This is a genomic window from Pseudidiomarina insulisalsae, from assembly GCF_003987065.1.
Classification (GTDB): domain Bacteria; phylum Pseudomonadota; class Gammaproteobacteria; order Enterobacterales; family Alteromonadaceae; genus Pseudidiomarina; species Pseudidiomarina insulisalsae.
Map to the genome: position 1 here is coordinate 1 of NZ_PIPY01000004.1, position 56,986 is coordinate 56,986.

52 protein-coding genes and 1 pseudogene (1 of these 53 cut by a window edge) are annotated in these 56,986 nt (G+C 52.0%); 28 read left to right on the forward strand and 25 right to left on the reverse strand.

Going from position 1 to position 56,986, the window contains the following annotated elements:
• Positions 1-341: 341 nt before the first annotated feature.
• The 3 genes and pseudogenes from CWI71_RS04260 (at position 342) to CWI71_RS04270 (ending at position 1,552) form a co-directional block, all read left to right on the forward strand.
• Positions 342-866, forward strand: coding sequence for a hypothetical protein (locus CWI71_RS04260; RefSeq protein ID WP_126754032.1), 525 nt, complete (start codon positions 342-344; stop codon positions 864-866).
• 51 nt (positions 867-917) lie between these two features.
• Positions 918-1,022, forward strand: a pseudogene (locus CWI71_RS12170) (integrase core domain-containing protein); the annotation flags it as partial.
• A gap of 329 nt (positions 1,023-1,351) precedes the next feature.
• Positions 1,352-1,552: a hypothetical protein gene (locus CWI71_RS04270; RefSeq protein WP_126754033.1), complete on the forward strand. Its 201-nt coding sequence runs from the start codon at positions 1,352-1,354 to the stop codon at positions 1,550-1,552.
• Between the two features lie 18 nt (positions 1,553-1,570).
• On the opposite strand, the gene CWI71_RS04275 is transcribed toward CWI71_RS04270, so the two are convergent.
• On the reverse strand, positions 1,571-2,491 hold the full coding sequence (locus CWI71_RS04275; protein WP_126754034.1) for an NAD-dependent epimerase/dehydratase family protein: 921 nt from the start codon (positions 2,489-2,491) through the stop codon (positions 1,571-1,573).
• A gap of 150 nt (positions 2,492-2,641) precedes the next feature.
• On the opposite strand from CWI71_RS04275, the gene CWI71_RS04280 reads away from it, so the two are divergent.
• Both CWI71_RS04280 and CWI71_RS04285 read left to right on the forward strand, forming a co-directional pair.
• On the forward strand, positions 2,642-3,535 hold the full coding sequence (locus tag CWI71_RS04280; protein WP_126754035.1) for a pepsin/retropepsin-like aspartic protease family protein: 894 nt from the start codon (positions 2,642-2,644) through the stop codon (positions 3,533-3,535).
• 41 nt (positions 3,536-3,576) lie between these two features.
• Positions 3,577-4,323 (forward strand): MauE/DoxX family redox-associated membrane protein, encoded by a 747-nt coding sequence (locus CWI71_RS04285; protein WP_126754036.1) that lies wholly within the window; start codon positions 3,577-3,579, stop codon positions 4,321-4,323.
• On the opposite strand, the gene CWI71_RS04290 is transcribed toward CWI71_RS04285, so the two are convergent.
• Entirely contained in the window at positions 4,320-5,255 is a 936-nt protein-coding gene (locus CWI71_RS04290; protein ID WP_126754037.1) for an ATP-grasp domain-containing protein, read from the reverse strand. The genes CWI71_RS04285 and CWI71_RS04290 overlap by 4 nt on opposite strands.
• A 94-nt stretch (positions 5,256-5,349) precedes the next feature.
• A complete protein-coding gene (locus CWI71_RS04295; protein ID WP_126754038.1) occupies positions 5,350-6,246 on the reverse strand; it encodes a LysR family transcriptional regulator in 897 nt (298 codons plus the stop codon).
• Between the two features lie 121 nt (positions 6,247-6,367).
• Between CWI71_RS04295 and CWI71_RS12065 the strand changes: the two genes are divergently transcribed.
• Together CWI71_RS12065 and CWI71_RS04300 are read left to right on the forward strand one after the other, a co-directional pair.
• Positions 6,368-6,523: a hypothetical protein gene (locus tag CWI71_RS12065; RefSeq protein WP_198678726.1), complete on the forward strand. Its 156-nt coding sequence runs from the start codon at positions 6,368-6,370 to the stop codon at positions 6,521-6,523.
• Between the two features lie 111 nt (positions 6,524-6,634).
• Positions 6,635-8,065, forward strand: coding sequence for an amidohydrolase family protein (locus tag CWI71_RS04300; RefSeq protein WP_126754039.1), 1,431 nt, complete (start codon positions 6,635-6,637; stop codon positions 8,063-8,065).
• 10 nt (positions 8,066-8,075) lie between these two features.
• On the opposite strand, the gene CWI71_RS04305 is transcribed toward CWI71_RS04300, so the two are convergent.
• Positions 8,076-8,576, reverse strand: a complete 501-nt coding sequence (locus CWI71_RS04305; protein WP_126754040.1) for a DUF4199 domain-containing protein — start codon at positions 8,574-8,576, stop codon at positions 8,076-8,078.
• Positions 8,560-9,483: a cation diffusion facilitator family transporter gene (locus CWI71_RS04310; protein WP_126754041.1), complete on the reverse strand. Its 924-nt coding sequence runs from the start codon at positions 9,481-9,483 to the stop codon at positions 8,560-8,562. The genes CWI71_RS04305 and CWI71_RS04310 overlap by 17 nt, the downstream gene beginning before the upstream one ends.
• A gap of 117 nt (positions 9,484-9,600) precedes the next feature.
• Between CWI71_RS04310 and CWI71_RS04315 the strand changes: the two genes are divergently transcribed.
• The 3 genes from CWI71_RS04315 (at position 9,601) to CWI71_RS04325 (ending at position 10,899) form a co-directional block, all read left to right on the forward strand.
• Positions 9,601-10,296 carry an OmpW/AlkL family protein gene (locus CWI71_RS04315; RefSeq protein ID WP_126754042.1) on the forward strand — a complete coding sequence of 232 codons (696 nt, stop codon included), beginning with the start codon at positions 9,601-9,603 and terminating at the stop codon, positions 10,294-10,296.
• A 10-nt stretch (positions 10,297-10,306) separates the two neighbouring features.
• Positions 10,307-10,435 carry a DUF3149 domain-containing protein gene (locus tag CWI71_RS04320; protein ID WP_126754043.1) on the forward strand — a complete coding sequence of 43 codons (129 nt, stop codon included), beginning with the start codon at positions 10,307-10,309 and terminating at the stop codon, positions 10,433-10,435.
• Between the two features lie 65 nt (positions 10,436-10,500).
• A complete protein-coding gene (locus tag CWI71_RS04325; RefSeq protein ID WP_275069748.1) occupies positions 10,501-10,899 on the forward strand; it encodes a thiol-disulfide oxidoreductase DCC family protein in 399 nt (132 codons plus the stop codon).
• A gap of 32 nt (positions 10,900-10,931) precedes the next feature.
• On the opposite strand, the gene CWI71_RS04330 is transcribed toward CWI71_RS04325, so the two are convergent.
• Positions 10,932-11,390: an EVE domain-containing protein gene (locus CWI71_RS04330; protein ID WP_126754044.1), complete on the reverse strand. Its 459-nt coding sequence runs from the start codon at positions 11,388-11,390 to the stop codon at positions 10,932-10,934.
• A gap of 66 nt (positions 11,391-11,456) precedes the next feature.
• Here CWI71_RS04330 and CWI71_RS04335 point away from each other — a divergent pair, with 66 nt between their 5' ends.
• Complete coding sequence (locus CWI71_RS04335; protein WP_126754045.1) at positions 11,457-11,942, forward strand: LURP-one-related family protein; 486 nt, start codon at positions 11,457-11,459, stop codon at positions 11,940-11,942.
• Positions 11,943-12,093: 151 nt separating this feature from the next.
• On the opposite strand, the gene CWI71_RS04340 is transcribed toward CWI71_RS04335, so the two are convergent.
• Positions 12,094-12,342 (reverse strand): hypothetical protein, encoded by a 249-nt coding sequence (locus tag CWI71_RS04340; protein WP_126754046.1) that lies wholly within the window; start codon positions 12,340-12,342, stop codon positions 12,094-12,096.
• A gap of 108 nt (positions 12,343-12,450) precedes the next feature.
• Between CWI71_RS04340 and CWI71_RS04345 the strand changes: the two genes are divergently transcribed.
• The gene (locus CWI71_RS04345) at positions 12,451-12,945 is read left to right on the forward strand and encodes a SixA phosphatase family protein (protein WP_126754047.1); all 495 of its coding nucleotides are present in this window, start codon (positions 12,451-12,453) and stop codon (positions 12,943-12,945) included.
• Here CWI71_RS04345 and CWI71_RS04350 read toward each other — a convergent pair.
• A complete protein-coding gene (locus tag CWI71_RS04350) occupies positions 12,942-15,722 on the reverse strand; it encodes a ligand-binding sensor domain-containing diguanylate cyclase (protein ID WP_198678727.1) in 2,781 nt (926 codons plus the stop codon). The two genes, CWI71_RS04345 and CWI71_RS04350, sit on opposite strands and share 4 nt — an antisense overlap.
• Positions 15,723-15,879: 157 nt before the next feature.
• Here CWI71_RS04350 and CWI71_RS04355 point away from each other — a divergent pair, with 157 nt between their 5' ends.
• Positions 15,880-16,791, forward strand: a complete 912-nt coding sequence (locus tag CWI71_RS04355; protein WP_126754049.1) for a GGDEF domain-containing protein — start codon at positions 15,880-15,882, stop codon at positions 16,789-16,791.
• On the opposite strand, the gene CWI71_RS04360 is transcribed toward CWI71_RS04355, so the two are convergent.
• From CWI71_RS04360 to CWI71_RS04375, 4 genes are all read right to left on the reverse strand, one after another.
• Complete coding sequence (locus tag CWI71_RS04360; RefSeq protein ID WP_126754050.1) at positions 16,766-18,283, reverse strand: putative bifunctional diguanylate cyclase/phosphodiesterase; 1,518 nt, start codon at positions 18,281-18,283, stop codon at positions 16,766-16,768. The two genes, CWI71_RS04355 and CWI71_RS04360, sit on opposite strands and share 26 nt — an antisense overlap.
• Positions 18,284-18,376: 93 nt before the next feature.
• Positions 18,377-19,225 carry an S-formylglutathione hydrolase gene (gene fghA / locus CWI71_RS04365; protein WP_126754051.1) on the reverse strand — a complete coding sequence of 283 codons (849 nt, stop codon included), beginning with the start codon at positions 19,223-19,225 and terminating at the stop codon, positions 18,377-18,379.
• Positions 19,226-19,236: 11 nt separating this feature from the next.
• Positions 19,237-20,361 (reverse strand): S-(hydroxymethyl)glutathione dehydrogenase/class III alcohol dehydrogenase, encoded by a 1,125-nt coding sequence (locus CWI71_RS04370; protein ID WP_126754052.1) that lies wholly within the window; start codon positions 20,359-20,361, stop codon positions 19,237-19,239.
• A 148-nt stretch (positions 20,362-20,509) separates the two neighbouring features.
• Positions 20,510-23,296: a M16 family metallopeptidase gene (locus tag CWI71_RS04375; RefSeq protein ID WP_126754053.1), complete on the reverse strand. Its 2,787-nt coding sequence runs from the start codon at positions 23,294-23,296 to the stop codon at positions 20,510-20,512.
• A 177-nt stretch (positions 23,297-23,473) separates the two neighbouring features.
• Between CWI71_RS04375 and udk the strand changes: the two genes are divergently transcribed.
• A complete protein-coding gene (gene udk / locus CWI71_RS04380) occupies positions 23,474-24,106 on the forward strand; it encodes a uridine kinase (protein WP_126754054.1) in 633 nt (210 codons plus the stop codon).
• A gap of 26 nt (positions 24,107-24,132) precedes the next feature.
• A complete protein-coding gene (locus CWI71_RS04385) occupies positions 24,133-25,377 on the forward strand; it encodes a NupC/NupG family nucleoside CNT transporter (RefSeq protein WP_126754055.1) in 1,245 nt (414 codons plus the stop codon).
• Between the two features lie 53 nt (positions 25,378-25,430).
• Here CWI71_RS04385 and tesB read toward each other — a convergent pair whose 3' ends face one another.
• On the reverse strand, positions 25,431-26,303 hold the full coding sequence (tesB, locus tag CWI71_RS04390; RefSeq protein WP_126754056.1) for an acyl-CoA thioesterase II: 873 nt from the start codon (positions 26,301-26,303) through the stop codon (positions 25,431-25,433).
• 180 nt (positions 26,304-26,483) lie between these two features.
• On the opposite strand from tesB, the gene CWI71_RS04395 reads away from it, so the two are divergent.
• A complete protein-coding gene (locus CWI71_RS04395) occupies positions 26,484-27,182 on the forward strand; it encodes a methyltransferase (protein WP_157981052.1) in 699 nt (232 codons plus the stop codon).
• Positions 27,183-27,360: 178 nt separating this feature from the next.
• The gene (gene acnA, locus CWI71_RS04400; protein ID WP_126754058.1) at positions 27,361-30,042 is read left to right on the forward strand and encodes an aconitate hydratase AcnA; all 2,682 of its coding nucleotides are present in this window, start codon (positions 27,361-27,363) and stop codon (positions 30,040-30,042) included.
• Positions 30,043-30,102: 60 nt separating this feature from the next.
• Here the strand turns inward: acnA and CWI71_RS04405 are convergent, their stop codons facing one another.
• Genes CWI71_RS04405 through folK form a run of 3 tightly spaced genes read right to left on the reverse strand, consistent with a single transcriptional unit; the run spans position 30,103 to position 34,503 of the window.
• Complete coding sequence (locus tag CWI71_RS04405; protein ID WP_126754059.1) at positions 30,103-33,333, reverse strand: S41 family peptidase; 3,231 nt, start codon at positions 33,331-33,333, stop codon at positions 30,103-30,105.
• A 49-nt stretch (positions 33,334-33,382) separates the two neighbouring features.
• Complete coding sequence (locus CWI71_RS04410) at positions 33,383-34,096, reverse strand: SDR family oxidoreductase (protein ID WP_126754060.1); 714 nt, start codon at positions 34,094-34,096, stop codon at positions 33,383-33,385.
• The gene (gene folK / locus CWI71_RS04415; RefSeq protein WP_126754061.1) at positions 34,093-34,503 is read right to left on the reverse strand and encodes a 2-amino-4-hydroxy-6-hydroxymethyldihydropteridine diphosphokinase; all 411 of its coding nucleotides are present in this window, start codon (positions 34,501-34,503) and stop codon (positions 34,093-34,095) included. Before folK ends, CWI71_RS04410 begins: the two co-directional genes overlap by 4 nt.
• Positions 34,504-34,632: 129 nt before the next feature.
• Between folK and CWI71_RS04420 the strand changes: the two genes are divergently transcribed.
• Genes CWI71_RS04420 through asnB form a run of 5 tightly spaced genes read left to right on the forward strand, consistent with a single transcriptional unit; the run spans position 34,633 to position 39,792 of the window.
• Positions 34,633-35,103: a hypothetical protein gene (locus CWI71_RS04420; protein ID WP_126754062.1), complete on the forward strand. Its 471-nt coding sequence runs from the start codon at positions 34,633-34,635 to the stop codon at positions 35,101-35,103.
• The gene (locus CWI71_RS04425; RefSeq protein ID WP_126754063.1) at positions 35,100-36,536 is read left to right on the forward strand and encodes a sodium:solute symporter family protein; all 1,437 of its coding nucleotides are present in this window, start codon (positions 35,100-35,102) and stop codon (positions 36,534-36,536) included. The genes CWI71_RS04420 and CWI71_RS04425 overlap by 4 nt, the downstream gene beginning before the upstream one ends.
• Entirely contained in the window at positions 36,536-36,658 is a 123-nt protein-coding gene (locus CWI71_RS12145; RefSeq protein WP_275069754.1) for a hypothetical protein, read from the forward strand. The genes CWI71_RS04425 and CWI71_RS12145 overlap by 1 nt, the downstream gene beginning before the upstream one ends.
• A gap of 6 nt (positions 36,659-36,664) precedes the next feature.
• Positions 36,665-37,729 carry an aspartate/ornithine carbamoyltransferase family protein gene (locus CWI71_RS04430; protein ID WP_126754064.1) on the forward strand — a complete coding sequence of 355 codons (1,065 nt, stop codon included), beginning with the start codon at positions 36,665-36,667 and terminating at the stop codon, positions 37,727-37,729.
• Positions 37,730-37,776: 47 nt separating this feature from the next.
• Positions 37,777-39,792 carry an asparagine synthase (glutamine-hydrolyzing) gene (gene asnB / locus CWI71_RS04435; protein ID WP_126754065.1) on the forward strand — a complete coding sequence of 672 codons (2,016 nt, stop codon included), beginning with the start codon at positions 37,777-37,779 and terminating at the stop codon, positions 39,790-39,792.
• 22 nt (positions 39,793-39,814) lie between these two features.
• Here the strand turns inward: asnB and CWI71_RS04440 are convergent, their stop codons facing one another.
• Positions 39,815-41,185 carry an alkaline phosphatase gene (locus CWI71_RS04440; protein WP_126754066.1) on the reverse strand — a complete coding sequence of 457 codons (1,371 nt, stop codon included), beginning with the start codon at positions 41,183-41,185 and terminating at the stop codon, positions 39,815-39,817.
• A gap of 199 nt (positions 41,186-41,384) precedes the next feature.
• On the opposite strand from CWI71_RS04440, the gene CWI71_RS04445 reads away from it, so the two are divergent.
• On the forward strand, positions 41,385-41,849 hold the full coding sequence (locus CWI71_RS04445) for an Hsp20 family protein (protein ID WP_126754067.1): 465 nt from the start codon (positions 41,385-41,387) through the stop codon (positions 41,847-41,849).
• A gap of 28 nt (positions 41,850-41,877) precedes the next feature.
• On the opposite strand, the gene CWI71_RS04450 is transcribed toward CWI71_RS04445, so the two are convergent.
• The 7 genes from CWI71_RS04450 to mfd all read right to left on the reverse strand — a co-directional run bounded on the left by CWI71_RS04450 (position 41,878) and on the right by mfd (position 50,634).
• Positions 41,878-42,708 carry a PDZ domain-containing protein gene (locus tag CWI71_RS04450; protein ID WP_126754068.1) on the reverse strand — a complete coding sequence of 277 codons (831 nt, stop codon included), beginning with the start codon at positions 42,706-42,708 and terminating at the stop codon, positions 41,878-41,880.
• Positions 42,705-43,103, reverse strand: a complete 399-nt coding sequence (locus CWI71_RS04455; protein WP_126754069.1) for a hypothetical protein — start codon at positions 43,101-43,103, stop codon at positions 42,705-42,707. Before CWI71_RS04455 ends, CWI71_RS04450 begins: the two co-directional genes overlap by 4 nt.
• Positions 43,100-43,645, reverse strand: a complete 546-nt coding sequence (locus CWI71_RS04460; protein ID WP_157981053.1) for an RNA polymerase sigma factor — start codon at positions 43,643-43,645, stop codon at positions 43,100-43,102. Before CWI71_RS04460 ends, CWI71_RS04455 begins: the two co-directional genes overlap by 4 nt.
• A 70-nt stretch (positions 43,646-43,715) precedes the next feature.
• Positions 43,716-45,494, reverse strand: coding sequence for an ExeM/NucH family extracellular endonuclease (locus tag CWI71_RS04465; protein WP_126754071.1), 1,779 nt, complete (start codon positions 45,492-45,494; stop codon positions 43,716-43,718).
• Positions 45,463-45,957 (reverse strand): MarR family winged helix-turn-helix transcriptional regulator, encoded by a 495-nt coding sequence (locus CWI71_RS04470; RefSeq protein WP_126754072.1) that lies wholly within the window; start codon positions 45,955-45,957, stop codon positions 45,463-45,465. Before CWI71_RS04470 ends, CWI71_RS04465 begins: the two co-directional genes overlap by 32 nt.
• A gap of 33 nt (positions 45,958-45,990) precedes the next feature.
• A complete protein-coding gene (locus CWI71_RS04475; RefSeq protein WP_157981054.1) occupies positions 45,991-47,133 on the reverse strand; it encodes a CsiV family protein in 1,143 nt (380 codons plus the stop codon).
• Between the two features lie 33 nt (positions 47,134-47,166).
• A complete protein-coding gene (mfd, locus tag CWI71_RS04480; RefSeq protein WP_126754074.1) occupies positions 47,167-50,634 on the reverse strand; it encodes a transcription-repair coupling factor in 3,468 nt (1,155 codons plus the stop codon).
• 117 nt (positions 50,635-50,751) lie between these two features.
• On the opposite strand from mfd, the gene CWI71_RS04485 reads away from it, so the two are divergent.
• The 3 genes from CWI71_RS04485 to CWI71_RS04495 are packed head-to-tail and all read left to right on the forward strand — an operon-like array spanning position 50,752 to position 53,908.
• Positions 50,752-51,984 carry a lipoprotein-releasing ABC transporter permease subunit gene (locus tag CWI71_RS04485; RefSeq protein WP_126754075.1) on the forward strand — a complete coding sequence of 411 codons (1,233 nt, stop codon included), beginning with the start codon at positions 50,752-50,754 and terminating at the stop codon, positions 51,982-51,984.
• A 5-nt stretch (positions 51,985-51,989) separates the two neighbouring features.
• A complete protein-coding gene (gene lolD / locus CWI71_RS04490; RefSeq protein ID WP_126754076.1) occupies positions 51,990-52,685 on the forward strand; it encodes a lipoprotein-releasing ABC transporter ATP-binding protein LolD in 696 nt (231 codons plus the stop codon).
• A complete protein-coding gene (locus tag CWI71_RS04495) occupies positions 52,685-53,908 on the forward strand; it encodes a lipoprotein-releasing ABC transporter permease subunit (RefSeq protein WP_126754077.1) in 1,224 nt (407 codons plus the stop codon). Before lolD ends, CWI71_RS04495 begins: the two co-directional genes overlap by 1 nt.
• Here the strand turns inward: CWI71_RS04495 and CWI71_RS04500 are convergent.
• Positions 53,895-54,416 carry a DUF2062 domain-containing protein gene (locus tag CWI71_RS04500; RefSeq protein ID WP_126754078.1) on the reverse strand — a complete coding sequence of 174 codons (522 nt, stop codon included), beginning with the start codon at positions 54,414-54,416 and terminating at the stop codon, positions 53,895-53,897. The genes CWI71_RS04495 and CWI71_RS04500 overlap by 14 nt on opposite strands.
• Positions 54,417-54,459: 43 nt before the next feature.
• Here CWI71_RS04500 and CWI71_RS04505 point away from each other — a divergent pair, with 43 nt between their 5' ends.
• Positions 54,460-56,787 carry a DNA internalization-related competence protein ComEC/Rec2 gene (locus tag CWI71_RS04505; RefSeq protein WP_126754079.1) on the forward strand — a complete coding sequence of 776 codons (2,328 nt, stop codon included), beginning with the start codon at positions 54,460-54,462 and terminating at the stop codon, positions 56,785-56,787.
• Between the two features lie 51 nt (positions 56,788-56,838).
• A protein-coding gene (msbA, locus tag CWI71_RS04510) for a lipid A export permease/ATP-binding protein MsbA (protein ID WP_126754080.1) crosses the window boundary here: on the forward strand, positions 56,839-56,986 show its 5' end (the start). The gene runs 1,604 nt beyond the window's last position; 148 of the gene's 1,752 nt are visible here — the first part of the coding sequence; it begins with the start codon at positions 56,839-56,841; its stop codon lies beyond the right edge, outside the window.

Consider the following 56,986-nt stretch of genomic DNA (forward strand, 5'->3'; position numbering starts at 1 on the left):
TCAGCAAGGTCAGGCTCATCATGGCTCTCCGTAAAAGAGAGTATATGATCACGACTAAAACTGATCGTCAAATCGATCAATTATTTATTAGCCCAACTGGTCAAGAAACGTTCACGATCTTGCCCTGCACCAACCCCCAATAAAAAGCCGCTCGCTCGAGCCGCTTTTTTTATGCCTGTTCACTCCGAATCGAACCACACCCATTCGCTGCAGGAATATACGATCCGTGTAGCCCGTACTTTTAGTGCTGAGTGAATTCGATTGCTGAACAGCTGAAAAAGCATTAATCTTCTTGCCGTTAACACACTGAACAAATGCTAATTTATGAGGTAACTAGCATTATGGATTTCTATCGCAGCACATCCTCGCGTTTAATCACGAGTGATACGCTCTCAAATTTTTATTTTTCGGAATCGAGCACGGACGATGTTGCTCCCGAACACTATTGGGATGAGCTGGAGCCTACTCTTTTTTTTATTTTCAGTGAACAGCTAGAAACCACCAAAGTGCAAGTGCGCTTTGAAAAAGGAAAGAGTGAAATGACCGCCGACAACATTAAGAAGCTCGCCCGAGCGTCGGTCGCAGAATTTCATTCCGATTGGTTTACAGATGAGCTTTTTGCACTTTACGAAAAGGCATGTAAAGAAGTCGATAAAAGCAACCGAAAAGCAATACGACAGGAGCTTTTTTCAAGATATAAAGCGATAGAAAATGCGGTGAACCGACTCGCCGTAGAATGTAGATTAAAACACGATGAAGTCAGGATGCGTTCTTTGAAAGCCGAGCTTGACATGTATAAGCCGGGATTCTGGATCTTAGCTGTGCTGTGTGCGTTTGCTTTTTTCGATATGGTCACCAATCATTAACAAGCTCAGTTAGGTGACGAACGAGATGCGCACGACTAACTAACCGATGCTAAATTGGAAGTTGAAGCTTGGCGCGATAACTATAACAAGAGTCGACCTCACCGGGCTTTAAATAACCTGCCACCCTTGCAGTTCGTGGCATCCATTGAAAATTGAACAGCTCAATTCATTCTTCGGGTGGTTCTGATAATGGGGGCCTGTCAATTTAATGGAAATCTCATCGATGTCATGGTTCTATTCTGGGGAAGGTCAGTGTTTCAAAAATGAAAGTGGTTAGGTGGAAAACCACGCCAGCTCCACCAAATCCCAATAAAAAGCCGCTCACCCGAGCGGCTTTTTTGTATCTGTAGCCCGTGGTTCTACCACGGGTCAAACTGCCCACTTTCTCCAACGGCGATTAAAACCTTAAAGCATCATAACTTTGCAAGATAGCGATTTGCCTACTACGATCTTGAAGTAAATCAGTCCATTAAGGAGAAATAAAGATGGGACAAGAAACGTTCGCAGGACTCGGATTTTTCTGGATGCTAATTGTTGGCGCAATTGTCGTTATACCGGTATGGCGTATCTGTCAGCGCATTGGGTATCCGGGGCCGCTGAGCCTGCTGATGTTAATACCTTTAGCAAACCTTGCGCTGTTATACTTTATTGCGTTCGCGCGCTGGAACCCTGAGCGGGGCAGGTAACTATAGCTAAGGCCTGAATCAGTCGCGCAATGCCTGTTTCAGGCCTTCACGATACGAGGTGATTTCAAAGTCAGGAAACTGGTGTTTGAATTTGCCTGAAGCAAAACGGTTGTCCACTTCATAGCGCGGCAGCAACTCCTGTGTTTCTCGCAGCGTCGAACTGAATAGTCCCAGTAATTTCAGTTGCCACTTTTTCACCACCGTGTAGTCGCATTTGCGGCCCAGTATCTCACCGGCAAGCTCGATCAATTGTTTGTAGGTTAAGCGCTCATCATCGCAGGGCAAATGCCAGGTCTGCTGATAGGCGTCCGGGGTGTTGCCTAGCAGAGCCATTGCCTTGCTGGCATCGGGAGTATAAATAAGGGTACGTAAGGTATCATCGCGCAGGAAAATCTTGGCGCTTTTGCCGGCTTTGAGCCGGTTGATAATGGTTGCATTGGTGATGCTTTGAGTTTTGCCGGGACCATAAAACTCAGGGGCGCGGCAGATCATGGCCTCTACCTTTTCTTTGGCCATGGCTTCTAATAACTCTTCGGCAATCAGCGCGCGGACTTTCCCTTTCTCTCCGTGCGGAGCGAAAGGCGTCTCTTCAGTCTGAATGTCGTCAGTCTGAGGGTACATGTAGGTATTATCAAAAAAGACCAGCTTCGCCTGATGCGCCGCGCAGGCAGCAATCACGTTACGCATCATCACTGGCCACTGATCGACCCAAAGTCGCGTGTTCAGCGGTAAGCCCGCGGTCAGGTAAACTATTTCGGAGCCAGCCACGGCGTCATAGGTTTCATGGGCATCCAGTAGGTCGGCGCTGACCAGCTCGTCGGTGGCATTCACTTTGCGGGGATTACGGCTGACCAGACGTAATGCCCGGGTATGGTGTGCATTGAGCGTTCGTGCCAGCTCAGTGCCAATTTGTCCAGTTGCGCCCAATATGGTTTGCATAACCCGATACCTTGAAGTGGCAAATCATTTCACCATCATCTGTTACTGCTATGAAAAGTCAACCTTTTCGCGCACTCGCCAAAACCTTCTTTTTGCGGTACGCTTCAATGTGTAAAGGAAAACAATTATACAACAAGAAGGATAAAAATAATGCGCTTTTTCATTGTTGCGATCACGCTGCTCTTTTCAAGCACGGCATGGTCACAAGCCACCAACTGGATCCCATTCGAAAACGCCAATGGCCACGTAATGATCAAGGTCAACGTAGCCGGCGTCGACAGTTACGCAATCATCGATTCAGGTTCACAGATAAACGCACTCAATCTGGCTTTTGCGGAACATCATGGAATGGAATTCAGTAGCAATAAGCGGATTAAAATTAAAGGCGCACACAGCGTCGAAGAGCGTCGCGTTTATCGTGAGGTGCCGACCAAGCTACTTGGACTGGATTTGCAAATGGAGTTGGTTGGTTTAGACCTTGGCGCCTCTGAGGTGAGTATGTTGCTGGGCGCGCCGCTACTAAATCAGTTTATTCTGCAGTTTGATTATCCCAACAGCCGTCTGCGTTTTGCGAATCCCGGGACATTTAATCTCAAAGAAACTGCCAACCTCGAGATGCGTGCTCAGGAGGGCTCAGGGCGGCCGCTGGTAAGGGTTAATCTGAACGACGAGGCTGAACGTTGGTTACTACTTGATACCGGCAATAGTGGTGGCATTTACATGGATCGCATGGTCGCGATCAGTCAAGACTGGGTGGAGCGTTTTCCACTTGCAGAGGGCGTCTCTCGCGGCGTAAATGCCAGCAAAAATGTGCAATTTTTCCAGTTGCCGCTATTTGGATTCGGTCCTTACAAATTAGAAAATGTGCAAGTGGTCGTCCCTGCTGAGGGGAGTCCGGCGGACTTTGGCCGTCGCTACCAAAATGTGAGTTCCCGTATGCGTGGCGTAGAGATAAGCGGCGTGCTTGGCTACGATATTCTTAAGCACTTCATCTTGACCATTGACTACCGTAACGGCTACGGTCATGTGTATGTGCCCCAGTAGTAACCGGAAAAAGTAGTACCCCATAACAAGGAGCCGACAGGATGAGTAACGCTGAAAAGAAAGCCACCTTGTATCGTATGGTGATGGAAGACCATGTGTGTCCCTACGGCCTTAAAACCAAACACCTGCTGAAGTCGAACGGCTATACTGTGGACGACCGTCCGTTGACGAGTCGTGAAGAAACCGATGCGTTCCAGGAAAAGCACGACGTTGATACGACCCCGCAGGTGTTTATTGACGGTGATCGTATTGGTGGTTATGAGGAAGTACGCGATTATCTGGGCAAGCCTGTGCCTGATCCCGATGCAAAAAGCTATCAGCCGGTCATTGCATTATTTTCAATGACCGCCTTACTGGCCTTGGCGACCTCATGGCTTGCTTTCGGAACCTTGCTATCGGTACAGACGGTTGAGTGGTTTATCAGCTTCTCAATGGTGGTACTGGCATTGCTGAAATTGCAGAATGTCGAGTCGTTTTCGACGATGTTTCTCAACTATGACTTGTTGGCCAGACGCTGGGTGCCGTACGGTAAAATTTATCCGTTTGCCGAGGGCCTCGCCGGGTTACTAATGGCAGCTGAGTTTGCTGCCATTATTTCCATCCCCGTGGCGTTCTTCATCGGTACCGTCGGGGCCGTTTCCGTCTTTAAAGCCGTTTATATCGACAAGCGTGAGCTGAAATGCGCTTGTGTCGGCGGCGACAGCAACGTGCCCCTTGGTTTTATTTCATTGACCGAGAATTTAATGATGGTCGGCATGGCTATCTGGATGTCGTTCGTCATGTTCTAACTGGTTTTCGCCAGACCAATAAGATAGTCGGCGAGGGCGCCCATACCTGTTGCGGGCACCTCCGCTCGTTGCTCGGCGCCCTGGTTGTAATTGGTGTTGGTATTCACGTCATAGACGAAGAGTTCGCCTTCGGCATTTTCAATAAACTCAATGCCAGCCACATCAATGTTGCTCTGCCGTAAAAACGCCTCCAGCTTGCCAATAATCGGGTGATCATCAAAGTGGTGACTAATGGTGAATTTCTCTGAGCTCTGATCGGTTGGGCAAAACCTCTCTTCAATAGAGCAATTATCTGCTGGGCACAGTTCAAAACCATCCTCGGTATTGACCTGCACGGTATAAAGGAACTGTTGCCCGATAAACTCGGCGCGGGTAATAAATGGCTGCTGCGGCGCTATGTACTCCTGCAACAACCAGGTGCCGTCCAGAGGCGTTTCACTATCAGCCCGCGCCAGATAATCCTGAAGCTCCTGCAAATTATCAAAACGCTGCACGCCCAGGCCTTTGCCACCGCGATTGGGTTTTACAATCAGCGGCCACTGGTTAAATGCTTGTGCCGCTGCAACCAGATGCTGCTCACCGACTACTGCGTGAGTTTTTGGCACTTGCAGGCCTGCGCGCTGCAAGGCCGCGTATTGCGAGAGCTTGCAAACCTCAAGCGCGAGCGTCTGGGTATTATTCACAACCGTGCGTTGAAAGCTCTGCAACCAGGTCAGTACAGCCTTGGTAAGCTCTGGCGCGAAGCGGTGACCGCGGGTATGTGAGGAAGCACTCATGCGATTGTAATAAATAGCGTCGGCCGGGCTTTCGGTAAACGGCACCACACCCTCATCAAGAAACCACTCAGTGGCGGTCACACCGCGCTGTTTAAACTCGGCACGTAATGGCACCAGCCACTCGTCATTTTCATGAATGATCACGATTTCTTTCATAACAACCTCATTCGGTGGTTCGTCAAAGTGGCTATTACAGCCGCTTGGGCGCAAACGATCAAATGGAAAAGGTTATAAGACCTTGCAAGTGGTTCTAACCAAGCTTTTCCTGCAAAAAGTCAAGAATGGCGCTTACCGCCGCTGAGGTGTATTTGCGTTCAGGGTAAACCAGATGAACGGGCACCGGTTGTGGCATAAAGTCTTCCAGCGCGGTTTCAATTTCGCCGTTCTCAATTAACTCTTCCATAGAGTAACCGGGCATATAGGCCAAGCCGAGATCTGCCAGTAACGCGGTGCGCATGGCGCGATTGTCTGAGACGGCAAAGCGGCCGCTTACGGTCACTTGCAAGAGTTTACCGTCTTCGAAAAAGCGCCATTGCTTGTCGCTTAATCGCGCGCTATCAGTAATGCACTGATGCTGGCCTTCCTTATAGCTGAGCTCATTCGGATGCTGAGGCTTTGGGTACTTAGTGAAGTAGCCCTTTGATCCCACCAGCACAATTGATAAGGGGGCCAGCTTGCGAAAATAAAGTGAGGAATCTCTGAGTGCTCCGCAGCGGATAGCAATATCCACTTTCTCATCGACCAGATCAACCAGGCGATTCGAAAGCTGTAAATCAACTTCAATATCTGGGTAGCGGGCCAGCAGCTCTGGCATCAGCGGAGCAATCTCAGTGGCACCAAAATTAACCGGTGCAGAGAGCATGACCGGACCACTGGGCCGGGCGTTCATGGCGCTGATATGCTCAAAAGCTAATTCAGCTTCTTGCACAACTTCGCGGCAATGCCGATAAAAGTTCTGTCCGGCAACCGTTGGGCTTAACTTACGTGTGGTACGGTTCAGCAGCTTCGTTTGTAATTCTTCCTCGAGCCGCGAAATAGCTTTACTGACCGCACTTTTAGACAGCTCGAGCCGGGCCGCCGCGCGGGTAAAACTGCCTTGTTCAATAATGGCAGCAAAAATTGCCATGTCAGCCATACGGTTCAGCATAGTGTGTTCGCTCTTTGTTTCTTTTGGGAAACAATAAATTTCATTTTCGTCGTCTAATCATTTTATTAGGAAACAATATACTTGTTCATGTCGTTACTTATCAACTTTTTTGGAGAAAGACATGAAACTCTCAAAAGCATTCTGGAAAAGCCTGGCTCAAGTCGCTCAGGGGAATATGGTCCAACAAGGGAATTATAAAGTCGCGCAGCGCGAACCACTTATTAAACCTCATGGCTATGATGAGATGATGAAAAAATTAAAGTGTTGTTGCTGCTAAGACGCACGGCCCACAGGTGACTGTGGGCTTTTTTGCATAAAGGCAGAGGTATTCCTATGCTTATACGTTAGTGTTCTGAACCACTTTCAACTAGCAAAGCGAGGGAACAGCATGATCCGTTTATTTTTCTTAGTCTTGTTTTTCTTGCCCTTGGCGAGTGGCGCGCAGCAACAGGTACTGAGAGGCGCGACGCTGTACGACGGTACCGGCGCTGATGCCGTAAGTAACAGCACTATCGTCATTGAGGCGGGTGAAATTACCTGTGTCGGCCACGAGTGTAAGTATTCAGACGACGCCGAGGTAGTCGATCTGAGTGGCCACTATGTCACGCCCGGTCTTATTGATGCGCATGTCCATTATGCTGCAAGCGGTTGGTTCGATACCCGTCCCTGGATCCCGATTGCTCGTAAAATTTACGATCTGAATCAGTCGCAACAGCAATTGCAAATGAACGTTGAGTCCCTTAACCAGAGTTACTTATGTAGTGGTGTTACGGCGGTATTTGACACCGGTAGTTTTCCCTGGACAACCACATTACAGGTAATGTCGAAGTTTAATACCGACAAACCCCGCTTCGTTGCTGCTGGTCAACTGATTACGCATGATGCTTCGGCCGCCACGCGGAATGTTTTAACGAATCAGGTGATCGAAGATGTTCATGAATTTTTGCCTATGTCGACGGACGAGGAAGCTTTAGGTAGCGTAGCAACCATCGCGGCTTCGGGCGCATCAGCTGTTAAAGTGTGGTTTGTGGATCCGGCGCCTGAACGCCGCGCAGAATTGCAGCAACGCTTGCACGTTATCGCCGACGCTGCACACCGCGCCGGTCTACAGTTTATTGTTCATGCCACAGAGCTTGAAAATGCAAAAGCAGCGGTGAAAGCGGGCGCCGATGTTCTGGTGCATAGTGTCTTTGAAGATTTAATTGATGAAGACTTTGTCAACTTAGTCGCAACTAACGAGGTGGTCTATCAGCCGACCTTAATCGTGGCGCCGGTCATTAACGAGTTGTTTGCCGATCTTTACTTAGGTCGAAACCCTGAATTTGATGATCCGAATCATTGTATTGCGCCAGAGGTGAAGCAACTGGTGCAAGAGAACTGGCAGAAGTTTGTGGTCTGGAATCAGCAGTCAGTTTCTTTCCATAACTTTGTTGCTGAGATGCGCGCCGTTGGCGCGGAGCTCTATCGCGCGCAGACCAACGTGCTGAAACTTTATGAAGGCGGTGCAACGATTGCGACAGCCACCGACGCTGGCAACCCAGGGTTATATCATGGCCCTGCAATTTACCGTGAGTTGGAAGAAATGCAGGCGGCCGGTATTCCCGCGCAAGCTATTATCACAATGTCGACGCAAAACGGTGCCAAAGCACTGGGCCTTGAAGCCACAATGGGAACTGTCGAGGTTGGCAAAAATGCCGACCTGGTGATACTGACTGAAGACCCCGGTGAGGATATTTCGGCCTACCGCTCAATCTCACACGTCATGCGCTTTGGTAAGCTGCATCGGGTGGATGACTTAAATTACGATAGTAACGAGTAACTGATAACAGTCAGGTTCTGTGGCGTTTTCTTTTCGTATCGTGAAAGGTGGTACGCATAAAAAACGCCACAACCGCACTGGTCAGGGTGCCGAGCAGCAAGGCACCAATCACTGACTGAATAATATAAGACTGCAGTGAGAAATACTCGTTCGCGGCCTCAACGCTCATGGTGCCATTGGTGACCACCATCTCGATCATATTGTCGAAAAAGTGTGGTGTGATCAGGTAGTGCGCGATAATTTGTAATAAAGGTGAGAGTACGGCCACTACTACTGCAATCAGGAAGCCACTCAAGAAGCCCTGCGCCCAACTCATTTCCTGATTCGCCATCGACTGGCGTTTATCGCGCAGGGCCAGAATGTAAATCAGCACTGCCACGACAATAAAAAGATTGGTGAAGTAGCGATGATACTCAATGTACTCGTCATGCAAACCGACAGCGCGCTCAATGCACAGCCAAAGCAGCAACGCGCCGGAAAATAAGATTCCCCACTTAAGTTCTTTTAGCATGTTGGTGTCCTTCTTCAGCGCCGGGCTCAATACGACAGGCTTCCGACTTAAACTCTAACTCAATGGTAGTATGAAATATCTCAAAACGCGCAATTGCTGCATTAATTTCACGTTTTATTTCAAGATAATGGTCGCTGTCGGCAAAGTCATCGTCCAGCTCAACATGCGCGGTCAGAACATGTGATTCGCCATCAAGTGTCCACAGGTGAATGTGATGCACGTCGACCACATGGTCAACTGCACGAATAGCCTCAACGACGTCTGCAAACAGCGCGGGGTTTGGGTTAGCCTGAGAGAACAGTTTCAGGGTTTCAACTAAAGCGCGAACCACGTTGATTAAGATAAAAGCGGTAAATACGAGCGAGAGCAGTGGATCAATAATCGGCCAGTCAACCCAACTCATGACAATGGCGCCAATTAACACGGCGACCCAGCCCAGTACGTCCTCCAAAAGGTGCCAGTTGAGCACACGCTCATTCAGTGACTCGCCGGCAGAGAGCTTAAAGGCGGCAAAACCGTTCACCACGACACCCAAAACGGCGAGATAAATCATGCCCTCTGTATTGGGCATGACCGGATTGCTCAAACGCGGAATGGTTTCATACAACACCCAGGCTGAACCAGCTAACAATACCATCGCATTGATGAGCGCGCCCAGTAGGCTGAAGCGTTTAAAGCCATAGGTGAATCCAGTCGTGGCTTTTTTCGCGCCCAGCTTATTCAACACCCAGGCCAGTCCTAGCGACAGGCTGTCACCGAGATCATGCACGGCATCAGCAATAATGGCGGTACTGTTGGTCAGTATGCCACCAATAAACTCAATGATGGTGAAGCAAAAATTCAACCAGAATGCCATGCCGATACGGCGTGAAGAAGTATCGGCATGATGGTGATGATGATGTCCCATAACTGCCTAAATCTAAAATGTTTTAACCAGTATAGAGCAGAGCGAAAGCTTGATCGAGATCAACGTTTTTTGCACATAACCACATAAAATATACGCGTATTCACTAAGGAGTGCTGTATGAAAACGTCAATATTGGTAAGTGGTTTATTGTTAGTGGGTTTCGCTACGCCGGCCGCGGCTGAAATTAGTGTCAATGTGGGTGCCATCGGTGTGATGCCAAATGATGACAGCGGGTCACTGCAGGTGGTCGAACAGCTCGCCGGATTGCCAGCCGGATCAAGTGGCGTAACGGTTGATGACAACACGCAGCTGGGTATCACTTTCGATTATAAGCTGAATCCTAACTGGAGTCTTGAGCTGATTGCGGCAACACCGTTTAAACACGACATTTATGGAACAGGTAGCCTCGCTGGCATGAAGATCGGTGAAACCAAGCATTTGCCACCTACTTTAATGGCTCAGTATCACTTTGAGCTTGCCAGTGATCGTATTGATCCGTTTATTGGTCTTGGCGTGAACTACACCACCTTTTTCGAAGAGCAGGTAAGTCCCGCGCTGGGCGCTGTGCTCACCGATCTCGCGGTCATCGATGCCAGTGACAAAGTCGACTTCGCGTTATCGAACAGTTGGGGGGTTGCGGTACAGGCAGGTGTCAATATTGCACTGACTGAAAACTGGGGTGTGCATCTGATGGTGAGCCGTATGGCGATAGATACTGTTGCCGACGTGCGTATCAACGGTCTCACTGTTGAGTCGGTGACCGTCGATATTGATCCGACCGTCGCAATGCTTGGCATTCGTTACAGCTTCTAGGGAGGCAATTATGCAATTGCTGAAAGAGTTTTTCTCCGATCCCGTAATTTTCTTTTCATTTACCGGGTTAGCAGTTGTCATCGGTATTTGCATTTTTTTTACGGTTTATTTTCTGACGAAGATAAATGCTGAGAGCTGATCGCTAACAAGCTGACCTTCGTAACCATGAATGAAAGCCATTAGTAGAATGGAGCGGAGGTCAGCTTGGCGACACATCTTACACTTTTTTATGACGGAGGTTGTCCGTTGTGCGTGCGTGAAATGCGCCATTTAAAAGCGCTTGACCAAGCCCGTGGGCAGAACCTCGCCTTTGAAAATATTTGGGCCTCTGACTTCAGCCAGCGTTTTCCTCATGTCGATATTGCTGAAGCTAATCGCATTTTACACGCGCAAACAGCAGACGGCACCATGCTTTATGGACTCGACGTCACTCATGCCGCCTGGTCGGCAGTCGGACGTGGCTGGTTGACAGCACCTCTCAGGTGGCCATTACTGCGCTGGTTGGCCGACCACGGGTATCTGGGCTTTGCCAGGTATCGCAACCGTATCTCGAAACTTATTACCGGTAAGGAGCGTTGTCTTGAGTGCTCCCTCGATGAATAAATAGTCCTTATCGGGAATAGCTCGTTCCCTGGTTAATTGAGTAACGCTAGTACCGCCTGGAACTCATCGGCGGTAAATGGTACGACACTCAGGCGACTGCCTTTTTGCACCAGGGGATTCGCTGCAAGGGCAGGTGATTTTTTCAATTCCGCAAGTGGCAGCAAACGCGCGAATGTTTGGCGGTATTGCAGCCGTATCGCGTCCCACCGTGGACGCTCGGGCTTTGATTTTGCGTCAAAGTAGGGCGAATCCGGGTCGAATTGCAAGGGGTCTACAAAGGCTGTCTCAGTCACCTCGGCGAGTCCGACAATGCCAACCTTGCTACAACTGGAATGATAGATTAGAACCTGATCGCCTTGTTGCATTTCACGCAGGAAGTTGCGCGCCTGGTAATTGCGAACACCGTCCCACACCATTCCTGCATCGCCTCTGGCAGCGATTGTATCGATGCTGCATTCATCAGGTTCAGTTTTCACTAACCAGTACTTCACAACGGCACTCCGAGACTATATTGTTGAATGAGCACGAATAATAACAAATACTCAAGGAACACGCCCATGTCAAAGACACTGGTTTTTGCCGATAAATTACTTTCTCTACGCGGGCAGATCGATATAACTGAGCAGGAAGGCCAGCTAAGTTATCAGGCGCGCGGCGACTTCTCATTGTTCCGCACCCGCTGGCGCGTGTTCCGTGAGGGGCATGAGGTCGCGATGATCCGCCGCAAGCTGTTTTCATTAAGCCCGACCTACCATATCAGCGGTCAGCTAGGTGAAATGGTGCTGACGCGTAAATTTTTGGCACTCAACCGCCAGTACACGGTGGCGGGCGGTTCCTATGACGGAGCAACTTTTACCGGTAACTTGTTCGACTTAGCCTTTCAGATTGAGCATCAGGGCCGACCGCTGGCGCAGGCACGCGAGAAGCTCATATCCATGCGCGACAAACATCGGCTGGAGGTTCTGAGCGACGATGCTGATGACGAGCTATTCACTGTTATCGTTATGGTCGTAATGCAAATGGAAAAACGTGACAAAGATTAGTCACTTAAGCGGCGTATTTCCATGCCGTCAGCAAGCTCGGTGACCCAGCTTAACTATAGTGTTAAATAAAAGGGCACCGAGTCCGGCTTGGGTTTTCTACTTGTCACATGGTTTAGTCACATGGTTTAGTCACATGGTTTAGTGACATGGTTCAGGCTGATCCCATCAGCATTGCACCGCCTAACCCCAGCGCGCCAAAACCAAAACCGATAACCATTGCAATAAGCATCCAAACCAGTACAGCTTTGGCCCAGTTTGACTTTGACGGCTTGGTTGAGCTTGAGAAAGCCCAGACCAGCAGTGCAATCAGGTTCACAATGGGAATGAAGGTCAAAAATAAGGTCAGCATCCATTCACCGAAACTGACCGTGCTTGAGCTATTAAAACCACCTTGATCCATGAGGGTATCCTTAGTTATTTGCGGTAATTTGTTATTGTGTTATCCGACACCATTAAGCAACATAGGTGGCAGGCACCTGGGTGTCAATTGAAAAAGAGAGACAAATCAATGAAGAAAATGATCGTGGCAACGTTATTCACGGTTCTTTTAATGAGTGGGGGAGCGTCGCTGATGGCTGCAGAGTTTACTGTTTACGTGGTTCGTCACGGCGAGAAAGCCGTGGCTGAGAGTAATCCGCCGTTAAATGAAAAGGGGCAGGAGCGAGCACGGGCACTGGCCAAACTGATGGCGAAGGTCGAGCTACAAGCGGTCTATAGCACACCTTATCGCCGCACCGAGCAGACCGTGGCGCCACTTGCTCAAGCAAAAGGCCTGAACATACAAAGTTACCGCGCCGGCGAAGCTGAGCAATTGGTGCGCCAACTGCGTGAACAAGGTGAAAATGCGCTGGTAGTGGGACATAGTAATACGGTGCCCGGGCTGGTGCGCTCACTCGGCGGCAGCAGCGAAGAGCTCACCGAACAGCATTATGGCGATCTCTTTGTACTGCATTTTCGTGATGATAATGTGCATCAAATCCGACTGATGCTGCCGCCGTACTAATCGGCGTCAGCAAGTTCGGTACGGTTGCGGCCCTTACTTTTCGCCTGATACAAAGCTTTATCAGCGCGGCGGATAAGGCTGGCGGCACTCTCGCCGGGTTGATGTAATGCCGCGCCGAAGCTGGCCGACACATCCATGCCGGGCACCAGGTCGCGTAAATCACTTTGCAATAGAGCGTTGCGCATGCGTTCACAAATCGCCTGTAGTTGTGATTCATCCGTATCGGAAATCAATACCGCAAACTCCTCACCGCCCCAGCGCGCAATCATGTCACTGTTACGGGCTGCGGTCTTTGTCACGCGCGCTACGCGCTGCAGAACCTTGTCACCAGTGGTATGCAAATAGCGGTCGTTGATGTCTTTAAAGTTATCCAGATCTAATAACACCAGGCCCAGCTGTTGCTGCTCGGCATGGGCCGTTTTTTTACGCAGTAGCTCATCAAAAGCGCGGCGGTTCGCAAGACCGGTCAGACTATCCTGGTGGGCAAGCTGTTCCAGAATTTTAGTTTGCTCACGCACTAACTTCTGTAATCGCTCTTTGCTGCGTTGCAGACGGTAGGAGCGTAGCCGGAAGGCAAGAATGATCAGTACGATGACCGCGACCGCGGTCAACAGCCAAACCACCGGGCGCTGCCAGAGCTTGGGTAATTTATGAAACGTGAAGGTCGCAGCATCGCTCCATTGCCCCTCAGGGTAAGCTGCCTGCACCTGAAAGATGTAGGCGCCGGGCGGAAGCTCAGTATAGGCCACACGGGTCTGTGCTGTGCCGGGTGTTACCCAGTCGTTATCATAGCCCGCAAGTTGCACCCGGTAACGAATACCTTCGGGATAATGAAAGCCAAGCCCGGCAAATTGAAACTCAATGCGGCCGGTTTCGGCGCTAAGATAGCTGCTCTGCGCAACGCTTTCTTGGTCTGCTATGACTGACTCAATAACCGGACGTGGTGGACTTTGCTGCAGGACCTGAAACTTCTCAGGAATGAAGTGACCAACACCGCGTGAAGTTGCTACCCATAAATGATTATTGCGATCAACCAGCATGGGGGAACCGCCGGTATTGACCTGGGCACTAGCAAGGCCATGATAGGAATGATAATAGGTGGCTTTAACCGGGGTCGCCGGGTCATCGTCATAAAGAGCCTCATCGAAATGCTCGGCACTGACATAAAGCAGTCCGCGCCCCGACGCTAACCACAGGTTACCGGCGTGGTCCAGAACGACATCGAAAAATTTGGCAAAGGGCAAGCCATTGTCTTCGTCGAAGACCTGCCATGTTCCGGTGCGCTTGCGATAAGTTAATAAGCCACGATCACTGGCGATCAGAATATGTGAACTGGTTTCATGGAAGCCAAAAATAAACTCAGCGTTACTGACATCACTGAGATCAACACGTTCAATGCTGCCGTTAACGAGTTTCGACAGACCGCGCATACTGCCAATCCAGATTTCGCCATTATGCGCTTCATGGATGGCATAAATAATTTCATCCGGCAGTCCTTCAGCTACACCGAAGTATTCAGGCGGCTCGAGTTCACCATTTGCGCTGCGGCGACTACGCAGCACGCCTTGCGACGTTGCTGCATACAAATAACCGTCGGCAGCCAGTAAGATACTACGCACATCGTTGCCGGGGAAGCCATTATTCTGGTCGTAATGATAGCGTTCCTCGCCGTTTTCGAGTACATACAGACCACGCGTAAAGGTACCAACATACAAACGTCGTGCGCTGTCTTGCGCAAAGGTCAGAATACTGGCGGATTGTACCTGACTATCAACAGCGAAGGGCAATACGGCCTCGTCCTTAATCCGTTTAATGCCACCCAGGCCACCCACTAATAAGCTGCCGTCATGAAGTGGGTACAAGGCGCGTACATAATCATAGCCCAGACCATCTTCATTACGGTGACTGTGAAATGGTGCCTGGCGAAACTGAATTAAACCCCGGTGAGTGCCGACCCAGAGCGTATTCTCCCGATCGGCAAAAATAGACAATATATGGTTATTCGGTAAACCGTTATCGACCGTGGTCATGCGCGCTGCGTCGCTCTGCAATAGCGTCAGACCATGTTCATGAGTGCCGACCCAAATGTCATCGTTCGGGGCCTGATACAGCTCAGTAATAGTGCTGGGGTAAGTAACGGGCCACGGCTCTGGCTGAAGATGGTCCGGACTCAGTCGAAATAGGCTACGGTCAACGCTTAAGTAGATGTCACCACTTTGCTGTTCACTGATAATGCCAAAGGTACGCCCGTTTGGCAGCGCAGAAATAACCTGAAAGCGCTGGCTGGCGTGGTCAAAGTAAGCAGGGCCGCGATCCGTTCCTGCCCACACCCGGTCATGGCTGTCTTGTGCGAGATGCAAAATGGTATTACTCGGCAGCCCTTCGTCAACAGTAAACTGCCTGCGCAGGCCATCGCATTCGCGCACCACACCATTCGTCACGGTACCATACCAGGTGCATTCAGGATTACTGAATAGAACGTAATCGACGCGGTTAAAAATTCGGGGCAGGGGCCGCCACTGTTGCGATTGTGGGTCATAGTGAGCGACGCCGCCGCGAGCGCCTGAGGCGACGACTTTATGGGTATAAGGATGTTCACCGACAAACAACGATCCGGCATCGGGCAACTGAGTTTCACGATCAAATACAGTGAAGGTGCGACCATTAAAGCGTACCGTTCCCTGCCAGGTCGCCAGCCACAAATAGCCCTGACTGTCTTGCGTAATATGGTTAATGGAGTTGTGCGGCAGGCCATGCTGCGCACTCCAGACCCGCATGGCGCGATCACTAAGGGGTCTGAAATCGGCTGCGGCAGGTGCTATAAAACCGAAAATAATGAATAAAATTAGCAAACCAAGTTTAAGGTTTCCTATAGGCATTAGCGTTTAGTTCCGTTAAGCTTAAGGTATCTGTTCCCTGTTGCCAGAGAGGGCCATGAAAGACGAGCGCGATCTCAGTGAACTCATTGAAATCATTCCTGACGCAGCCTTAGTTGTCAATAAAGACGGTAAGATCGTTTTAGTCAATCAGCTAGCCGCCGCAATGTTTGGCTATACTCACGATGAACTGCATGGTTCGATGCTGGATAAACTGCTGCCCGAAGGAATTCATGAGCAGCACCGTCAACACGTACTGAGGTTCTTTAAGGCGGGGCAAAATCGGCCGATGGGACAGGGCTTTCGTTTTCTTGGCGTGAGAAATCACGGCGATACTTTTCACGTCGATATTATGCTGAGCCATGTTACGGTGAAGCACGAACCGTATGCGATTGCTTTTATTCGCGATGCGACACAGTTCAAGCAAACCGAAGACAAGATTCGTCGCGAGTTAGAAAGTGAGCGCAAACAGGCACTGACTGATTATCTGACGGGTGTTGGTAACCGCCGTGCATTTTACCAGGAGCTTGAGCAGGATATTGCAGAATTACGTGAAGGGCACCATAGTTTTTCAGTAGCGCTTATCGATCTTGATGATTTTAAACTGGTAAATGATACCTTTGGTCATGATGAGGGCGATCGGGCATTGCAAATGATTGCCCAAGGAATTCGAGAAGCATGCCGGGGCAGTGATTTTGTGGCACGTATTGGTGGCGACGAGTTTGCCACTATTCATCCGGGCGTAACACTTGCTGACACCGAGACCATCTTGCAACGAGTGCGTAGTGGCGTGATTGCACTGACCAAACAGGAGGGCTGGCAAGTTTCACTTACAATCGGTATTTGTCATTGCGAGAGTTATTCAGAAGCCTGCACCGTCGAATCTATTTTGCGTACGGCCGATCAAGCCATGTACAACGGAAAACGGCGCGGCAAAAACCAAATTAAAATCGAGCCTTTGCGGAGCTGATATTTTTCACGAATGACTGCAGTGATGTCAACGGCATGGGTTTGGCATATAAGTAACCCTGCACCTCGGCGCAGCCGGCGCGAGATAGGTAAGCTGCCTGCTGCTGACTTTCTACTCCTTCGGCGACTACCCTCAGATTTAGCGCCTGCGCCATCGCAATAATGGTCTTCACCAAGCGTGCGTCCTGAGCGTTCTGAGTGATGTCACGAATAAAGCTTTGATCAATTTTCACTTCATGGATAGGCAAGGAGCGCAAGGTACTTAAAGATGAGTAGCCGGTGCCAAAGTCATCCAGTGAAACTTGTACGCCGCGCTCTTCCAGTACGTTAACCACGTTTCTGACCCCCTCAAGGTTGAGCAGCGCGGAGGTTTCTGTCAGTTCAAGCTCGATGACGTCCCAACTGCCAGGTAGCGCTGTTAATAGTTTGACAAATCGCTCCGGACTATTGGCCATATTGAAATCGGCTGCGGAAACATTAAAGGATACACGCGGAACGGTCCGATACAGCAGATCGGCAGCAGTCAATTCCCTGATTGCGGTTTGCATGACAAAATCAGTGATCTCACAAATTAAACCGTGCTGTTCGGCCAGCGGAATAAAAACGTCTGGCGGTATCAGGCCCTCCTCGGGATGGTTCCAGCGCACGAGTACTTCAACCCCGCTAATGGCCTTATCATGCAAACGAAACTGGGGCTGATAAACGACCGATAACTGCTTATTGGTCAGCGCCGATTTTAAATCAAACAGCAGCTTGGTGCGCTTGCTGGCATTCTCGCCGTATTCGCTTTTATACACCCGTAGTCGGTTGTTGCCGATAGCCTTGGCTTCATCCTGGGCAGTCAGTGCGGCAATAATCAACTGCTCGCTGCTCTTAGCGTCGTTAGGAAAGCGGGCAATACCAAAACACGCTGTTAAAGCCGAACCTGGCAGCTCAGGGATCTGAATAGTTGGCAGTAACTGTTGCAGGTGCTGAATCTGTGGCAATACATCATCCGGCCAACGCGCCGAGGGTATTGCAATGGCGAATTCGTCGCCGGAAAACCGGCTGATTAAAACACGCTGTTGAAAATGGCCCCGCAGCAGGCTGGCCACCTGTTGCAAAAAGCGATCGCCTGCTTTAGCGCCGGCATTGGTGTTGAGTTGCTTAAAACCATCAATATTGAAAACCACTAAGGTAAGCTGCTGGTCGTGCTCTGCACAAAATAGCAGTTCACTGTTGAGCTCGCGTCCGAACATATAGCGGTTTAACAGTTGTGTCAGCGGATCCCGCGCGGAAAGGCTGCGCTCCCGGTCAAGGGCAAATTTGGCAAGAAAGAACAATAAAACCGCGGTAACGACCACGTACATCCAGCCCTTGAAAGTTTGTAGTTCAGTCAGTAGAGCTGAGTCGGCAGCCAGGGTAAGTAGTACCTGGTCAGAGAAGCGAATCCAGACAAATCCTAAAATGAGATAAATGGCCGCAAGCAAGCCTGCAACCTTGTTCGGTGACATCGCGCGTGTACTCCCTTAAGTTGTCCGGAGTTTTGCCCGGACAACTTAAACCTTAGCAGTGAACGCAGGATTTACCAAAAAATGGGAGTGTGATTAGCGCTTTAGATATCTGCTGTGAAACTGCAGATGCGCCTCGATGAAACTGGCAATGAAATAGTAGCTGTGGTCGTAGCCTTTTTGCAGGCGCAGTTCAGCTAAAACGCCATGCTCAGCGACAGCTTCTTTCAGTAAGGTGAAATTCAGCTGTTCGGCAAGAAAGTTGTCGTCGCTGCCTTGATCAACCAGTAGCGGTGGACATTTTTTGCCAGCCCTTAACAGCTCAACCGCGTCATACTCGCGCCATGTCTCGCGATTGTCACCGAGGTAACCGGAAAAAGCTTTGACTCCCCAGGGACAGCCGCTTGGATGTGCAATCGGCGCAAACGCTGAGACGCTGGCAAAACGGTTGCTTTCACGCAACGCCATAATCAATGCGCCGTGGCCGCCCATGGAGTGGCCGCTAATACTGAGCTGGCCGTTCAGGGGCAACTGTACATGGGCCAGTTCAATCAACTCTTTAGTGATGTAATCATACATCTGGTAGTGGTCGACCCAGGGCGATTCCGTCGCGTTAACGTAAAACCCTGCGCCTTTGCCAAAATCGTAGGCATCGTCGTCGGCCACCTGATCGCCACGTGGACTGGTGTCCGGAATCAATAAAGCCAGGCCCAGTTGAGCGGCAACGCGTTGCGCGCCGGACTTAGCACTGAAGTTCTCATCAGTACAGGTCAAACCGGACAGCCACAGAACGGTGGCGACCGACTCGCCTTTAAGCGCCTGAGGCGGCAGGTAGACGCTGAACTGCATAGTACAGTTCAGTGTCTCCGAGAGATGTTCATAGCGCCGTTGCTCACCCTCGAAGCAACGCACCGAACTGATTAACTTCAGATGCTCGGTCATCATGGCATGCTCCGTTATTTATCGAAATGAATCACTGAACGAATTGACTTACCTTCATGCATCAGTTTAAACGCTTCGTTGATCTCATCAAGGCCCATGGTGTGGGTGATAAAGGTACTGAGCTCAAATTCGCCGTCCAGATAACGTTGTACGTAATCAGGTAACTGACTACGGCCTTTTACCCCGCCAAAGGCACTGCCACGCCACACGCGACCGGTCACTAGTTGGAAAGGGCGGGTGGAGATCTCTTCGCCGGCACCGGCCACGCCAATAATGACTGACTCGCCCCAGCCCTTATGGCAGCACTCGAGTGCTGAGCGCATCACTTTTACATTGCCGATGCACTCAAATGAGTAGTCCACTCCGCCGTCAGTCATCTCAACAATGACTTCCTGAACCGGTTTGTCAGAGTCATTTGGATTGACACAGTCGGTGGCCCCTAATTGTCGGGCAATCTCAAACTTACTCTCGTTAATATCAATCGCTATGATCCGGCTCGCTTTGGCCATAACTGCGCCAATAATGACCGACAGACCGATGCCGCCAAGACCAAAAACTGCGACGGTGTCACCGGCTTGAACTTTGGCCGTATTTCTCACCGCGCCCATGCCGGTGGTCACGCCACAGCCCAGCAAACAGACTTCTTCAAGTGGTGCCTCTTTACTGACTTTGGCTAGAGCAATTTCCGGCACTACCGTGTACTCAGAGAAAGTTGAGGTTCCCATGTAGTGATAGATTGGTTTGCCGCCCTTCGAGAAGCGGGTCGTGCCATCGGGCATTAACCCTTGCCCCTGAGTGCTGCGAATCGCCTGGCAAAGGTTGGTTTTTCCTGACTTACAGAATTTGCATTCGCCACATTCAGGCGTGTAAAGCGGTATGACGTGATCGCCAACTTCGACAGAGGTAACGCCTTCACCGACAGCTTCGACAATACCACCACCTTCATGTCCTAAAATGGCAGGGAATATGCCTTCGGGGTCTGCGCCGGAAAGGGTATAAGCATCCGTGTGACATACGCCGGTGGCGACAATACGTACAAGCACTTCGCCTTTTTGCGGGGGCATCAGGTCAACTTCTTCAATGGACAATGGCTCACCGGGTGCCCAAGCCACCGCAGCGCGTGTTTTGATCATCTCCATGACAATATCCTTTCGATTCATTATTCAGTAAATTAGAGTACTTTTATGGTACAGCTTACGAAGAAAATCACCAGAGCGACCATGGTCGAATGGACAAAAAAAAGCCGCCCTCGTGGAGGGCGGCTTGCATACGGATTGCCGGAACGAATTAAATTTCGTTGCCGTTACTATCCAGCTTAGTCACGGTTCCCAAATTCAAGGCACGAACGTCGTCCTCGATCAGGCTCAGATCACCAATGATGACCCAAGTCAGCGCATCCGGACGCAGAATCTCGTCAGCGGTTTCCTGGACCGTGTCAAGCTCAAGGGCACGAACGCGGGTACCGTAGCTTTCCAGCCACTCCATACCTTTGCCTTTTTCCAGCGTATCAACGATGGAGCCAAGGAGTGCCGACTTTGTCTCATACGCACCCGGAAGCTTCGCCGTTTTATTTGCGACAACCTTCTCAAGCTCATCAGCCGTTGCCGGGTTCTGATCCATATAACCATTGAACTCTTTCAAAATTTCCTGAATTGATTCTTTGGTTTTGTCGGTCTGAACCGGGGCTGATGCCAGCAACATGCCTGCTTCATCCGCTGCGAACCAGCTTGAGCGAGCGCCGTACGACCAGCCTTTATCTTCTCGCAGATTCATATTCAGACGGCTGGTGAAACTGCCACCTAAGATAGTGTTCATAACGTCGATTGCGATTTCATTATCGACGCCATCCTGCGGTGCCAGATGACCAGCGATAATGGTCGACTGCGGTGTGCCTGGCTGGTCGATTAAAAATACCCGCGCTTCTTGCTGCGGCTTGACCTCAGTAAACTGCTTGGTCGGGGCCTCGCCCGCCGGAGCCTGCCAGTCACCCAGGTAAGCTTCAAGCAATGGCTTGATTTCGGCTTCAGTGGTGTCACCAACAATGACCAGGCGCGAGATGTCCGGACGTAACCAGGTTTCTGCGTGAGCAACCAGGTCGGCACGCGTTAGCGACTTAATTGACGCCTCGGTACCTGAACCTGTCAGTGGTACGCTATAGGCATGGTTGTCACCAAAGACCAACTTAGGTAACACACGGTACGCCATCGAGGTTGGTTGTGCTTTCTCCTTTTTAATCGTCTCCAGCCACAAGCCGCGTTTGCGCTCGATTTCTTCTTCAGAGAACGCCGGATTCATCAGCACATCAGCCATAATCGCCAGACTTGGCTCCAGGTTCGTGACCAAACTGTCCATGCTTACCGTTGAGTTATCCAGGCTGGCGCTGGCGTATAAGTTGGTTCCCAGCGACTCCAGCTCTTTGCTGAGTTCAAGGCTATCGCGTGAGGTGGTGCCTTCCCGTAGCATACTCATGGTGTAGCTGGCGGTGCCCACTTTGTTGCCAAAGTCCGAAGCATAACCACTGTCAATGACCAGACGCATTTGCACGGTAGGTACGTCATGACGCTCAGCCAGCGCAACTTCAAGACCGTTAGACAGAGTAAAGGTCGTCAGTTCCGGCAACTCAAGTTGCGGTAACTCACCAACCTCCGGTAACTGCGAGCGATCGGCCTGCGGTTCTGCAGTGGTGTACTGTGGCTGTGGCACCACGTTCAGGACAAAGGCGCCATCGCTTAACCAGCGCTCGGCGGCAGCCTGAACATCGGCAGGGGTGGCGTTTTCGATCATCTCCCAGGATTTTTTATAATAACCGGGGTCGCCATGATAGACGGTGCCTGCGGCCAGGATATCAGATTTGCCACCAAAGCCGCCGATACGCTCGGCGCCACGGACAAAACCGGCTGCATTGCTGAACTTGGTCCGTGCCAACTCTTCTGCGGTGGGGCCTTCAGCGATAATCTTTGCCAGCTCTTCGTCGATGATGGCTTCAATACGCTCCATCTCTACACCAGGTTTGGCGTCAGCGATGATAAAGAACTGACCTGCTAGCTGACGCTCGTACTGGAAGCCTGACACCATGCTGGCAATTTGCTCATCGTAAACCAGACGCTGGTACAAGCGAGAGTTCTTGCCGCTGGCCAGAATATCAACCAGCATACTCAGGTATTCTGAGTCGGCAGTGCCCATTTCTGCGGTGTTCCAGAGCTTATAAATACGCGCTGCAGGAACATTGTCTTCCATGGTAGCGCGCTTGGTACCCTCACGCTCGGCAATCCAGCGCTGCATTTTTTTCAGCGGTTTACCGGCGTCAATATGACCAAAGTACTTATTCATTTTCTCTTTGGCTGTTTCAACGTCAATGTCACCGGCTAATACAACCACTGCATTGGCAGTACCGTAGTAGTCGTTGAACCACTGGTGCACGTCTTCCAGTGACGCAGCATTGAGATCTTCCATTGAGCCAATGACCGACCACGAATAGGGGTGTCCCTCAGGGAAAGTTTGTTCGGCCAGATAGCCAAATACCCGACCATATGGCTGCGCCTCACCCTGACGCTTTTCGTTTTGCACGACGCCACGCTGCTCATCAAGTTTTTCCTGGGTCACGGCTCCTAGCAGGTGTCCCATCCGATCAGATTCCATCCACAGCGCCATATCGAGCGCCGGCGTCGGAACGTTCTGGAAGTAATTGGTACGATCGCTATTGGTGGTACCGTTCATGTCGGTGGCACCGGCGCGTTCAAACGGGCCAAAGTACTCATCGTCATAGTTTTCAGTGCCGTTGAACATCAAATGTTCAAACAAGTGGGCAAAACCTGACTTACCTTCAGGCTCGTCTTTGGAGCCGACACCATACCAGACGTTTACTGCGACAATCGGTGCTTTACGGTCTTCATGAACCACGACGCGTAAGCCGTTATCGAGGGTGAAGCTCTCGTAACTGATGTTAATTTCAGGGAGTTCCTGCTGTTGTACAACTGCAGCATTCGTGGCGTTGGCTTGCTGTGCATATGCCTGGCCACCGCCAAGCAGCACTGAAGCCACAGCCATCGCTGTAAGGGTTTTTGTCAATCGCATTGTTTTCTTCCGTTTTGTTTTAGTCAACTTTGCCATCTTAAAGGAGGGCAGGGGTGTTGTAATTTTTTGATGCGTGAAAAAATGTAACAAGATTGTTCAATCAATATCAACGCTTCCAATTGAGGGTTGGATCAAGGATAATTGCGCGTTGTTGTCGGGCAAACGAAGATTTTTAGTGTGGGAAAAACAACCATCATAGCGATTGCTGGTGCATCAGCATCGGGCAAGAGTCTATTCGCATCAACTGTATACCAGGAGCTGGTTGCCGAATTAGGTGGCAATGGTATCGCTATTCTGAATGAAGACGCGTACTACCGTGATCAGAGTCACCTGACGTTTGAACAACGTCAACTCACCAATTATGACCATCCATCTGCGTTCGAGCATGAGTTGCTGGTAGAGCATCTGCAGCAACTGAGTGCCGGGCAGGCAATAGCCATGCCGCAGTACAGTTATAAAAATCATACCCGTACAGAAGACACCATTAAGGTGCAGCCCGGCAAAGTCATTATGGTAGAAGGGATTTTGTTGCTCCACGATCCGAATTTGCGTAAGTTATTCGACATCTCGGTCTTTATGGATACCCCGCTCGATGTTTGCTTATTGCGCCGCATGATCCGCGACGTAGAGGAGCGAGGACGCACCATTCAGTCGGTTGCCGAGCAATATGAAGAGACGGTTCGTCCGGCATTTTTTGAGTTCATTTTGCCATCGAAGCAATTTGCAGACTTGGTGGTGACCCGCGGCGGTCAGAATGAGATTGCCATCGACCTGATAAAATCTAAAATTCGTCAATTGCTGGCGGAATAAGAAACAACTAAAAAACGGTCTTTTATATGAATAGTTTTCTTGGCATTGCCATCTTATTTGCCATCGCCATTGCATTTTCCACGAACCGCAAGAATATTCGCTGGCGCACTGTCGGCGGCGCTTTCGCCATCCAGGTGTTGTTAGGCGCATTCGTTCTTTATGTGCCGTTTGGCCAGGATGTGCTTTATGCGGTGGCCTCCGGTGTGGCGCAAATTATTGCATTCACCGGCGCCGGCATTGACTTCATGTTCGGTGGCCTCGCCTCTTCTGACTTTGGCTTTGTATTTGCTATTCAGGTGCTGAGCGTTATCGTCTTCTTCTCGTCGCTTATTTCCGTCCTTTACTACCTCGGTATTATGAAATGGATTATCCGGATTTTGGGTGGCGGTTTACAAAAAATTATTGGCAGTAGCCGGCCTGAATCGATGTCAGCAGCGGCCAATATTTTTGTGGGTCAGACCGAAGCGCCAATGATGGTCCGTCCGTTCATCTCCAGCATGACCCGCTCTGAGCTATTTGCGGTAATGGTCGGTGGTATGTGTTCGGTTTCAGGCTCAGTGCTTGCCGGTTATGCCGGTGTCGGTGTCGAGTTAAAGTACCTTATCGCAGCGAGCTTTATGGCCGCACCTGCAGGCTTGATGATGGCCAAGATTATTATCCCTGAGCTGGATAAGCCGCGTGAGGATATTGAGTCGATTATCGAAAACAATAACACCCAAAAAGCCGGTGATATTCAGGTTGAAGACCGCTCTGTGAACGTCATCGACGCTGCGGCGGCGGGTGCCTCCAGCGGTGTTCAACTGGCCATTAACGTAGGTGCGATGCTCATCGCATTCGTTGCGTTGATTGCGCTGATTAACGGCATTTTTGGTTGGGTTGGCGGCTGGTTTGGTCACCCCGACTTATCGTTACAGGAAATTTTTGGCTACGTATTCCAGCCCATTGCCTATGTTTTAGGTGTTAGCTGGGATGAAGCGCAGTTAGCCGGTAGCTTTATTGGCCAGAAGCTGGTCATCAACGAATTTGTCGCTTATCTGGACTTCGTAAATTATCGCGAGCAGCTAAGTGAACACAGTGAAGTTATTATTACCTTTGTACTTTGCGGTTTTGCCAACTTTTCATCTATTGCCATTCTACTGGGTGGTCTTGGCGGTATGGCGCCCAGCCGGCGCCATGATATTGCGCGGTTAGGTATCCGCGCATTGTTGGCGGCAACACTGGCGAACATGATGAGCGCTGCGATTGCCGGTTTCTTCTTCAGCCTCGGCTAAACGGCAACAAAGCCTGTTTAGCCAGCCTGAAAATAAAACGACCCGCGAAGGTATTATTCGCGGGTTTTTTTATGTTTACGCATCACGCCTTCCTGCGCCGTTGAGGCTACCAATACGCCGTCACGGGTAAAGAACTGACCGCGTACCAACCCCCGCGCACCGCAGGCGACCGGACTATCGATTGCGTAGAGAATCCAGTCGTCCATGCGAAAGTCTTTGTGAAACCACATGGAGTGGTCAATGGTGGCCATCTGCATATCCGGTTGCGCGAAACTCGCGCCATGTGGCTGCAGAGCTGTCGGCAGGAAATTGAAATCAGACGCGTACGCAAGAAGATATTTATGAATCCGTGAGTCACGCGGCATTTCGCCGTTGGCACGGATCCAGACGTAACGCCGGGGTGCATCAACTTTTGGTTTGAACGGATTGTTGGCGGTTACAAAGCGCATTTCGATCGGTTTTTCCGAAATGAACTTATTGCGGATCTTGGCCGGAATCAGTTCAGCATGCTCGCGGTAGATATCAAGATCAGAAACCAGCCCCTCAGGACCCGGTACTTCAGGCATGGTGTCCTGATGTTCAAAACCAGGTTCGTCTATCTGAAAGGAGGCCGTCATATAAAAAATCGGTTTGCCATACTGAATGGCTTTTACCCGCCGGGTTGAGAAGCTCTTGCCATCGCGGACATTCTCAACATCGTAAACGATCGGTTTCTGCGCGTCGCCCGGACGTAAAAAATAAGAATGCAGAGAGTGTACTTTACGGTCTTGAGGTAATGTCTCTTTCGCCGCTGAAAGCGCCTGGCCGATGACCTGACCGCCGAAGACCGCGCCGAAACCCAGATCCTGACTCTGACCGCGGTAAATTCCCTGTTCAATCGTCTCAAGACGCAGTAGATCGAGCAAATCGTGCAATACCTGGCTCATGGTGGTTCCTTTTTAGCACTGGAGATGATCATTATATGCAGGGCGTGCGCGGCGACAACCGTTCATTGGTTAATTTACTTCTAATTAAGAACATCTTGGACTAAGTAGCAACGCCATTGACAGGTAGCATTAGCGGCCAGCTAAACCATGCCCAGTTATCGAACAAACCAGGTTGTCGCGATGAATGAAGTGAAACACTATAAAATTAATGAGCACACGATTGCCCTTGAGCAACGCGCGGGCGTGTTCGCCCCCAGCGCCCATGGCCTTTATTTTGCTGAGAATGTCAGCTTTGCCGCAGGCGAAAGCGTTATTGATGTCGGCTGTGGCAGTGGCGTGCTGGCAATTCTGGCGGCTTTGCAAGGCGCGCATGTGACGGCTACAGATATTGCCGCCAATGCAACCGCGTTGACTCAGGCAAACGCCCAGCGCAATGGCGTCAACGTGGAAACCTTTACCGGCGGCTTTTTTGCCGGACAACAGCGCAGCTATGATGTCATTGTGGCGAACTTACCACAGGAAATAGTGGCCCCTACAGCCATGCTCGAAGCGCATACGCAACGCAGCGAAATCGACGGCGGTCTGCGTGGTAACGATCTGGTAGTGGAAATGCTGCAGCAGGCGCCGGCCTATATGCATGCGAGTTCGCGCCTTTACTTGCCGCTTCATACCTTAAGTGATTATCAACATACGCTGGCGGAGGCATTCGAACGCTATCAGGTGCGGTGGGTGAGCTGTGGTGAGCTGGCAGCAAAACCTTTCGTTACCGATCATCTGCCGCAATACCTGGAGCTGCTGCAGCAAGGTATTATTCGTTTGTATCAGCGCAACGAGAAATGGTGGACCAATGTTTATGTGATTGAATTAACCCTCAAGTAAGTCGCCGGGTTTCGTTTAAAAGCTAGACAATAGTCGAATACAAAAGGCTTTCAACCACTTAGCGAGTTGATCTTTGCGCGCTAAGATCCCATAGTGAACAGAGCTATCATTTTTGGCTTAGCTGGCGATTTATGGCTAAGCTTATATGAATCTATCGTTCGTGGAAAAGGAGAGAGCTATGTCGAGCCACGACAGCCTGAAAACCTTAAGTACGTTAGAAGTCAATGGCAAAACCTACCATTATTACAGCTTGCCGAAAGCGGCAGAAAAGCTGGCTTCAGTTGATGATGTCACCAAACTACCCGCCTCAATGAAGGTGTTGCTGGAAAATCTGTTACGCAACGAAGACGGTGACACGGTAAAAGAAGATGATATTGAAGCGATCGCGCAGTGGATGCGTGAACGCAAATCGGATCGTGAGATTCAGTACCGCCCGGCGCGGGTACTCATGCAGGACTTCACGGGTGTACCGGCAATCGTCGATTTGGCCGCGATGCGCGATGCCATCGGCAAAGCCGGTCAGGACCCTGAGCAAATCAACCCGCTATCTGCCGTCGATCTGGTCATTGACCACTCGGTGATGGTGGATGAGTTTGCCTCGCCAGAGGCATTTAAAGAAAACGTACGCAAAGAGATGGAACGTAACTTTGAGCGCTACCAGTTTTTGCGTTGGGGTCAAAAAGCATTTGAAAATTTCCGCGTGGTGCCACCGGGCACAGGTATCTGCCACCAGGTTAACCTTGAGTATCTGGCGAAAGTTGCCTGGACCAAAGAAGAGGGTGATCGCACCTATGTGCTGCCTGACACCCTGGTTGGTACCGACTCGCATACCACCATGATAAATGGTCTTGGGGTACTGGGTTGGGGTGTAGGCGGTATCGAAGCAGAAGCTGCAATGCTCGGGCAGCCGATTTCAATGCTGATCCCTGAAGTTGTCGGCTTCCGCTTTACCGGCAAATTACCGGAAGGCGTCACCGCCACTGACCTGGTGCTAACAGTTACGCAAATTCTGCGGAAACAGGGCGTGGTTGGTAAGTTCGTTGAATTTTATGGCCCCGGTCTGGATAACCTGCCATTGGCAGATCGCGCGACCATTGCCAATATGGCGCCTGAATATGGTGCGACCTGCGGCTTCTTCCCGGTTGACCAGGAAACCTTGCGTTACCTTGAGCTGTCAGGACGGGATCAGGAAACCATAGACTTAGTTGAAGCCTACAGTAAAGCGCAGGGTCTGTGGCGTGAAACCGACAAAGAGCCGGTCTTCAGTCAGTCACTTGAGCTTGATTTAGGTACTGTGACTGCCTCATTGGCAGGTCCGAAGCGACCTCAGGATCTGGTCAAAATGCCAGAGCTGGGCGCGAACTTCGATCTGATGCTGGAGCAATCGGGTCAGGCAGAGGAAACAGATAAAAAAGTACAGGTGGAAGGCGAGGATTATACGCTGTCACACGGTGATGTGGTGATTGCCGCCATTACTTCCTGTACGAACACGTCGAACCCAAGTGTGTTGATGGCCGCAGGCCTGGTAGCGAAAAAGGCCGTCGAGAAAGGTCTGAAGCGCAAGCCCTGGGTGAAGTCATCGCTGGCGCCCGGTTCGAAAGTCGTTACTGACTACTACGCCAGAGCGGGCTTTACCAAATACCTTGATGAACTTGGTTTCAACCTGGTGGGCTACGGCTGTACCACCTGTATCGGTAATTCAGGTCCATTGCCTGATGAAGTCAGTAAAGCGATTAAAGACGGCGATCTCATTGTTTCTTCCGTACTCTCAGGTAACCGTAACTTTGAGGGTCGGGTGCATCCTGAAGTGCAGGCGAACTGGCTGGCGTCACCACCTTTGGTCGTCGCTTACGCGTTGGCCGGTACCACTCGCATTGATTTAAGCAGTGAGCCGCTGGGCGAAGATAAAGACGGTAATCCTGTTTACCTGAAAGACATCTGGCCAAGCAGTCAGGAAATTGCCGATGCGGTAAGCTTTGTTGACGGTGAGATGTTCCGCAGAGAATACGCTGAAGTATTCAAGGGTGATGAAGAGTGGCGCAATATTCCGGTTGGTGAGGGCAAAACCTACAACTGGAGCGACGACTCAACTTATGTGAAAAACCCACCTTATTTCACTGAAATTGATCAACCATTGGAGCCCATCAGTGATATCGAGGGCGCCCGGGTATTAGCGGTCTTCGCTGACTCGATTACCACGGACCATATTTCACCGGCGGGCTCAATTAAACCTGACTCTCCGGCAGGTAAGTACCTGCAGGAAAACGGCGTGAAGATTAAAGACTTCAACTCTTATGGCTCACGCCGTGGTAATCACGAAGTAATGATGCGTGGTACCTTCGCCAACATCCGTATTAAGAACCAGATGCTTGATGGCGTTGAAGGTGGTTACACCCTGCATGTACCTTCGGGTGAACAAATGTCCATTTATGATGCGGCAATGAAGTATCAAGAGGATGATACACCGCTGGTGGTGCTGGCAGGTAAGGAATACGGTACCGGCTCAAGCCGTGACTGGGCTGCCAAGGGTACCATTTTGCTGGGTGTGAAGGCGGTCATTGCGGAAAGCTATGAGCGTATTCACCGTTCCAACCTGATTGGTATGGGCGTATTACCCCTGCAGTTCAAAGAAAACGAAGGCGTGCAGGCACACGACCTGACCGGCCATGAGAAGATTTCAGTCAAGGGAATTGATGAGAATCTCAAGCCGGGACAGATGTTGAAAGTCATCGCTGAGAAAGACGACGGCTCGACTGTTGAGTTTGAGGTGAAGTGTCGCATCGACACCAACAACGAGCTGCAATACTACCGTAACGGCGGTATCCTGCATTATGTGTTACGCGAGATGATCGATAAGTAAACACTTTCGCAGAAGCAAAAAAAAGCCAGGCGTGTTGCCTGGCTTCTTTGTGTCTGCGTATTAAATCCCCAGTTCGTCAGGTAACGGGGGTGGCGTTTTATAGTCGCGTGGTGGTGCAGCGCGCAGTTGACGTAAGGTTTCCTCTACCGCACGCTCAAGTTGCGGGTCGCGTCCCTGATTGACCGCCACTGGATTCAGTATCACTTCAATGTCGGGGGCAACACCTTCATTTTCCACAGCCCACTCACGTTCTGGAGTGAAAAAGCGGAAAAATGGCACGGTATGAAAACCACCGTCGATGAGACTAGGGTTCGCACTGATACCAATTAAACCACCCCAGGTACGGGTGCCAACGGTCGTCCCCAGATCCAGATACGAGAATGCCCAGGGCAGGAAGTCGCCACCGGAGCCAGCGTCCTGGTCAATCAGCATGGTTTTTGGCCCATGAATCGCCGCACCTGGTGTGGTCCAGACACTGCCATCACGCTCATACCAGCTGGACAAATGGGGGCGCGCCAGAATTTCAGTAATATAGTTCGCCGCCTGTCCACCGCCATTGCGTCGCTCATCAATTATCAGCGCTGGCTTTTCAGCCTGCGGGAAAAACATACGGTTGAAAAAGTAATAACCGGCGTCAGTGGTGTTGGGCAGATAGACATAGGCTAGTTGGCCTTGAGAAGCTTTCTCGACATAGTTCTGTTTATCTTTAATCCATGACCAGGTGCGTAAGTCACCATCATCTTTGCTGGTAACCACGCTCACCTGGCGACGGTTATCGCCCTCAGCGTTATCAGCAACCGTAAGAGTTACAGCTTGTCCGGCCGTACCGACCAGAAAGCTATGCAGATTATCCGCAGCGCTAAGCTCACGACCGTTTACTGCCAGAATAAAATCACCTTCAGCCGCATCCAGCCCGGGTACGGCAAGTGGTGCCTGTAACTCAGGACTCCAGCGGTCGCCAGTATAAATTTTTGCGATCTGATAGCGATTATCTCTTAGTTTGAAATCAGCACCGAGCAGGCCTACGGCATCAGGTTCGCCGCGATAAATATCACCACCGCCGACATTATTATGGCCAACCTGCAATTCGCTGATCATTGCCACTAACACCTGGTTCAGGTCGCTGCGCGTTTGCACGTGAGGCAGCATCGGCAGATATTTAGCATAGATACGGTGCCAGTCGAGACCGTGCATGTTCTCAGCGTAAAAGTATTCTTTTTGCATGCGCCAGACATCATCAAAGATCTGACGCCACTCTTTGCGCGGATCAATAAAGCTACGCACCTGATTAAGTGCAACCGGTTTACCTTCAAATTTCTCAGCTGCAGGGCCAATGGTCAGGTTATCAGGCGCAGCAAAAGTGAGTAACTGTTTACCGTCGCCACTTAAGTCATAACTACTGATATCGGCGGCAACCTGGGTTGCTTTGCGGCTTTCAAAATCGAAACGCATCAGCGTCATTTGATTTTGCGGCTGCGCCGGAGTGCTGATGCCGTCCTGCGGTTGCAACAAGTAATACAAGCTGCCATCGGCTGCCACCCGTAACGAATGGTAAAACTGCTCGCTGACCGGCAAGGCACTGATGCGTTGTGACAAACCTTCCAGGTCAATTTTGAACTCAGCGGCAGGTTCTTCGCCTTCCTTATTATCGGCAGGGGGGATATCTTCGCTTAACCGTGGGGGAACCGGTGACGGTGTTGTGGTGGTCAGGGAAAACGCGTAGATGCCCATTCGCACAGGACGCTCCTGTGTTGACAAGTCGAGACCATTTACCGCGGGACCAGCGTTCACCGAAGCGGTAAAAAATAGATAATCGTTGGTAAAGACCGGATTGCTGGCAAAGCTCATGCCCTCGGTCAGATCAATCACCTCTTCACTCTCGATAGCATAGAGATGCAAGCTACTAAACGCATTGGCACGCATGGTGCTGAAGGCCAGATACTGGCTATCGGGTGAAAATGACACAGTAAAGTCCCAGCGGCGTTGCGCGCGATGAATTTTACGCAAGGCGCCTGCTTGCGTGTCAAATAAATACAAATTCAAATGGTTGTCGTTCAGAGCAAGCCAGCGACCGTCAGGAGACCATTCCAACAACTGATAATAATGGCTGCCCGGTAAGGTGACAGATGTCGGTTCGCCGATGCCATCCTGTGGCGCGGTTACCAGGTGTTGACGCATGTCGTAGTCGGAGAGGTAGGCCACCTGATTAGTTTTTGGGTGCCACAGAGCGGTATATTCCCTTTTCCCATCGGTACGGGTCAGGTTACGTGTGGGGCCAAATTCGGCGGGCACGGAAAAAACATCGCCGCGGGCGGTTAATAATACGCGTTTACCGGAATGAGATAATTCCATTGCCGAAACCAGCTTACTGGCATCATGCCAGTCGGGCTCAGTTTGTGGCGCTGGCGCGGCCAGCTTCACCGGCAGTTGTTCGGGCGTACCCGCCAGATCGGAACGATACAGGTAACCGCCGGCGGTAAAGACAATCGTCGAGTCGTGACCGTTCGCGTGGGTGATATCCCACTCAATAAACTGAGTCAGTTGGGTCAGCTGCCCATCTGCGTAGCGATAAAGATTGGTCGCAACATCATCACGGTCCGACAGCAGATACAGCGCATCCTTGAGCCAGAATGGATGATGGTGACTGGCATTGGCGCGTGGTAGCTGTTCAAAGGATTCCGCGTCCTTATCAAGAATCCAGATCGGTGGCGTTGAACCGCCGCGATGCAGACGCCAGCCGGCGGTACTATTGTTGGGTAAGCGGTTGGGACGGTAGGCGAGGCGCTTGCCATCAGCGGCGAATTTGCCCTCCGCAACCACAGCTTCCATATATTTTTGTGGTAAGCCGCCACTGGTTGCGACCGAAAACAGCTGCTGACTACGGGTGTTCAGTACTTCGCGGTCAGAAGTAAAATAAACGCTCGCGCCATCACTACTCCAGTCGGTGACCAGATCGTCGGCGGGGTGATAGGTTAAGCGCTGCGGCGTGCCTCCGGCTAAAGAGACAATATAGACATCCTGATTGCCATGGTAATCTGCGGAAAACGCCAGCCATTGGCCATCAGAAGAAAACAGTGGTTTACTCTCGCTGGCCGGGTGACTGGTAAGCTGGCGCGGATTGGCGCCATTACGATCGGTGAGCCAGATATCTCCGCCGTAGACAAAGGCGATGTGTTGGTCTGAGATATCGGGTTGAGAGATCAATTGCGTGGGTGCGGTTGCGGTTTGTGCTGCGGCACTGGCGGCAGTCAGGCCAAGCACCGCAAGACCTGATCGGAGGTAGTTGTTCATGAGGTTTACCGTTGTTGTTATTGGTAAACCTCAAAATTAGCACAAATTTCTAAATTTGCAGCGCGCGCCCACCGTCTACTTTTAAGAACTCTCCGGTAATGAAGGTATTGTCCCGTAAAAAACGGACGGCCTGAATCATCGGTTTCAGCCCACCTTCAACCTTTAACGGCGTTTCAGACAGCACTTTCTGACGATGTTCGCTGTCGTGCTCAGGTAAAAACAAAATGGGGCCCGGCTGAATAGCATTCACCCTGATGGTAGGGGCAAGCGACTTGGCAAAGCTTTTAGTCAGATTTGCCAGACCGGCTTTGGCGGCACAGTACGCAATATGGGACGTAGTCGGGCTGTCAGTGTAGATATCGGTAATATTAACTACCAACGGGTTGCTAGCCTGCTGTAGCAGCTCCCGCAGGCCCTTAATGAGTAAATAGGGTGCTTGCACATGCACCTGAAAGACTGCGGCAAGACAAGCCGGGTCACTATCGACCGTGGCATTGTCAAAAAAGCATGAGGCGTTGTTGACCATGATATCAATGCGGTCAGTCACGTCACGAATTGTGGCAATCATTTGCCTGATAGCTACAGTGTCTGTCAGATCCGCCTGTACCCCGGTGGCACCTTGTTGTTCAAGTTCGGCAACGCCTTCACGCGAGGTATTGTAATGGGCAATCACGTGATAGCCCTCGGCCAGCAGACTCTTCGCCAGCTCAAAGCCAAAGCGCCGCCCGGCACCGGTAATCAAAGCTACAGGTTTGTCACTCATGCAATAAACTCCTCCTGCTTAACAGATGCCTGCAGTTCGCGCGCCATTGTCTGTAAATAATCCGGTACTGAGCGCCAGGTGGCAGTATCGTTACCGGTATTCAGCGGTCCCAGGATATCAATATCCATCGGCCGATCCTTTTCACTGCTGTTGGGATCGGAGCGGTCGCGTCCAAGTTTTTCTTCGATGTGATTGAAGGACTGTTTCAGCTTGGCTTGTTCCAACTCGGTTTCGATAACGAACAGCGCGTTAAGAAATTGGTGCTGGGTCTCAATAGCCACCGGTTGCGTATAGTGGGCACTGGAAAAAACAACCTGACCAAGTTGCTCGACTTGCTGACGCGCAACCGTGAAATTCGTTTCCGGATCTAAATTGGCGCCCATACTGCATAAGAAAATCTGTGTCATACCTTCAAAACCTTGTGCTGATTAGTCTTAGCATAACCTGTTACGCACGGCGCCGGAAGACAGATCCCTTAAGTTGCAATGAATTTCAGGGCTTGGTAGCCTAGCTACAAAGAGCTAAAGGAAGGGAACGTGCCGAAAAACTACGGCTTTATCATTCACATCGCTCTGTTGTTCTTCATCACGCTGTTGGCGCGACCTGCGAGTGCGCAGGACGTAACTGACGCCACCACCTATCAGTTAACACTTTCCTCTGAATTAAGCCGCGAAGGCTATTTTGTTGTCACGCTTGATCAGCTACCTCAGAAAGGGCTGCGCATCCAGCAAAGTTCGGATGTCGATTTTGCTGTTATTGATTCTGAATTTGCCTGGTTTGGTGATTTTGAAAAAATGACTTTGACCGGCTTTTCCGATGGTGATTATTACTTCCGGATTAAACCTGACGGTCGGTTGCAAAGCAACGTAGCGACCATTCAGGTCGCGCATTACCCGGGGTGGCAAGCTTACAGCTTATTTTTTATCGGACTGGGTCTGTTTGTGTTACTGGTAACGCTGATCATTAGCCTGCACCTGCGCAGCCTGAAACATCAGGAGGAAGCATGAGCGAAACCAGTGGCTTCGCCTTATCAAGCTCGTTAGGTTTGACCCTGGTCGCATTATTTGGCGTGGCCTGGATCATTTTTGGCTGGTATCTGGGACGTGCTAATAAAACCCATGAGGACTTTGCCCTGGCAGGGCGCAACGTCGGCTTCGCTCTGGCGGCGGCAACCGCAATGGCCACCTGGGTAACCAGTAATACGACCTTAGTGGCGCCGCAGTTGACCTACCAGTTTGGCGTCTGGGGTATGGTTGGCTATTCCTTTGCCGCGCTGGGTCTTATTTTATTTGCGCCACTGGCCGCGCGTATCAAGCGGCTGATGCCGCATGGTTATACCTCGGGCGATTTCGTAAGGCTGCGTTACGGGCGCTTCGCATGGTTTGTTTTTATCATTATTTCAGTAGTTTATGCCTTCGGTTGGCTGGTGAGTCTGGGTATGGCGGGCGGTATTTTGCTGGAAGCCTTAAGTGGCCTGGACTACCACATTGGTATGACATCCATTCTGGTTATCTGCGTCGGTTACACCCTGTTTGGCGGTCTGCGCGCAGTTATTGCCACTGACTTTATTCAGGCACTGATAATTATTATCGGCGTCGTACTGATTGCCTGGTTTTTGATTGACACGGTAAGCCTCGAGTCGATTCATCACGAAGTACAGGCGAATCATCCGCAGCTTCTTGATCTACTTTTCCCAGCTGCCATCATGTTCTTATTTAATAACGTTTTCTTTGGCCTTGGTGAGATTTTCCACTCCAATGTGTGGTGGTCGCGTGCACTGGCCTTTAAGGGACCCGTGGCCTTTAAAGCGTTCTTATTAGGAGGTTTATTGTGGCTGCCGATTCCTATTGTTACCGGATTTATTGCGCTGGCCGCTCCGCAGCTGGGTATTTTCCCGCCCAGCGCAGATATGGTCGGGCCCATGGTGGCAGCGGAGGTGCTTGGCAAGATCGGCGCAGTGGTGGTCTTTATAGTGGTATTTTCGGCATTAGCGTCTAGTCTTGATTCATTACTTGCGGCGACTTCAGACCTGATTACGCGTGATATTTACCACAAAACAATTAACCCCGAGGCGGGTGATCGGCATCTGATGCGCTTCAATCGCTACAGTATTTTAGGCTTGGGCATTGTGACCTGGCTGTTCTGTTTACCCAAGATTGCAACGCTTGGCGCTTTACTTAATTTCGCCGGCGCCTTTGTCGCCAGCACGATTTTCCCGATCGTGCTGGGGCTATACCAACGCAGGTTAGGCGGGCGCTTCGCCGCAGCGGCGATGGCGCTTGGCACCATAAGTGGCCTGATTGGCTACTTCGTCATTGGCTTTTATGTGGCTGCGCTGCTGTCGTGTATTGTCTCGGCAACATTGTGCGGTCTGGGCCTGTTATTGAGTCGCCAGCGATTTGACTGGCAGACATTAAACGAAGCAGAGGAGCGTAACTGATGACGATGGGGTTGACTGCTTTTAGCACCCTGGTCGTGGTGTGTCTGGCATTAACTGCATGCGCGCCGCTGATTCTGCTGGGTCTGTGGCTAAAAGATTTTCTTTCTAAACAATTATGGTAAACCATTATGAACGTAAATGACGTTTCGTTTGAACGTAAGCGTCCGGATGTTTATGGAGATGCACATCCAAAAGCATTATTACGGACTATTCAGGAAGACGGTGACTTTCTGGTAAAGCTGGCGAATCAGCATATTGTGTCAGGTGACCAGTTTGATCAGGACACCATGAAGCAGTTGTTCCGATTGGCGGCAAAGATTGAAAGTAATCCCAAACGTTTTAGCTCACCGTTACAAAATAAAATTCTGATCAGTGCTTTTTACGAGCCCAGCACCCGCACCCGGCTTTCATTTGAAAGTGCCTGGCATCGTTTGGGTGGTGACATCATGTCGATTACTGACCGTTCCACCACCGGCATCGCCAAGGGCGAGTGTCTGGCAGATGTCGCAGAAATGTTTAACAACTACGGCGACTGCGTGGTGTTACGTGACAGCAATGAAAGCTCGCTGTTTGAAATGATGGATGCGCTCCGTATTCCTATTATTAACGCCGGCAATGGGGTAGATGAGCACCCGACGCAGGCGCTGGCAGATATGTATGCTATTTTTAAATGGCGTCCGACCCTGGTAAATGCCGAAGATCAGGACAAAGTGAAGATCGGTGTGATTGGGGTACCTGACAAAATGCGTACCGTACGCAGTTTTCTGAAGTGTTTGTCGATATTTGCTCACGCGGTCGATGAATTAGTGATTATCCACGACGAGAAATGTTCAGATGAGCTATTTGGTGAGGGACAGCGCGAGGAACTCGAGTCCCGTGGCATCACCATCCGTACGGAAACCGAGCTCGATAGCGTGCTACCTGAACTTGATGTGGTCTACATCAACGCAATCTCCTGGGAAGGCGATACCTTTAATACCTACGGCAGTGCGTTTCACCTGACTGCGGGCTCACCGCTGAAAGAAGATGCCATTATTCTGCACCCACTGGCACGCGGCGAGGAGCTATCGACGGATCTCGACCATACCAGCCATAACTGGTATTTCAGCCAGGCACGCGGCGCGGTATTCCTGCGCATGGCACTGTTGACTTGTATGGTTGAGCGCGCGGAACGCGTCATTGACGTGGTGTAACAGGACGGACGTACGTAAGTACACTAACTAGCGAGGATTAAGCAAACATGTGTGGTATTGCAGGAATTTTTAATCAACGCACCGAGCAGACACCGGATGCGCAAACGCTCGTGAACATGGCCGCGATTATGCATCACCGCGGGCCCGATGGTTATGGCTTTAAGATTATGGAAGACACCGGGGTAGCCTTTAGTCACGCCCGCCTGTCGATTATTGATTTAAATGAAGTTCGCGGCCGCCAGCCTTTTATTTCTGACGATGGCAATTTGTTGCTGGCTCATAACGGCGAATTTTATGACTTTAAACGCATCCGTGCAGATCTGACTGCGCAAGGTGCGCGCTTTCGCACCAAAAGTGACTCCGAAATTGTCATGCATCTTTATGCCCGCGAAGGACTTGAGGAAACCTTGAAGCATTTGCGCGGCGAGTTTGCTTTTGGTCTTTATGACAAAAGCGAAGACTGCATGTACTTGGTTCGTGACCGCTTTGGCATTAAACCGCTCTATTACACACATACCCCTGACGGGGTGGTGTTTGGTTCGGAGCTGAAAGTGTTGTTCGCGCACCCTTCGGTGAAGCGCGAATTTTCCACCGAAGGCCTGTACCATCAACTGATTCAGGTGATGGTGCCAGGCTCTACCGCATTTGATGGAATTTATCAGGTGCCACCGGGCCATGTGGTCAAAGTAAAGCGTCGCAATGGCCAGCTTGAGCTTGAGGAGCACAAGTACTGGGATGTGGATTTTCCCCAGGAAAGTGAGTACCCGGGCGATGATGTTGACGAAGCTACTTATATAGAGGGGGTGCGCAAGCACCTGCTTGAAGCCGTTCAACATCGCCTGACTGCCGATGTTCCGGTTGGTTGTTACCTGTCAGGCGGTATCGATTCCTGTGCGATTCTCGGACTGTCAGCGGCGTCGACGCAAACTTCGGTCAAGGCGTTTACCATTGGCTTTGACTCAGACGAATACGATGAAACGCCGATCGCCTCGGAAATGGCTGAAGCCACCGGTGCTGAACACCACATTATGCGACTGAATGCAGATGACCTGTACGACCATTTCGTGAAGACAATCTGGCATACCGAGCGCACCATTTACAATACGTTGGGTGTTGCTAAATACCTGATGAGCCAGCAGGTGAATGAGGTCAACTACAAGGTGGTACTCACCGGCGAGGGCTCAGATGAACTCTTTGCCGGTTATCCGGCCTTTCGTAAAGACATGTTCCTGCATGGTCTGGACCACCTGCCTGACAGCGAACGAGCGGCCTGGCAGGAGTTATTAGAAAAAAATAACCGGTTGTTTAAAGGCGCCATGCTGGCGCGCGAAGAGCATGTGAGTCCTGCGTTTAATACCAAAATGGGCTTCACCCCCAGCTGCGTGCAGCCATGGCTGTCATGTGCAAGCGTTGCCTTGCCGTTAATTGCCGAACATCGTCGTGACGAGGTGAAAGACTACGATCCGGGTAAGGCGATTGCTGATACCCTCGACGAGGACATGCTTAAAGGACGTCATCCGCTTGATCGGGCCCAGTATGTTTGGATTAAAACCATGCTGGAAGGGCAAATTCTGACCTGGGGTGGCGACCGCGTCGATATGGCGAACTCAATGGAAGCACGTCCGGCGTTTCTTGACCATCACCTGGCCGAGTACGCGTTTACCGTACCACCGCACCTGCGTATTAAGGGTAACAAAGAAAAATACGTGTTGCGCGAAGCCATGAAAGGGCTACTGCCGGAAACGTTGTATAAACGTGAAAAGTTTGCCTTTATGGCACCACCGGCTCATACCGATCCGAAAAAGTGGCAGGCAGTGGTGAAACTGGCAGAGCAGTTCTTATCTAAAGAGGCGGTCGAAGAGGCCGGACTACTGGATTATGCCGAGGTAGAACGCACCTTTGCCAAGCATGAGTCCGACGACGTTAGTATTGACGAAAAGGTGCAACTTGATGCGGTTATTAATCACATGCTGGGTGTGCAAATTCTGCATCACCACTTTGTCAAAACCGATGTTCCGGTAGTTGCCGCACAGCGAGCCAAAGAATTAGGTTGGCTCGCGTAAGCAGACAGCTGGCAAATCGTGCTTAACGCACGATTTGCAGCAATACCTTAGCAATATCGGTGTTGTCTTTATAGCCACGTAATTGGTCCGCATAAGGCCCTATGGCCATAATGGGTACATCAACAGCCGTATGGCCACTGGTGGTCCAGCCGGTGCGGGTGGTTTCACTGATAACTTTTACCAGCGCGGCGTGAATTCGTTTCGCATGGTCGCGCTTATCTTCACTGCCGCTCATCTCAGTTGCCAAAAGCTGCTGCCATTGTTCGTCGCTAAGCGGTAAGTTCAGGCGTGGCTCCAGGTAGCTGCGCCACTCATCGCGCGAGCGTTCAAGCACGCCGGCGACAAGCACTTCCAGTGAATTCTCAATGGCCATCACCCGCTCGGAATACCAGGCGTACTCGCCGCCCTGACCAAGGGTCAGCCCGCCAGTGGAATGATCGGCGGTGACGACTATCAGGGTATTAGGATTCTGTTTTTGAAAGTCCAGCGCGACTTGTAAGGCCTGCGCAAAGTCACTGACCTCGTGCACCGCGCAGGCAATGTCGTTGGCATGACCACACCAGTCAATTTTGGAACCCTCAACCATCAGCGCGAAAGGCTCACCTGACTGTGTCTGGGCACTGCTTAACAAGCGTAAAGCGTTATGCGTCAGTTGGGCCAGTCGCGGCTCATCGTCAATTGCGTACGGAATCGCAACAGGAGCAAACAAACCCAGCACGGGTAATTGCTGCACGCTATCCAGTTGCTGATAGTTATCAACCACGGTCATGCCCTGTGCTTCGAGCTCAGGTAACCAGTTTTTATCTTCACGGTTAAAGTAGCTCATACCGCCACCGAGCAGGACGTCAAAACTCCATTTGTCGCCGTAACGGGTGCTGGCAAAAGAGTCCGCAATTTCATTGTACATTTTGCGCGACGAATGGTGGGTAAAAAACGAAGCCGGCGTGGCATGGTTCACTTGCGAGGTTGATACGGCTCCGGTATGCCAGCCGTGTTCACGGGCCTTTTCCATCAGTGTCTGCTGCGGATGCTGCTGACTGTCGACGCCAATCGCGCCATTATAACTTTTTACGCCGGTCGCAAGAGCGGTGGCGCTTGCAGCAGAGTCGGTCACCCAGGTGTCATCGTCTGGATAGGTGGTTGCTGCACCGACTAAAATCTCGTCGAAGGGTGTGCTTGCCAGAGGCTGGCCCAGTTCACTCATGGCGTACCGGTAGGCCGAGATAAACTCAAAGCCAGTGCCATCACCAATCAGAAAAATAATATTCGGCGCGCGTTTGCTGGCAGCCGTCGCAGGCTTGGCTGCATCTGCGACAGGGGGTTCAGCCAACTGCGTGGCGCAGGCGCCCAGCGACAGACTTAAGGCGGTAATTAAAAGCGTTCGACGAAACATGAAGGGCATACTCCCTGAAATGAAAACCTGAACGCATCATAGCACAGGGCAGGTGACAAGCAGATGACCATTCGACTAAGTAAAAATTTTTCACGGTGAATACTTGAAAAAAACCGTGCTGGCCTTACTTAGTAGTTGTCGGAGATGTCTCAGAGAGAGTCCCGACAAAGTTTAACATTGCTTCTTAAGGAGAATGAAAATGGCAACAATTGATTTATCACCACTTTATCGTAGCAGTATTGGTTTTGACCGTATGGCCCGCCTGTTAGACGCAGCAATGCGCGCTGATGGCAACGGTGCCGGTGGTTATCCTCCCTATAACATCGAGGTTATTGGCGACAACCGTTATGCCATTACATTGGCGGTAGCCGGGTTTGGCGAAGACGAGCTCAGCATTGAAGTCGAGAACGGCATTCTGAAAGTTCAGGGCCGTAAAGAGGATGAGCAGGACGAGCGCCAGTACTTGCACAAAGGCATTGGTTTTCGCAGCTTTGAGCGCAAATTCAACCTTGCCGACCACGTTGAGGTAAAAGGCGCGAAAATGGAAAATGGTCTGCTGACCATTGGCCTGGAAAAGATTATTCCAGAGGCAATGAAGCCGCGGAAAATCGAAATTGGTAATTCGTTAAACCTACTGGAAGGTAGTGCGAACAAGGCGAGCTAAGTACGCCTTATGAAAGCGAGAGGGCAGCTTAGCTGCCCTCACATTCTTGTTTTACCTCACGCCAGACCACTGGCTCCCAATACTCTTCACGATACGTACTTAATCGCTTCTCACGAATAAATTTTGCCGCAAGGTAATAGGTTGTGTCGGCTTTGACATCAATCTCAATCGGCTTTGCCTGCTGCAGTTGCTTGGTGCGACGCAGCCACTGATCCGCAATCAGCTCATGTAGTTCAATGACATGCTTACCCGGAGTTAACTTGATAATTGAGCGGCGTGGCGGAGCATTCTCCCCGTCAATTTCCGAGAAGTACGCCGGATACAGATCACGACTTTGCGGCGGTGTCGCAAAAACACTGATACGCCCGCAGGCATCACTGTCGGCTTTATTCACCTGCTCGTTAGTGACATCGACTTCCAGACGCCAGCCGGGTATTACCGTAGCGGAAGCTTGTCCGGTAAGCTCAAGGGTTTCAGTGCCCCGGGCCAGGGTCACCAGAAACTGATTACCGTGCTCTAAGGTTTCCAGGTAACCCACAATCTCTTCCAGTGGCTGCTCGGCCATATTTAAATCATCCACCTGTAACAGACGATCGCCGACCTGCAGCCCCATGGCGTCAGCTACTGAGCCCTGACGTACGGACAGTACCTCGCCGCTTGGATGCACCACCGCGCCCCAGTCAAAATAGCTGCGTGCTGGTTCCTGCATGCTGACTGCGGCTTCTTTACCATGGGCTTTTGCTGCGGCGACCGCTGCGGCGCGCGCATGTTCACGCGCTTGTTGTTCCTGCGCCTGCACAGTGCTTGCGCTTAGCGCAACGACAACTGCTAAACTAAGGCTGCTTAAAACTGTTTTCATGACTGGGTCTCCTGTGCGGTAAGTTCGGCGCGGCGTTGCCACAAGATCGCTATTTCAGCCTCATCGGCGCCTTTCAGATAGGCTTGCTGAATTTGCTGATCGACGGCGTCCAAACTGTAATTACTGGCTAATAACATCGGTGTCATATCCGGTGCGTGCTGGAGCGTGGGCTGCGGTTGCAGAACCATTACCCACGCCACTGCGGCAGCGGCTGCCAGCGGGGCAAACCAGAGTGGCCAGCGCCACTGCCGACGGCGGGGCTGCCGTTCTGGCGGTAACTGTGCGGCAACTTCCTGCCAGCTTAACGGACGGTCAGGCTCAGCGGCGTTCACCAGGTGCTGTTTTAACAGCTGCTCAGTGGAACTTAGGGTTGTATTGGTCGGGTTCTGCTTCATACCTGACTCCTCTCACGTAACTTCTTTAGTGCGCGATGGTAGCGCTGGCGTACGGTCGCGGCGCTTACCTCAAATAATTCTGCTAATTCGTCGTGCTGATAGCCTTCAACCAGATAGAGCCAGATCAGCTGATACTCATGCTCATCAAGGTGCCTGAGCAAGGCTTCGACAGAATCGAGCTGTTGCAGCCAGTCGCTTTGGCTTAACCAGTCCTGGGCATCAAGCTGTTCCTCAAACTCTGGCTCGACCGCAAGATGTTGTGGCTTGCGAAAATGTGACAAGGCAGTGTTTACGGTCAACTGCTTCAGCCAGCCGCCCAGGGCATCATGCTCACGCAACTGCCGCAACTTAGCAAAGGCCTGCAAAAACACGTCTTGAGTTAAATCGCGGGCCAGTTCCTGATCGCGGCACATGCCATTCAGCAGGCGCTGTACAGCGGGCTGAAAAGTTTCAAACAGCACCTTCTGACAGTCGCGACGCCCATTTTGCGCGCCGACAATAATGTCCTTTGCTAAGCTTTGTCCAAATCCACTCGCGGCCATAGGCATCCTGTTGCAACTCGTTCACTTTAAAAGATGCAACAGAATGGCGCTTTGTGACAGCAGAATCTGATTAAAACTGCAGATCGATGAGAATTGGATCGTGATCTGAGGCCCGGTAGGGGGAAGGCGCATACCAGTCAGGATGGCTGGCATAATTATCATAGCTTAACGCCCTGGGTTCATCGGCATTGATAAGCCAGTGTTGCTGATTCAACACGCGACCATGCAAAGCGCCGGAAACCAGCACGTGGTCGAGGCTGCCAGCCTGGGCGTCGTAGACGTACGAGTAGCCATCGGGCTCAAAATGTTCAGCGCGATTATGATAGCCCGCCGCTTTGAACACTTGCATCGGGTCTTCTTTGGCGTAGGCATTGAAATCACCCAATAGAATTTGAGCGTCAGTCTGTTGCAAACTCGGTTCGGTCTGCATTAACTGCACCAGTAATTCAGCAGACTGAACGCGGGCCAGATTCCAGCAGGCCTGAACGTCATTTTGATTAGCGTTAGGGTCATTAGCGTCGCGCGGACAGGAGCCCTTGGATTTAAAATGATTTACGGCTACGGCAAAACTCTCGCCGCTATGGTGTGGGCGAAACCGTTGGACCAGTGGGTAGCGGCTGCGATTGCTAAAGGGGCCGCTGGTGATGGTGAGTACTTTCCCCAAAGGCTCTACCCGGTCAGCGCGGTAAATCAGACCATTGGTAATCGAGGCCCCGCCGAATTCAGCTTCAGCTGCCTGAATAAATTGCCAGTCGGCGCCGGTACGCAAACGTAACTGCTCAATGAGACGCACGATTGCGCTGGTGGGAGTGTACCCATCATTTTCAAGCTCCATCAGGCCGATGACGTCGGCATTCAGGGCCGACAAGGCGGCAATAATTTTTTCTTCCTGACGCAAGAAGGCTTCGCGGGTTTGCGCGCCCCGGTCGGTAGGAAACTGTTGTTCTGCGCCCTCGCCGTTAAAATAATTAAGCACGTTGAAGGCCGCAATACGAATAACGCGTGCATCGGCGACCGGCAACGGCGCTTCGGGACGTGGGTTCAACGCTTCAAACTCAGGCGCCTGAGTCGGCTGAATACGGTACCGGCCATTAAATTGACTGAGAATACCGCTGACGGAGTGAACCTGATCGCCACTACGCAAAGTATTGCTCGCGCTCAGTGCCGGGGACGGGTAGGGCACCACCGCCGGATTCGGCGCCTGATTATCGTCAATCACCAGGCGTTGCAACTCGTAGCTGGCAGCCAGGGTACGTGCTGGTGCGCCCGGACTGGCGACCTGAGTTGGGGTATAGAGGCGTTGTAATGCGACATCAAAACTTCCATGCCGACCGAGCGCATAGGTGCCATTGACCACCAACCTTTGCGGTAGAGTAACGCGTTGTCCTTCAAGTGCTTCGAAGTCGGCCAGCTGGGCCACCGGCAAATGCAGTGGCTGACTTGGTGGCAACGGGGCGGTACCGCACCGGGCCAGATCGCTGATAGCAACCAGTTGGGTCAGCTGATTGGCCTCGCTGACGGTACCGGAAACCGTGACACGGTCGCCAATTGCCACCGTCTGGTCGCTGGCAACAAACAGTGCGGCTTGCTCACCTTGCAGAAAAAAACCACCCAGTTGATCCGGCTGCTGCCAGCTGGCGGTGACCGTACCGCTAACTTGCACCTGCTGATCCAGTAACGGCGAGACTGCTGCGTCGCCCTGCACCTGCGCGATGCTGTGGCTGCTTTGCGCACAGGCGGCCGCTACTGTGGTGGTGGGCTGAGTTGGAGTACAGCCGGCCAGCAGCGCTGCGCTCGCGGCAAGAATCAGGGTATGATTAAGAATTTTGTTTAAACTGCTGCTGTGCATAGCTTCCTACTTCCAGTACATCAGCGGCGTCAAGCCGCTCGGCGTCCATCATCGCAGCAATCCGCTGCATTGATGAAACGAGTTGTGATTGCTCCCAGTCGGCCAGCGCCTGGAACTTGTGAATGAAATCTTCCTGTAGCGGTCGTGGCGCTGCCTGCAATCGCTCAGCGCCACGGGCGGTAAGTGATAATACTACGCGGCGGCGATCTTCAGTGCTGCGCTCACGGTGAATCAGTTGCCGCTGCTCCAGCCGGTCAATAACATTACTCACCGTGGCAGGGCTTAAGGTAATATTCTGTGCTACGGCACTGGCAGTGATACCATCAGGCGCTGCCGCGACTTCCCGCAGTATCAGCAGCTGCGGCGCAGTAAGACCCGTCAGTTTATTCAGTTGTTTTGAGTAAAGGTCGGTTGCGCGTATGACTTTGCGCAGGGCTAATAATAGCTCTTCATATTTTTCCATAACAGGGATCCTTGTCCGATCAGGCGGCACCGGCTAATAGCGGCGCGCAGAAAGGCCGGTACGGCGAATTTGCACTGCAAGGCCAAGTTTCGGATGGTCAAAATAATGGGTCTCGTGACTGATCACGCGGCGCAACTGATCGAGCTTATAGCTACGTAAAAAGCGACCGTCACGCTGCGGCTCAAGGGCGCGCTGCGCCTGCTCACTTAACTCCGCCGGCTGCCACTGCACTGACTCAGGCGCGCGTAGCTCCAGATCGCTGGCAATGTGCAGATAGTTGCCGACTAAATAAATATGTAAGGTGCCATCGACTTCCCATACTGCCGTCGGTGTTTCCGGCGGGCGCAGTAGCGGCGGTGGTGCCAGCGGCTGATCGTCGGCTTGCGCGCTGAACTGCAGCTCGCCGGCTTGTTGTAATCCGATAACCCGGCGCAACCGCGATGCCAGCTCGTGACTGGAGCTGAGCGCTTGTTCGTCAGTCGCTGCCGCGGTTTGGTCATCGGTTAATACGTAGGGATAACCGTCCGGCGAGAATTGGTCACCGAAATTAGTGCCGGCAAATAAACGGATTTTGTAGCCGTCATTCCGCTCAAAGACCGGCTGATACCAGCTCATATGCAGCAACGGCGTGCCGACACCGCGACGAATGATCTGCTCGCGCATATCGCTCAGTTCAAGTTGTTCTTGCGGGGCAAGAAAAGGCGCTGTGGCCAAGCCAACATTACCGCCCATGCCGTCAATAATGCGTTCGGGAGCCTGTGGCATGGTGGCTAAGGTGCGTTCGCTGCGCGACCAGTTTTGTGGCAACCACGGATTCAGCTCTTGCGGCTGACGACACCAGATGGAGGCTGCGGCAAAGCTCGGAACCGCTCCGGGCAACGTGCATTCAGGCAGGTCAGCGAGCGCCGCACTGATGTCTGGTGCGAAGTAATCGCTCAGCGGATCAAAGCGTACTCCTTGCGGTTCCTCAGGTCCTTGCCAGGGGAAACTTTCGGTCAGGTTGTCAGCGTCACTGTGTTTAAACAGCAACACTTCAATTTCAAACCAGCGCCATTGGTTCACTGGTACATCAGGAGGCTTGGCAAAACTACTGCCGATACTGAGGCTGACGACGGTCAGCAGCGTACCAAGCATAATGCCCAGACGGCGCAGCTTGTGTCCTTGCGAATAGCTCATTGCGTTGTCGCTTGCCATTTTTATCATGTCGTATCAGAGATTTTCAGCCAAATCATTAACCACTGACTCTACCAGTTTCATGCGCTCTTGAGTATCGCTGATTTTGGCAAGAATGCGTAAACGGGTCGGGCCTTCAAGTTTGTAATCGTTGGGATAACGCTGAATTAACTCAATCAGATAGCCCGGATTAACTTTGGTATCGGCGGCAAACTCAAGACTGATCCCCTGTGGGGACCCATCTATTTTCCGGATACCCAAGTGGCCGGCGCGATTACGTAATTCGGTGATGCGGATCAGGTTTTTTGCGGCATCAGGCAACAAACCAAAACGGTCAATCATTTCGACCTGCAGCGTGCGCAGCTCATCAGCGTTTTCGGCACTGGCAATGCGCTTGTACATGCTCAGCCGTAGTGTGACATCACCAATGTAGCTTTCGGGTAGTAGCGCCGGTACCCGTAAATCAACCTCACTTTGCGCTTGTAGTAAGCTGTCGAGCGCTGGCTCCTTGCCGTCACGCAATGCATCCACCGCTTGCTCCAGCATGTCCATATAGAGCGTAAAGCCAATGGATTCAATCTGCCCGCTTTGCTCGTCGCCCAGCAGCTCGCCGGCGCCACGAATCTCCAGGTCATGGGTGGCCAACATAAAGCCAGCACCGAGATCTTCAAGTTGTGAAATCGCCTCGAGCCGTTTTAACGCATCTTTGGTCATGCGCTTCGGGTGCGGTGTCAGCAAATAGGCATAGGCCTGATGGTGGGAACGTCCAACCCGCCCCCGCAACTGATGCATTTGCGCCAGTCCGAGGTGGTCAGCGCGGTCCATGATGATCGTATTCGCAGTCGGGACATCAATACCGGTTTCAACGATTGTGGTACACACCAGCACATTAAAACGTTGGTGGTAGAAATCGGACATAATGCGTTCGAGCTCACGCTCGCGCATCTGGCCGTGTGCCACAGTGATGCGCGCTTCAGGAACGAGCTCAGCCAGATCGCGCGCGGTTTTCTCAATGGTTTCGACGTTGTTATGCAGAAAATAAACCTGCCCGCCGCGCAGAATCTCACGCAGAATTGCTTCGCGGATGGTCGGCGCATCATATTCACGCACGAACGTTTTTACCGCCAGGCGTTTGGCTGGTGGCGTGGCAATAATCGACAAGTCGCGAACCCCGTGCATCGCCATATTCAAGGTGCGGGGAATCGGTGTCGCGGTCAGGGTCAGAATATCGACATCGGCGCGCAGGCGCTTGATGGCCTCTTTCTGACGGACGCCGAACCGGTGTTCCTCATCGACGATCAATAAGCCCAGGTCACTGAATTTAACTGTGCCTTGCAATAATTTATGGGTCCCGATGACAATGTCGACTTTGCCGGCGTTGATGTCTTCAAGAATCTTTTGCGTTTGTTTTGCCGTTTTAAAGCGCGACAAAACTTCAACCCGCACCGGCCAGTCGGCAAAGCGGTCTTTAAAGTTTTCATAGTGTTGCTGGGCCAGTAAGGTCGTCGGCACTAATACGGCAACCTGCTTGCCATCATTTACAGCAACAAAGGCTGCCCGCATGGCAACCTCAGTTTTGCCAAAACCAACGTCACCGCAAACCAGGCGATCCATGGCACGGTCGGACTGCATGTCATCGAGCACCGCAGTGATGGCCTGTTGCTGATCATCGGTTTCTTCAAAGGGGAAACTGTTGGCGAAGCGGGTATATTCTGCGGTATCCAGTTTATACTGATAACCGGGCTTGGCCTCCCGTCGGGCGTATACATCAAGCAATTCGGCAGCAACGTCGCGGATCTTTTCTGCGGCTTTGCGCTTCGCGCGCTCCCAGGTGTCGCTGCCCAATTTGTGCAGTGGCGCATGCGCTTCTTCGCCACCGCTGTAGCGCGACAGCACATGTAATGAAGCCACAGGTACATAGAGTTTGCTGTTATTGGCATACTCAATCGTCACAAATTCGGTGGTCATGCCGCCGGTGTCGATGGTTTGCAGACCCTGATAGCGTCCCACGCCATGATCAATGTGTACCAGCGGCTGACCGATGCGTAGCTCGGCCAGGTTGCGCACCATTTGCTCACTGGTCACTGTGGCCTTTTGATCGCGCCGGCGGCGTTGGGCAATGCGGTTGCCGAGTAGTTCTGTCTCAGTAATGACGGCCAGTTTGGCATCGTCTGCAACAAACGAATTGACCAGCGGCGCCACGGTAATACCACTGCGGGCGCCATGCTCGTGCGCGGCACGTAAATGCGGTAGCTCAGCCAGCTCCAGTTGTAACGGGGCGAGCAAGTCGCGCAGCGATTCACGACGACCCGCTGTCTCAGCTACGAAAATGACCCGGTAGTCGGCTATAAACAATTCCTGCAAGCGGTGACGCAACGCCTGCAGCGGATCTTTTAACTGATGATTGAGCGCAATCTCGCCAATGCTGCGGGTAGCAAACTCCTGCAGTCCCGGCTGTGGTTTATCTGCTGGCACCAATGCCCGAATACGGGGCATGGCTTTAAAGCGTTGATGCACCTGATCCACCGCCATAAACAGTTGCTGTGGTGGCACCAGTGGCCGCAGACGGTCATAGCGGCGCTGCTCGTAACGCTGCGAAATATCGTGCCAAAGCTGATCCAGGCTGCTCTGCAGATCGCCAAAGGTCACCAGCAGGGCATCGTCCGGCAGGTAATCAAATAAGGTCGCCGTGGTGTCAAAAAAGAGCGGCAGGTAATACTCAATTCCGCCCGGGAACTGGCCCTGCGACACCTGGTAATACACCGAATCGCGCTCATTGGAGGCCTCAAACAGCTCGCGGTAGCGCGCGCGAAAGCCTTCAATAGCGGTCGGTGAAGTCGGAAACTCGTGCGCCGGAAGCAGATTAATGGCATCGACCTCAGCGGCCGAGAGCTGGCTGTCCGGGTCAAAGGTACGGATAGAGTCCACCTCGTCAGCAAAAAAATCAATCCGGTAAGGCGTGTTGCTGCCCATTGGAAAGAGGTCGAGAATGGAGCCGCGGGCCGAGAACTCGCCATGCTCCATGACCTGATTGACGTGGCGGTACCCGGCACGTTCCAGCCGTTGGCGTAACTTATGGCCATCCAGTTGCTGGCCTTTTTCGACCTGAAGCGCCTGACCACTGACATAATCAGTCGGGGCAATACGGTGTAATAAAGTGTTCAGCGAGACAATGAGCGCGCCAATGGTCATTGTTGGCAACTGTGCCAACACACTCAGTCGTTCAGAGATAATATCCTGATGTGGCGAGAAGCTGTCATAGGGAAGGGTCTCCCAGTCAGGAAATACCACCACATTGTCACCTTTCTCACTCAGGTAACGTATTTCGTGCTCCAGGCGATGCGCCTGCGGCGCGTCCGGGGTGACAATCAGTACCGGTTTGTCCTGCTGATCAATCAGTTCTGCCAGCGCATAAGCGACGCTGCTACCGGCCAGGCCTTGCCAGGTAATATCAGTGCGGGCTGAAGAAGGTTGTGGTGGCGTTAGGATCGATGCCTTGGTCATGGGTCCTGCTTTAGTTACGTCTCAATTGGCTGAAAGTATACCTGAAACTCTCACTTGGATCAGTGCGCAGATTTCTTTATGCTTGCAGCGCTACCTTTATTGTCTGACAGAGAGCTCATGTTCCAGCCGTTATCACTATTTCTAGGCTTACGTTACAGTCGCGCCCACTATGGTCAACGCTTCACCCGCTTTATTCAGCGGGTATCGCTGGTCGGCATCGTGTTAGGGGTCGCGGCGCTAATCATTGTGGGCTCGGTGATGAACGGCTTTGAAGGCGAGTTGAAAAAACGCATTCTGACAGTGGTGCCGCAACTGGAAGTGCAACGTGAGTCAGGGCTGGATAACTGGCGCGAAACTGCCGCATCGCTGCCGCCTCAGCCCGGGCAACTGGCATTGGTGCCCGAAGTCAGTACTGCCGGAGTGGTGCAAAGCGCGCAACAGCTGCAGGCAGTACAGATACAGGGCGTGTTTCCTGAATATGACGCCAGTGGCGTGCAGCTAGCGCCGTTACAACAGCATCTTGAGGCCGGAAGATTAACGCTGGCACCGGGCAGCTATGAAGTGGTACTTGGCTACGCGCTGGCACAACAGTTGAACGTCTGGCCTGGTCAGCAACTTCGGCTGATTGCCGCCGGTGGTGGCATTTACACGCCCTTAGGTTTGTTACCGGCGCAGCGACTGGTGACTGTCGGTGCGGTGGTACGTATGCAGTCAGAAGCAGATCAGCATTTGCTGGTGATGCATGGCGCCGATCTCGCACGCATATTGCGGATGGCGCCAGAGCATGTCACCGGGTTACGCTATTATTTTGCTGACCCGTTTCAGTCGCTTGCCGCCGCAGCCGAGTTGCGACCAGAACTGGATCCGCAATTAGAGTTACGTAGCTGGCGCGAGAGCTACGGTCATTTGTTCGATGCGGTCAGTATGGAAAAGCGTATGATCAACCTGATGCTTGGGTTGATTATTGCAGTGGCCGCCTTCAATATCGTGTCGTCACTGATGATGGTGGTCCAGGACAAGCGTGGCGATATTGCTATTTTACAGACCATGGGCATGGCGGCGCATCGGGTCCGCCGGATGATTGTATTCCAGGGGCTGGTTAACGGCGTGCTGGGCAGTAGTCTGGGGCTGGCGCTGGGACTGCTGGTGGCGTTAAACCTGAATACCATCGTCAGTGCCCTGGGCGTTGATATGACCTTTGCCGGCCCGCAGGGATTACCGGTGATTGTTGATAGTTTACAGGTGGTCAGCACAGTGGCTGCGGCGTTACTGCTGACCTTACTGGCGACACTGTTTCCGGCCTGGCAAGCCAGTCGGGTTTTACCTGCGCATGCTTTACGCTATGAGTAACAGATATGACTTCAGAATTATTACGTTGTGAGCACGTTAGCAAGAGTTACTGGGATGGTAACCATCATCTGCAAGTTCTGCAGGACGTACGGTTGAGTCTGCATGAGGGTGAACTATTGGCCATTGTCGGTAGCTCAGGCTCAGGAAAGAGTACCCTGTTACATTGCATGGGCGGCCTGGATCAACCGGACAGTGGGCAAATCCTGTTTCGCGGTGAGGCCATCGCCAGATGGTCGCCACGCAAGCTTGCGGATTGGCGGAATCAGCATTTAGGGTTTATTTACCAGTTTCATCATTTGCTGCCTGAATTTACTGCGCTGGAAAACGTAGCGATGCCGCTGTTGATTCAGGGACAAACGGCAAAAGCGGCCCGACGACGCGCAGAACAGCTACTGGAGCGGGTTGGGCTGAGCGCACGCGGTAGTCATCGTCCGGCCGAGCTTTCCGGTGGCGAACGTCAGCGGGTGGCGATCGCCCGGGCACTGGCCAACAAACCTGCGCTGATTCTGGCTGATGAGCCTACCGGCAATCTGGATGACGATACTGCGCGGCAGGTATTGCAGCTGATGCTGGAGCTTAACCAGGAACTGCAAACCTGTTTTGTCATTGTGACCCATGATCAGCAACTGGCGGATAGTTTACCGCGACAGGAGCAATTGCATCATGGCCGGCTGGTCCCCAAACAGGCAACGCAGCGATGATGGCGCGTTGGCAACTGGCGTGGTTACTGGCGCGGCGTTTCCGTCGTGGCCGTGAACGCAGCCGTTTTTTGTCATTTATTTCGGCATCGTCGACCTTCGGTATCGCTCTTGGCTGTATGGTTTTTATTACTGGGCTAAGCGTGATGAACGGTTTTGGACAGGTACTCGAGGAGCGCTTTTTAAAGCTCATTCCACATGTAGAGTTTCGCGCCGTTGAAGGTGCTTTGCAGCATCCGCAAACTATTTTTCAACTTGCCGAACAACACCCACAGGTGCGCTCGGCGCGCGCTGCTATTCGTACCCAGGCGTTGGTGCAACAAGGCCGGGAATTTGTTGGTGTCGAAGTAGTTGGGGTCGACCCGGCTGCTGATCACGCTATTAGCGCGTATGTGACACCGCAGGTCTGGCAGCAATTACAGCAACCCAACACCCTGATCCTGGGCCAGGGGCTGGCGCAGCGGCTGGGGGTTAACGCAGGCGAGAATCTGCGTTTGGTCGTGGCGGCCGAGCGCGGTTTTCAGGCACCGCAACGGATCAGCCTGGAGGTAGTGGGGCAGTTTGACTTCGGTGGTCAGGTCGATCATCAACGGGCCTATGTCAGTTTAGACACGGCGCGTAAGCTAACCGGACTAGCGCAGGGCATTACTGCGGTTGAGCTGGAGCTGACTGATCTTTTTGCCGCCGAGCAGGTGGCAAACGATATAGGTTATCAACTGCGCGATTACGTTTACCTTGATCATTGGATGCGGGCGCAGGGCCATTTGTACCGCGATATTCAGATGGTACGGATGGTGATGTATCTGGTGCTGATATTGGTGCTGGCGGTTGCCTGTTTCAATATTGTCTCAACCCTGATCATGACGGTGCAGGAGAAACGGCGTCATATCGGTATTTTGCGAACCATGGGCCTGCGTGCCAGCGGCCTGGTGCGGGTCTTTGTGATGCAGGGAATACAAAATGGGCTGGTGGGCGTTACTTTCGGTGTTCTTGCCGGTATTGCGCTAAGCTGGAGCCTGCCGGGGTTGCTGGCAATGCTGGAGCAACTGACCGGCAGCTCGCTCTTGGCCAGTGACGTGTACTTTATTGACCACATTCCGGTACTGATGCAAGCACGGGACATTATTATCGTTGCCGTGGTCGCGTTACTGCTCAGTCTGCTGGCGACCTTGTATCCGGCCTGGCAGGCGTCGCGGATCCAAGTGGTTGCAGCTATTTCTTCGTAACGCGGTGCGCGCGGGCGCGCCAGGCACTGACGACGGACTGACGCCAGAGCAGACGAATGACGAAATAACCGACAAGACTGGCGATCGTGCCCAACACCAGACAGCCTAACAGGAAAGCAGGCCCAATGGTGGTAATGCTCTCGCCCAGCCATTGCCAGGAAAGCTCAAAGTAGAACGGTTGTGAGGGCGCCCCAATGAGCCAGGTCCCCACCAGGTAGCAGAAATAAAACAGTGGTGGCATGGTGATAGGATTTGACACCCATACCAGCGCAATCGACAGCGGTAAGTTAACCCGGAACGGAATGGCGGCAGCGGCAGCGAGCACCATCTGAAAAGGGAGCGGAATAAACGCACAGAACAAACCAATCGCAAAGGCACCGGAGGCTGAGCGACGATTCAGATGCCACAGGTTGGCATCGTGCAGCAACTTACCAAAAACTTTTAAGCTGCGACTGTTTTTGATCGCATCATGGTCGGGCATGATGCGCTGAAAAAACTTTCTCGGCATGTGCAGTTAACTCGTTACTCTTAACTTACAAGGTACAACATCCATGGATCGGTGGTTGTGCGCATTTCTCAGCGGTTATGGCCTTACCTTCTGGTTTCGTCGGCCAGCCGATGAAACAACACTGTTAAGCTTAGCAGTACTCACTTGCACCTGTCTGCTTCTGGACCATTGTACACATCTTCGTACGCAACTTTTAGGGGGCGTATTGTGCGGTATCTTATGGGGCGCTGGCAATGCCTATTTTGTCATGCAGACGCCCGTGCCGGAGCGTTTGTTTACCGGCACGGTAAACCTGGAATTGCAGATCAGCGAGGTGGTGGCCCGTCAGCCCGGTGTCTGGCGCATTACCGGCAGGGTAAAACGCTGGCCCGCCAGTGCCCAGTTTGATCACACCGTGCGATTACGGCTGCATTGGTACGACCCGCATAGCGCAGCGCCACAGCGCTTACCTCTGGTGGGTGAAACCTGGCATTTCTCGACGCGATTGAAAGCTCCGCAGGGCACACGAAACGCCGGCAGTATGTTCTATCACCGGTATTTGCTGGCCAATGAAATCGCTGCCTTAGGCACCATTCGCCGTGGACATTACCTCTCGGGGCAGGCCAGCCCGCGGCAACAACTGGTGCAACGCCTGGAGCGGGCGCTGGCGAATGTGCCTTTATCGGGCGTGCTGCTGGCGCTGCTGGTCGGTGAGCGCCACGGGCTGAGCTCTGAGCAGTGGCAGGTCGTGCAACGCACCGGACTGGCGCACCTGTTGGCAATCTCCGGTATGCACCTGTCACTGGTTACCGGGCTAGCCTTTGTACTGGCCTGGCGGGTCGTGGGTCTGTTGAGCCGGCGACGCTCACAGCGTGAGCGCCGCAATTTGTGGCATATCACGCCGTGGCTGGCATTACCGCTGGCGCTGTTGTACGCCTGGTTAGCCGGGTTTGCGATTGCCACCCTACGGGCGTTGATTATGTTGGCGGTCGTTTGGTGGCATAAGGTCAACGCTTGGCGGATTAGCGCGGCGCGGGTACTGTTGCGGGCAGTCGCCGTGGTTATTGTGCTGCAGCCATTAGCGCCGTTGAGCACCGGTTTCTGGCTCTCGGTAGGCGCGGTCGCCAGTATTTTACTGATGACATGGCGCTGGCCCCGTTATCACGGGCGCTGGGCAAAAGTTCGCGAGCTATGGCGCTTTGAGTGGCTTATCACGCTGTTATTTCTACCGGTCATGCTGGCTTCGTTTGGCGGCGCCTCCAGTGCCGCGGCACTGACCAATCTGGTGGTTGTGCCCATTGTGAGTTTGTGGGTGTTACCGATAGCGCTGCTCGGGTTTATTGCCGCCGCATTGCAATGGTATGGCTGGGCTCAGCCACTGCTGCAATTGGCCAGTTGGCCACTGGCAACGCTGTGGCCGCAGCTGGAAGTACTCGCCGTTGCCCCGTGGCAATGGCTGCCGGCGAGTCGGCTGCCGTCCTGGCCCTGGATCCTTGCCATTTTGCTGGTAGTGCTGTTACCCATGGGTTGGCGTTGGCGCGCCGCTGGTACTGGCATCTTGCTTTTTGCGCTGCTGGTGACCGCCCAGTTGCCAAACGGTCCGCGGCTGAGCGTGCATATGCTTGATGTGGAGCAGGGCACTGCATTGGTGATTGAACGTCAGGGCCATGCCTTGTTAATCGACACTGCCGCCAGTTGGGACAGCTCAGGGGCGATGGCCTCGCGCACCATTTTACCTTTCTTACAGCAGCGCCGACTGAGCCCTGAACTGGCCTTTATCACCCATACCGATCGCGATCATGAAGGCGGTTACGTAACTTTAGCGCAAGCATTTCGCGAGTTGCGTTGGTATGGTGGCAGTTATGGTGCGCCTTGTCTGGCGGGTCAGCGCGGTCGCTGGCGAGAGGTTAGCTGGCAGGTGCTGCATCCGCGTGACGATCAACGCCGCGGCAATGCGCACAATAACAGCTCTTGCGTGTTGTTACTGCAATTTGAGCAGTTGCGGATACTGGTGACAGGTGACGTGGAAAAGGCGGTAGAGCGTAAGCTATTAGCAGAGCTGGCGCCGGTGCGGGCCCACTTACTGGTGGTGCCACACCATGGTAGTAAATCATCGTCGGAAGATTATTTTATCCAGCATGTGCAACCGTCGGTGGCGCTGTTAAGCCGTGGCCGTAATTCAGCCTATGGTCACCCGCACCCTGAGGTGGTAGCCACGTACGCACGCCAACGGATAGCGTTATTTGATACCGCTGTTGGTGGCCAGATCAGCATTCACACCGACGGACGCAGATGGTGGGCGGAGCAGCCATTTGCGGCGGCACAAGGCTACTGGTTTGACCGGGATCAGCAGCGGTTAAAATCGACCAGCACGGCAGAAACTAGCCAGTGACCGATGAAAACGGTTAGAATAACTGAATGATTTACCATTAGAAGCTAATGCATGAGTGCAGAGACAGTAAAACAAAAAACATTTCGCCGCCTGATGGGCTACATCAAACCTTATCGTGCTGCCTTTTTCTTTTCGATCGTGGGCATGCTCGGCTACGCGGCGGTTGATACCTTCTTCCTGTCACAAATTCAAACGCTCA

What these genes read in the sequence shown, in the direction of transcription:
- CWI71_RS04395 (WP_157981052.1), top strand. Translation starts at nt 26,484, where the DNA reads ATGAATGAAGTGAAACACTATAAAATTAATGAGCACACGATTGCCCTT.
- CWI71_RS04460 (WP_157981053.1), bottom strand. Translation starts at nt 43,645, where the DNA reads ATGGCCGCGAGTGGATTTGGACAAAGCTTAGCAAAGGACATTATTGTC.
- CWI71_RS04405 (WP_126754059.1), bottom strand. Translation starts at nt 33,333, where the DNA reads ATGAACAACTACCTCCGATCAGGTCTTGCGGTGCTTGGCCTGACTGCC.
- CWI71_RS04430 (WP_126754064.1), top strand. Translation starts at nt 36,665, where the DNA reads ATGAACGTAAATGACGTTTCGTTTGAACGTAAGCGTCCGGATGTTTAT.
- fghA (WP_126754051.1), bottom strand. Translation starts at nt 19,225, where the DNA reads ATGATGACCGAGCATCTGAAGTTAATCAGTTCGGTGCGTTGCTTCGAG.
- CWI71_RS04290 (WP_126754037.1), bottom strand. Translation starts at nt 5,255, where the DNA reads ATGAAAGAAATCGTGATCATTCATGAAAATGACGAGTGGCTGGTGCCA.
- tesB (WP_126754056.1), bottom strand. Translation starts at nt 26,303, where the DNA reads ATGAGCCAGGTATTGCACGATTTGCTCGATCTACTGCGTCTTGAGACG.
- CWI71_RS04305 (WP_126754040.1), bottom strand. Translation starts at nt 8,576, where the DNA reads ATGCTAAAAGAACTTAAGTGGGGAATCTTATTTTCCGGCGCGTTGCTG.
- CWI71_RS04370 (WP_126754052.1), bottom strand. Translation starts at nt 20,361, where the DNA reads ATGGAGATGATCAAAACACGCGCTGCGGTGGCTTGGGCACCCGGTGAG.
- CWI71_RS04315 (WP_126754042.1), top strand. Translation starts at nt 9,601, where the DNA reads ATGAAAACGTCAATATTGGTAAGTGGTTTATTGTTAGTGGGTTTCGCT.
- CWI71_RS04425 (WP_126754063.1), top strand. Translation starts at nt 35,100, where the DNA reads ATGAGCGAAACCAGTGGCTTCGCCTTATCAAGCTCGTTAGGTTTGACC.
- CWI71_RS12145 (WP_275069754.1), top strand. Translation starts at nt 36,536, where the DNA reads ATGACGATGGGGTTGACTGCTTTTAGCACCCTGGTCGTGGTGTGTCTG.
- CWI71_RS04310 (WP_126754041.1), bottom strand. Translation starts at nt 9,483, where the DNA reads ATGGGACATCATCATCACCATCATGCCGATACTTCTTCACGCCGTATC.
- CWI71_RS04440 (WP_126754066.1), bottom strand. Translation starts at nt 41,185, where the DNA reads ATGTTTCGTCGAACGCTTTTAATTACCGCCTTAAGTCTGTCGCTGGGC.
- CWI71_RS04375 (WP_126754053.1), bottom strand. Translation starts at nt 23,296, where the DNA reads ATGCGATTGACAAAAACCCTTACAGCGATGGCTGTGGCTTCAGTGCTG.
- CWI71_RS04410 (WP_126754060.1), bottom strand. Translation starts at nt 34,096, where the DNA reads ATGAGTGACAAACCTGTAGCTTTGATTACCGGTGCCGGGCGGCGCTTT.
- CWI71_RS04385 (WP_126754055.1), top strand. Translation starts at nt 24,133, where the DNA reads ATGAATAGTTTTCTTGGCATTGCCATCTTATTTGCCATCGCCATTGCA.
- CWI71_RS04455 (WP_126754069.1), bottom strand. Translation starts at nt 43,103, where the DNA reads ATGAAGCAGAACCCGACCAATACAACCCTAAGTTCCACTGAGCAGCTG.
- CWI71_RS04270 (WP_126754033.1), top strand. Translation starts at nt 1,352, where the DNA reads ATGGGACAAGAAACGTTCGCAGGACTCGGATTTTTCTGGATGCTAATT.
- CWI71_RS04350 (WP_198678727.1), bottom strand. Translation starts at nt 15,722, where the DNA reads ATGCGGGTCTGGAGTGCGCAGCATGGCCTGCCGCACAACTCCATTAAC.
- CWI71_RS12065 (WP_198678726.1), top strand. Translation starts at nt 6,368, where the DNA reads ATGAAACTCTCAAAAGCATTCTGGAAAAGCCTGGCTCAAGTCGCTCAG.
- CWI71_RS04300 (WP_126754039.1), top strand. Translation starts at nt 6,635, where the DNA reads ATGATCCGTTTATTTTTCTTAGTCTTGTTTTTCTTGCCCTTGGCGAGT.
- CWI71_RS04360 (WP_126754050.1), bottom strand. Translation starts at nt 18,283, where the DNA reads ATGTCACCGAACAAGGTTGCAGGCTTGCTTGCGGCCATTTATCTCATT.
- acnA (WP_126754058.1), top strand. Translation starts at nt 27,361, where the DNA reads ATGTCGAGCCACGACAGCCTGAAAACCTTAAGTACGTTAGAAGTCAAT.
- CWI71_RS04345 (WP_126754047.1), top strand. Translation starts at nt 12,451, where the DNA reads ATGAAGAAAATGATCGTGGCAACGTTATTCACGGTTCTTTTAATGAGT.
- lolD (WP_126754076.1), top strand. Translation starts at nt 51,990, where the DNA reads ATGACTTCAGAATTATTACGTTGTGAGCACGTTAGCAAGAGTTACTGG.
- CWI71_RS04335 (WP_126754045.1), top strand. Translation starts at nt 11,457, where the DNA reads ATGTCAAAGACACTGGTTTTTGCCGATAAATTACTTTCTCTACGCGGG.
- CWI71_RS04260 (WP_126754032.1), top strand. Translation starts at nt 342, where the DNA reads ATGGATTTCTATCGCAGCACATCCTCGCGTTTAATCACGAGTGATACG.
- CWI71_RS04340 (WP_126754046.1), bottom strand. Translation starts at nt 12,342, where the DNA reads ATGGATCAAGGTGGTTTTAATAGCTCAAGCACGGTCAGTTTCGGTGAA.
- CWI71_RS04355 (WP_126754049.1), top strand. Translation starts at nt 15,880, where the DNA reads ATGAAAGACGAGCGCGATCTCAGTGAACTCATTGAAATCATTCCTGAC.
- CWI71_RS04445 (WP_126754067.1), top strand. Translation starts at nt 41,385, where the DNA reads ATGGCAACAATTGATTTATCACCACTTTATCGTAGCAGTATTGGTTTT.
- CWI71_RS04275 (WP_126754034.1), bottom strand. Translation starts at nt 2,491, where the DNA reads ATGCAAACCATATTGGGCGCAACTGGACAAATTGGCACTGAGCTGGCA.
- folK (WP_126754061.1), bottom strand. Translation starts at nt 34,503, where the DNA reads ATGACACAGATTTTCTTATGCAGTATGGGCGCCAATTTAGATCCGGAA.
- CWI71_RS04285 (WP_126754036.1), top strand. Translation starts at nt 3,577, where the DNA reads ATGAGTAACGCTGAAAAGAAAGCCACCTTGTATCGTATGGTGATGGAA.
- CWI71_RS04475 (WP_157981054.1), bottom strand. Translation starts at nt 47,133, where the DNA reads ATGAGCTATTCGCAAGGACACAAGCTGCGCCGTCTGGGCATTATGCTT.
- CWI71_RS04485 (WP_126754075.1), top strand. Translation starts at nt 50,752, where the DNA reads ATGTTCCAGCCGTTATCACTATTTCTAGGCTTACGTTACAGTCGCGCC.
- mfd (WP_126754074.1), bottom strand. Translation starts at nt 50,634, where the DNA reads ATGACCAAGGCATCGATCCTAACGCCACCACAACCTTCTTCAGCCCGC.
- CWI71_RS04320 (WP_126754043.1), top strand. Translation starts at nt 10,307, where the DNA reads ATGCAATTGCTGAAAGAGTTTTTCTCCGATCCCGTAATTTTCTTTTCA.
- CWI71_RS04465 (WP_126754071.1), bottom strand. Translation starts at nt 45,494, where the DNA reads ATGCACAGCAGCAGTTTAAACAAAATTCTTAATCATACCCTGATTCTT.
- CWI71_RS04500 (WP_126754078.1), bottom strand. Translation starts at nt 54,416, where the DNA reads ATGCCGAGAAAGTTTTTTCAGCGCATCATGCCCGACCATGATGCGATC.
- CWI71_RS04495 (WP_126754077.1), top strand. Translation starts at nt 52,685, where the DNA reads ATGGCGCGTTGGCAACTGGCGTGGTTACTGGCGCGGCGTTTCCGTCGT.
- asnB (WP_126754065.1), top strand. Translation starts at nt 37,777, where the DNA reads ATGTGTGGTATTGCAGGAATTTTTAATCAACGCACCGAGCAGACACCG.
- CWI71_RS04450 (WP_126754068.1), bottom strand. Translation starts at nt 42,708, where the DNA reads ATGAAAACAGTTTTAAGCAGCCTTAGTTTAGCAGTTGTCGTTGCGCTA.
- CWI71_RS04470 (WP_126754072.1), bottom strand. Translation starts at nt 45,957, where the DNA reads ATGGAAAAATATGAAGAGCTATTATTAGCCCTGCGCAAAGTCATACGC.
- CWI71_RS04295 (WP_126754038.1), bottom strand. Translation starts at nt 6,246, where the DNA reads ATGCTGAACCGTATGGCTGACATGGCAATTTTTGCTGCCATTATTGAA.
- CWI71_RS04505 (WP_126754079.1), top strand. Translation starts at nt 54,460, where the DNA reads ATGGATCGGTGGTTGTGCGCATTTCTCAGCGGTTATGGCCTTACCTTC.
- CWI71_RS04280 (WP_126754035.1), top strand. Translation starts at nt 2,642, where the DNA reads ATGCGCTTTTTCATTGTTGCGATCACGCTGCTCTTTTCAAGCACGGCA.